This is a genomic window from Leifsonia sp. A12D58 (assembly GCF_047530025.1).
Classification (GTDB): Bacteria; Actinomycetota; Actinomycetes; order Actinomycetales; family Microbacteriaceae; genus Cryobacterium.
This window is the reverse complement of sequence record NZ_JBLJAT010000005.1, coordinates 1-56,492: the sequence shown is the minus strand read 5'-3', so window position 1 is coordinate 56,492 and position 56,492 is coordinate 1. Positions and strand designations below refer to the sequence as shown.

57 protein-coding genes (1 of these 57 running past the window's edge) are annotated in these 56,492 nt (G+C 62.9%); 44 read left to right on the top strand and 13 right to left on the bottom strand.

The window, feature by feature from the left end:
- From ACMT3I_RS12790 to dapF, 11 genes are all read left to right on the top strand, one after another.
- A protein-coding gene (locus ACMT3I_RS12790; RefSeq protein WP_414805033.1) for an MFS transporter crosses the window boundary here: on the top strand, positions 1 to 653 show its 3' end. Its footprint begins 898 nt before the window's first position; only the last 653 of its 1,551 coding nucleotides appear in the window; its start codon lies off the left edge, out of view; the stop codon is at positions 651 to 653.
- A gap of 60 nt (positions 654 to 713) precedes the next feature.
- The gene (locus ACMT3I_RS12785) at positions 714 to 3,632 is read left to right on the top strand and encodes a DNA translocase FtsK 4TM domain-containing protein (protein WP_414804890.1); all 2,919 of its coding nucleotides are present in this window, start codon (positions 714 to 716) and stop codon (positions 3,630 to 3,632) included.
- Between the two features lie 4 nt (positions 3,633 to 3,636).
- Positions 3,637 to 4,245, top strand: a complete 609-nt coding sequence (pgsA, locus tag ACMT3I_RS12780; RefSeq protein WP_414804889.1) for a CDP-diacylglycerol--glycerol-3-phosphate 3-phosphatidyltransferase — start codon at positions 3,637 to 3,639, stop codon at positions 4,243 to 4,245.
- Positions 4,238 to 4,801, top strand: coding sequence for a CinA family protein (locus ACMT3I_RS12775; protein WP_414804888.1), 564 nt, complete (start codon positions 4,238 to 4,240; stop codon positions 4,799 to 4,801). Before pgsA ends, ACMT3I_RS12775 begins: the two co-directional genes overlap by 8 nt.
- A 160-nt stretch (positions 4,802 to 4,961) precedes the next feature.
- Positions 4,962 to 5,270, top strand: coding sequence for a helix-turn-helix domain-containing protein (locus ACMT3I_RS12770; protein ID WP_414804887.1), 309 nt, complete (start codon positions 4,962 to 4,964; stop codon positions 5,268 to 5,270).
- A gap of 36 nt (positions 5,271 to 5,306) precedes the next feature.
- Positions 5,307 to 5,528 (top strand): DUF3046 domain-containing protein, encoded by a 222-nt coding sequence (locus ACMT3I_RS12765; RefSeq protein WP_414804886.1) that lies wholly within the window; start codon positions 5,307 to 5,309, stop codon positions 5,526 to 5,528.
- A gap of 377 nt (positions 5,529 to 5,905) precedes the next feature.
- Positions 5,906 to 7,024 carry a recombinase RecA gene (recA, locus tag ACMT3I_RS12760; RefSeq protein ID WP_414804885.1) on the top strand — a complete coding sequence of 373 codons (1,119 nt, stop codon included), beginning with the start codon at positions 5,906 to 5,908 and terminating at the stop codon, positions 7,022 to 7,024.
- Between the two features lie 81 nt (positions 7,025 to 7,105).
- Positions 7,106 to 7,957, top strand: a complete 852-nt coding sequence (locus tag ACMT3I_RS12755) for a regulatory protein RecX (protein WP_414804884.1) — start codon at positions 7,106 to 7,108, stop codon at positions 7,955 to 7,957.
- A 112-nt stretch (positions 7,958 to 8,069) separates the two neighbouring features.
- On the top strand, positions 8,070 to 9,686 hold the full coding sequence (gene miaB, locus ACMT3I_RS12750; protein WP_414804883.1) for a tRNA (N6-isopentenyl adenosine(37)-C2)-methylthiotransferase MiaB: 1,617 nt from the start codon (positions 8,070 to 8,072) through the stop codon (positions 9,684 to 9,686).
- 4 nt (positions 9,687 to 9,690) lie between these two features.
- Entirely contained in the window at positions 9,691 to 10,623 is a 933-nt protein-coding gene (miaA, locus tag ACMT3I_RS12745) for a tRNA (adenosine(37)-N6)-dimethylallyltransferase MiaA (protein WP_414804882.1), read from the top strand.
- Positions 10,623 to 11,504: a diaminopimelate epimerase gene (gene dapF, locus ACMT3I_RS12740; RefSeq protein ID WP_414804881.1), complete on the top strand. Its 882-nt coding sequence runs from the start codon at positions 10,623 to 10,625 to the stop codon at positions 11,502 to 11,504. The genes miaA and dapF overlap by 1 nt, the downstream gene beginning before the upstream one ends.
- An 89-nt stretch (positions 11,505 to 11,593) precedes the next feature.
- Here dapF and ACMT3I_RS12735 read toward each other — a convergent pair whose 3' ends face one another.
- Entirely contained in the window at positions 11,594 to 12,229 is a 636-nt protein-coding gene (locus ACMT3I_RS12735; RefSeq protein WP_414804880.1) for a class I SAM-dependent methyltransferase, read from the bottom strand.
- A 41-nt stretch (positions 12,230 to 12,270) separates the two neighbouring features.
- Here ACMT3I_RS12735 and hflX point away from each other — a divergent pair, with 41 nt between their 5' ends.
- The 3 genes from hflX (at position 12,271) to metE (ending at position 17,394) form a co-directional block, all read left to right on the top strand.
- Positions 12,271 to 13,800, top strand: coding sequence for a GTPase HflX (gene hflX / locus ACMT3I_RS12730; protein ID WP_414804879.1), 1,530 nt, complete (start codon positions 12,271 to 12,273; stop codon positions 13,798 to 13,800).
- A 223-nt stretch (positions 13,801 to 14,023) separates the two neighbouring features.
- Positions 14,024 to 15,064 (top strand): methylenetetrahydrofolate reductase, encoded by a 1,041-nt coding sequence (locus tag ACMT3I_RS12725; protein WP_414804878.1) that lies wholly within the window; start codon positions 14,024 to 14,026, stop codon positions 15,062 to 15,064.
- Complete coding sequence (metE, locus tag ACMT3I_RS12720) at positions 15,061 to 17,394, top strand: 5-methyltetrahydropteroyltriglutamate--homocysteine S-methyltransferase (protein WP_414804877.1); 2,334 nt, start codon at positions 15,061 to 15,063, stop codon at positions 17,392 to 17,394. Before ACMT3I_RS12725 ends, metE begins: the two co-directional genes overlap by 4 nt.
- A gap of 87 nt (positions 17,395 to 17,481) precedes the next feature.
- On the opposite strand, the gene lexA is transcribed toward metE, so the two are convergent.
- Positions 17,482 to 18,201 carry a transcriptional repressor LexA gene (gene lexA, locus ACMT3I_RS12715; protein WP_414804876.1) on the bottom strand — a complete coding sequence of 240 codons (720 nt, stop codon included), beginning with the start codon at positions 18,199 to 18,201 and terminating at the stop codon, positions 17,482 to 17,484.
- A gap of 388 nt (positions 18,202 to 18,589) precedes the next feature.
- On the opposite strand from lexA, the gene ACMT3I_RS12710 reads away from it, so the two are divergent.
- From ACMT3I_RS12710 to ACMT3I_RS12675, 8 genes are all read left to right on the top strand, one after another.
- Complete coding sequence (locus ACMT3I_RS12710) at positions 18,590 to 18,913, top strand: LysM peptidoglycan-binding domain-containing protein (RefSeq protein ID WP_414804875.1); 324 nt, start codon at positions 18,590 to 18,592, stop codon at positions 18,911 to 18,913.
- A 130-nt stretch (positions 18,914 to 19,043) separates the two neighbouring features.
- Positions 19,044 to 20,132, top strand: a complete 1,089-nt coding sequence (locus ACMT3I_RS12705; RefSeq protein ID WP_414804874.1) for a histidinol-phosphate transaminase — start codon at positions 19,044 to 19,046, stop codon at positions 20,130 to 20,132.
- Between the two features lie 9 nt (positions 20,133 to 20,141).
- Complete coding sequence (gene hisB / locus ACMT3I_RS12700) at positions 20,142 to 20,762, top strand: imidazoleglycerol-phosphate dehydratase HisB (protein ID WP_414804873.1); 621 nt, start codon at positions 20,142 to 20,144, stop codon at positions 20,760 to 20,762.
- On the top strand, positions 20,759 to 21,391 hold the full coding sequence (gene hisH / locus ACMT3I_RS12695) for an imidazole glycerol phosphate synthase subunit HisH (protein WP_414804872.1): 633 nt from the start codon (positions 20,759 to 20,761) through the stop codon (positions 21,389 to 21,391). The genes hisB and hisH overlap by 4 nt, the downstream gene beginning before the upstream one ends.
- A 54-nt stretch (positions 21,392 to 21,445) precedes the next feature.
- The gene (gene priA, locus ACMT3I_RS12690) at positions 21,446 to 22,192 is read left to right on the top strand and encodes a bifunctional 1-(5-phosphoribosyl)-5-((5-phosphoribosylamino)methylideneamino)imidazole-4-carboxamide isomerase/phosphoribosylanthranilate isomerase PriA (RefSeq protein WP_414804871.1); all 747 of its coding nucleotides are present in this window, start codon (positions 21,446 to 21,448) and stop codon (positions 22,190 to 22,192) included.
- A complete protein-coding gene (locus tag ACMT3I_RS12685) occupies positions 22,176 to 22,970 on the top strand; it encodes an SseB family protein (RefSeq protein WP_414804870.1) in 795 nt (264 codons plus the stop codon). The genes priA and ACMT3I_RS12685 overlap by 17 nt, the downstream gene beginning before the upstream one ends.
- Positions 22,971 to 23,023: 53 nt before the next feature.
- The gene (locus ACMT3I_RS12680) at positions 23,024 to 27,661 is read left to right on the top strand and encodes an ATP-dependent helicase (RefSeq protein WP_414804869.1); all 4,638 of its coding nucleotides are present in this window, start codon (positions 23,024 to 23,026) and stop codon (positions 27,659 to 27,661) included.
- 3 nt (positions 27,662 to 27,664) lie between these two features.
- Positions 27,665 to 28,444, top strand: coding sequence for a DNA-formamidopyrimidine glycosylase family protein (locus ACMT3I_RS12675; RefSeq protein ID WP_414804868.1), 780 nt, complete (start codon positions 27,665 to 27,667; stop codon positions 28,442 to 28,444).
- A 37-nt stretch (positions 28,445 to 28,481) separates the two neighbouring features.
- Here the strand turns inward: ACMT3I_RS12675 and ACMT3I_RS12670 are convergent, their stop codons facing one another.
- The gene (locus tag ACMT3I_RS12670; RefSeq protein WP_414804867.1) at positions 28,482 to 28,844 is read right to left on the bottom strand and encodes a DUF1844 domain-containing protein; all 363 of its coding nucleotides are present in this window, start codon (positions 28,842 to 28,844) and stop codon (positions 28,482 to 28,484) included.
- 281 nt (positions 28,845 to 29,125) lie between these two features.
- On the opposite strand from ACMT3I_RS12670, the gene infC reads away from it, so the two are divergent.
- The 8 genes from infC (at position 29,126) to ACMT3I_RS12630 (ending at position 34,706) form a co-directional block, all read left to right on the top strand.
- Positions 29,126 to 29,710: a translation initiation factor IF-3 gene (gene infC / locus ACMT3I_RS12665; RefSeq protein WP_345069200.1), complete on the top strand. Its 585-nt coding sequence runs from the start codon at positions 29,126 to 29,128 to the stop codon at positions 29,708 to 29,710.
- A complete protein-coding gene (gene rpmI / locus ACMT3I_RS12660; protein WP_414804866.1) occupies positions 29,703 to 29,897 on the top strand; it encodes a 50S ribosomal protein L35 in 195 nt (64 codons plus the stop codon). Before infC ends, rpmI begins: the two co-directional genes overlap by 8 nt.
- Before the next feature lie 30 nt (positions 29,898 to 29,927).
- A complete protein-coding gene (rplT, locus tag ACMT3I_RS12655; protein WP_414804865.1) occupies positions 29,928 to 30,314 on the top strand; it encodes a 50S ribosomal protein L20 in 387 nt (128 codons plus the stop codon).
- Positions 30,315 to 30,458: 144 nt separating this feature from the next.
- On the top strand, positions 30,459 to 31,259 hold the full coding sequence (locus ACMT3I_RS12650) for a TrmH family RNA methyltransferase (RefSeq protein WP_414804864.1): 801 nt from the start codon (positions 30,459 to 30,461) through the stop codon (positions 31,257 to 31,259).
- 104 nt (positions 31,260 to 31,363) lie between these two features.
- Positions 31,364 to 32,152 (top strand): amino acid ABC transporter ATP-binding protein, encoded by a 789-nt coding sequence (locus ACMT3I_RS12645; protein ID WP_414804863.1) that lies wholly within the window; start codon positions 31,364 to 31,366, stop codon positions 32,150 to 32,152.
- Between the two features lie 57 nt (positions 32,153 to 32,209).
- Positions 32,210 to 33,109 carry a glutamate ABC transporter substrate-binding protein gene (locus ACMT3I_RS12640; RefSeq protein WP_414804862.1) on the top strand — a complete coding sequence of 300 codons (900 nt, stop codon included), beginning with the start codon at positions 32,210 to 32,212 and terminating at the stop codon, positions 33,107 to 33,109.
- Positions 33,110 to 33,198: 89 nt separating this feature from the next.
- Positions 33,199 to 33,846 (top strand): amino acid ABC transporter permease, encoded by a 648-nt coding sequence (locus ACMT3I_RS12635; RefSeq protein ID WP_414804861.1) that lies wholly within the window; start codon positions 33,199 to 33,201, stop codon positions 33,844 to 33,846.
- Positions 33,843 to 34,706, top strand: coding sequence for an amino acid ABC transporter permease (locus ACMT3I_RS12630; protein ID WP_414804860.1), 864 nt, complete (start codon positions 33,843 to 33,845; stop codon positions 34,704 to 34,706). Before ACMT3I_RS12635 ends, ACMT3I_RS12630 begins: the two co-directional genes overlap by 4 nt.
- Before the next feature lie 31 nt (positions 34,707 to 34,737).
- On the opposite strand, the gene ACMT3I_RS12625 is transcribed toward ACMT3I_RS12630, so the two are convergent.
- From ACMT3I_RS12625 to ACMT3I_RS12615, 3 genes are all read right to left on the bottom strand, one after another.
- Positions 34,738 to 35,148 (bottom strand): VOC family protein, encoded by a 411-nt coding sequence (locus tag ACMT3I_RS12625; protein ID WP_414804859.1) that lies wholly within the window; start codon positions 35,146 to 35,148, stop codon positions 34,738 to 34,740.
- Positions 35,149 to 35,317: 169 nt separating this feature from the next.
- Positions 35,318 to 35,830 (bottom strand): hypothetical protein, encoded by a 513-nt coding sequence (locus ACMT3I_RS12620; RefSeq protein WP_414804858.1) that lies wholly within the window; start codon positions 35,828 to 35,830, stop codon positions 35,318 to 35,320.
- Positions 35,831 to 35,911: 81 nt separating this feature from the next.
- Complete coding sequence (locus ACMT3I_RS12615) at positions 35,912 to 36,340, bottom strand: GNAT family N-acetyltransferase (protein ID WP_414804857.1); 429 nt, start codon at positions 36,338 to 36,340, stop codon at positions 35,912 to 35,914.
- Between the two features lie 126 nt (positions 36,341 to 36,466).
- Here ACMT3I_RS12615 and ACMT3I_RS12610 point away from each other — a divergent pair, with 126 nt between their 5' ends.
- Positions 36,467 to 36,898, top strand: a complete 432-nt coding sequence (locus ACMT3I_RS12610) for an SRPBCC domain-containing protein (RefSeq protein ID WP_414804856.1) — start codon at positions 36,467 to 36,469, stop codon at positions 36,896 to 36,898.
- Positions 36,899 to 36,927: 29 nt separating this feature from the next.
- On the opposite strand, the gene ACMT3I_RS12605 is transcribed toward ACMT3I_RS12610, so the two are convergent.
- The 3 genes from ACMT3I_RS12605 to ACMT3I_RS12595 all read right to left on the bottom strand — a co-directional run bounded on the left by ACMT3I_RS12605 (position 36,928) and on the right by ACMT3I_RS12595 (position 38,275).
- A complete protein-coding gene (locus ACMT3I_RS12605) occupies positions 36,928 to 37,470 on the bottom strand; it encodes a GNAT family N-acetyltransferase (protein ID WP_414804855.1) in 543 nt (180 codons plus the stop codon).
- A 163-nt stretch (positions 37,471 to 37,633) separates the two neighbouring features.
- Complete coding sequence (locus tag ACMT3I_RS12600) at positions 37,634 to 37,765, bottom strand: hypothetical protein (protein WP_414804854.1); 132 nt, start codon at positions 37,763 to 37,765, stop codon at positions 37,634 to 37,636.
- 45 nt (positions 37,766 to 37,810) lie between these two features.
- Complete coding sequence (locus ACMT3I_RS12595; protein WP_414804853.1) at positions 37,811 to 38,275, bottom strand: hypothetical protein; 465 nt, start codon at positions 38,273 to 38,275, stop codon at positions 37,811 to 37,813.
- Positions 38,276 to 38,460: 185 nt separating this feature from the next.
- On the opposite strand from ACMT3I_RS12595, the gene ACMT3I_RS12590 reads away from it, so the two are divergent.
- Together ACMT3I_RS12590 and ACMT3I_RS12585 are read left to right on the top strand one after the other, a co-directional pair.
- Positions 38,461 to 39,009 carry a pyridoxal 5'-phosphate synthase gene (locus tag ACMT3I_RS12590; protein WP_414804852.1) on the top strand — a complete coding sequence of 183 codons (549 nt, stop codon included), beginning with the start codon at positions 38,461 to 38,463 and terminating at the stop codon, positions 39,007 to 39,009.
- Positions 39,010 to 39,097: 88 nt separating this feature from the next.
- Positions 39,098 to 39,586, top strand: coding sequence for a hypothetical protein (locus ACMT3I_RS12585; RefSeq protein WP_414804851.1), 489 nt, complete (start codon positions 39,098 to 39,100; stop codon positions 39,584 to 39,586).
- A gap of 16 nt (positions 39,587 to 39,602) precedes the next feature.
- On the opposite strand, the gene ACMT3I_RS12580 is transcribed toward ACMT3I_RS12585, so the two are convergent.
- Complete coding sequence (locus tag ACMT3I_RS12580; protein ID WP_414804850.1) at positions 39,603 to 39,911, bottom strand: transcriptional regulator; 309 nt, start codon at positions 39,909 to 39,911, stop codon at positions 39,603 to 39,605.
- Positions 39,904 to 40,374, bottom strand: a complete 471-nt coding sequence (locus ACMT3I_RS12575; protein ID WP_414804849.1) for a hypothetical protein — start codon at positions 40,372 to 40,374, stop codon at positions 39,904 to 39,906. Before ACMT3I_RS12575 ends, ACMT3I_RS12580 begins: the two co-directional genes overlap by 8 nt.
- A gap of 136 nt (positions 40,375 to 40,510) precedes the next feature.
- Between ACMT3I_RS12575 and pheS the strand changes: the two genes are divergently transcribed.
- The 10 genes from pheS to ACMT3I_RS12525 all read left to right on the top strand — a co-directional run bounded on the left by pheS (position 40,511) and on the right by ACMT3I_RS12525 (position 52,971).
- A complete protein-coding gene (gene pheS / locus ACMT3I_RS12570; protein WP_414804848.1) occupies positions 40,511 to 41,551 on the top strand; it encodes a phenylalanine--tRNA ligase subunit alpha in 1,041 nt (346 codons plus the stop codon).
- The gene (gene pheT, locus ACMT3I_RS12565; protein ID WP_414804847.1) at positions 41,551 to 44,085 is read left to right on the top strand and encodes a phenylalanine--tRNA ligase subunit beta; all 2,535 of its coding nucleotides are present in this window, start codon (positions 41,551 to 41,553) and stop codon (positions 44,083 to 44,085) included. The genes pheS and pheT overlap by 1 nt, the downstream gene beginning before the upstream one ends.
- Positions 44,086 to 44,258: 173 nt before the next feature.
- Positions 44,259 to 45,302 (top strand): N-acetyl-gamma-glutamyl-phosphate reductase, encoded by a 1,044-nt coding sequence (gene argC, locus ACMT3I_RS12560; RefSeq protein WP_414804846.1) that lies wholly within the window; start codon positions 44,259 to 44,261, stop codon positions 45,300 to 45,302.
- Between the two features lie 71 nt (positions 45,303 to 45,373).
- Positions 45,374 to 46,552 carry a bifunctional glutamate N-acetyltransferase/amino-acid acetyltransferase ArgJ gene (gene argJ, locus ACMT3I_RS12555; protein ID WP_414804845.1) on the top strand — a complete coding sequence of 393 codons (1,179 nt, stop codon included), beginning with the start codon at positions 45,374 to 45,376 and terminating at the stop codon, positions 46,550 to 46,552.
- A complete protein-coding gene (gene argB / locus ACMT3I_RS12550) occupies positions 46,549 to 47,463 on the top strand; it encodes an acetylglutamate kinase (RefSeq protein WP_414804844.1) in 915 nt (304 codons plus the stop codon). Before argJ ends, argB begins: the two co-directional genes overlap by 4 nt.
- On the top strand, positions 47,460 to 48,638 hold the full coding sequence (locus ACMT3I_RS12545) for an acetylornithine transaminase (protein WP_414804843.1): 1,179 nt from the start codon (positions 47,460 to 47,462) through the stop codon (positions 48,636 to 48,638). Before argB ends, ACMT3I_RS12545 begins: the two co-directional genes overlap by 4 nt.
- A 36-nt stretch (positions 48,639 to 48,674) precedes the next feature.
- Positions 48,675 to 49,622 carry an ornithine carbamoyltransferase gene (gene argF / locus ACMT3I_RS12540; protein ID WP_414804842.1) on the top strand — a complete coding sequence of 316 codons (948 nt, stop codon included), beginning with the start codon at positions 48,675 to 48,677 and terminating at the stop codon, positions 49,620 to 49,622.
- A gap of 87 nt (positions 49,623 to 49,709) precedes the next feature.
- A complete protein-coding gene (locus ACMT3I_RS12535; protein WP_414804841.1) occupies positions 49,710 to 50,909 on the top strand; it encodes an argininosuccinate synthase in 1,200 nt (399 codons plus the stop codon).
- Between the two features lie 8 nt (positions 50,910 to 50,917).
- The gene (gene argH, locus ACMT3I_RS12530) at positions 50,918 to 52,366 is read left to right on the top strand and encodes an argininosuccinate lyase (RefSeq protein ID WP_414804840.1); all 1,449 of its coding nucleotides are present in this window, start codon (positions 50,918 to 50,920) and stop codon (positions 52,364 to 52,366) included.
- On the top strand, positions 52,363 to 52,971 hold the full coding sequence (locus ACMT3I_RS12525) for a DNA-3-methyladenine glycosylase (protein WP_414804839.1): 609 nt from the start codon (positions 52,363 to 52,365) through the stop codon (positions 52,969 to 52,971). The genes argH and ACMT3I_RS12525 overlap by 4 nt, the downstream gene beginning before the upstream one ends.
- Before the next feature lie 38 nt (positions 52,972 to 53,009).
- Here ACMT3I_RS12525 and ACMT3I_RS12520 read toward each other — a convergent pair whose 3' ends face one another.
- Together ACMT3I_RS12520 and ACMT3I_RS12515 are read right to left on the bottom strand one after the other, a co-directional pair.
- Entirely contained in the window at positions 53,010 to 53,636 is a 627-nt protein-coding gene (locus tag ACMT3I_RS12520; RefSeq protein WP_414804838.1) for a hypothetical protein, read from the bottom strand.
- A gap of 4 nt (positions 53,637 to 53,640) precedes the next feature.
- Entirely contained in the window at positions 53,641 to 54,276 is a 636-nt protein-coding gene (locus ACMT3I_RS12515) for a sigma factor-like helix-turn-helix DNA-binding protein (protein ID WP_414804837.1), read from the bottom strand.
- A 153-nt stretch (positions 54,277 to 54,429) separates the two neighbouring features.
- Here ACMT3I_RS12515 and tyrS point away from each other — a divergent pair, with 153 nt between their 5' ends.
- The gene (gene tyrS / locus ACMT3I_RS12510; RefSeq protein WP_414804836.1) at positions 54,430 to 55,731 is read left to right on the top strand and encodes a tyrosine--tRNA ligase; all 1,302 of its coding nucleotides are present in this window, start codon (positions 54,430 to 54,432) and stop codon (positions 55,729 to 55,731) included.
- Positions 55,732 to 56,492 lie beyond the last annotated feature (761 nt).

Here is a 56,492-nt window from a genome sequence, read left to right as displayed (position 1 = left end):
TGTCTGTTTCCCTGATCCTCTTCTCCATCGTCGGAACGCGGCTGTCTGCGTTCTGGTCGCCCAAGGCCATCGTGCTGCTCGGGCAATTCATCCTCATCGCTTCCTCGTTGCTTCTCATGGGCTCGGTCTCACTGGACCTTCGTGGGTGGCTGTTCGGAACCGGATTGTTCTTCGCCGGTGCCGCGCTCGGGTTGCTGGCGTCCCAGCTCGGCAATGTGAACATGTCAAGCGTGTCGGCGGCGGAAACCAGCGAGGTCGGCGGATTGCAAGGCGTGTTCCAGAATCTCGGCTCTTCGCTCGGTACCGCAGTGATCGGTTCGGTGCTCATCGCGTCGCTCGGCACCTCATTCGTGAGCGCGGTCAATGCCAGCTCCTTGCCCTCTGACGCGAAGTCGATGGTCAACGAGCAGAGCTCGTCTGGAATCGGAATCGTTCCCGTCTCCAGCGTCGACCAGATCGTCGAGCAAGCCGGCCTGTCGGCCAGCGACGGGACGACACTCACCCAGCTTTACAGCGAGTCGCAGGTCTCATCGCTGCGCCTGTCTTTCTTTGCCCTGACGGTCATTGCGCTTGCCTCACTCCTCTTTTCTCGTGGCATCCCATCCGGCAAACCCAAGCGGCCGGTGCCTGCCAAGAAGCAGAAAGCGGGCTGAGCTCGGCAAACTGGGCGTGGGCTCATGGGCAACGTCGGTGTACGGCGGTAGCGTTGAATTATGGCTACGCGCTCTCAGTCAACCGGTCGTGCTTCAGGCGCGCCCGCTCGTGGCACCGCCGCGAAGAAGCCCGCAGCCCGAACAGCTGCCCAGAAGACTGCGGCTCAGAAAACGGCGGCCCAGAAAACGGTGAAGTTCCCTGCCATGGAACCGCAGCCCAACATCCTGGTACGAGTCTGGATGGGCCTTGCCCATGTGGCCGGCGGTGCGGCGCGCGCTCTCGGCCCCGAACAGCTCTCCAAAGAAGAGCGCAGAGATGGCCTGCCATTCTTCCTGGTTCTTCTGGCTGTTGCAGGCGCAGTAGTCGAATGGTTCCTGATCAACGAGCCTGTTGCTCAGACATTCGATGCCTGGACCTTCGGCGGGCTATTCGGCCGGGTTGCTTTCGCCTTGCCCGTCATCATGCTGTTGTTCGCCGTGTGGTTGTTCAGGAATCCGAGTTCAGTCCACGACAACGGCCGAATCGGAATCGGCCTGTCGCTGCTTCTCGTCACGGTGTCAGGGCTCTGCCATATCTTCGGTGGCCAGCCAAACCCTGAGAAGGGCATGGAAGTGCTTGCGCTGGCCGGCGGCGTCATCGGCTGGATGATCGCGACTCCACTCATTTTTCTCACGACGTCGATCGGCGCATCGATCATCGTCATCCTGCTGCTGATACTCAGTCTGTTCATCATCACCAAGACCCCGCCGAACAAGGTGGGGGAGCGCTTGCGTGAGCTCTATGCCTGGCTGTTCGGCACGCAGTTGCCAGATGCCGAGGAGCGCGAGGCCGCAAAGATGGCCAAGGTTGAGAAGACCAAGCAGGTCGAACTCGACGGCCTCGACTCAGATGCCGATGGCGAAGATGCCGGGGCGCTGCCATGGTGGCGCCGCAATAACAGCAAGCGCGAAGAAGACCCAGACTTCGGTAGTGCGATGAGCGTGGATTCCCATGACTCAGATGCCCATGGTGTCGACCCGATGACTGAGCTGCTCGGTGGCATGGGCAAGGACGCCGCTCATGGTGCATTCGACACTCCGCTGGGCACCGGCGTGGGTGCACGTGCAAGCGCAGCCCCTGCCCCAGCGCCTAACCCGACACCGCCTCCGGATCACTACGGAACAGAGGTCTTAGAAGACCTGCAGCGTGCAGAGGCGGCTATCACCGAGTTCACGGGCGATACCGACGTCCACAGTGCATCGACGGGTCTGCAGTCAGACGACGTGTCTGGCCTGACCGAGGTGCTTCCTGGCTTCGACGAACTCGACGCTGCCGCCGCGTCAGCCCCGGGTGCTTCCGCTGAGGCTCAGCCGAACGTTCCATACGTGCTCCCTGCGGCATCCACTCTCGTTGCCGGTCCACCGGCCAAGGCCCGTTCCTCAGCGAACGATGACATCGTGAAGTCGATCACCGAGGTGCTCAGCCAGTTCGGCGTTGACGCCAAGGTCACCGGATTCTCACGCGGACCGACAGTCACCCAGTACGAGATCGAGCTTGGTCCAGGGGTCAAGGTTGAGCGGGTCACCGCGCTCAGCAAGAACCTGTCGTACGCCGTCGCCTCGAACGAGGTGCGCATCCTGTCGCCGATCCCGGGCAAGAGCGCCATCGGCATCGAGATCCCCAACACCGACCGCGAGATCGTCACGCTCGGAGATGTGCTGCGCTCAAACGCTGCCACCAGCAGTTCCCATCCGATGACGATCGGCGTGGGCAAAGATGTCGGCGGTGGCTATGTGGTCGCCAACCTCGCCAAGATGCCTCACCTGCTGGTCGCCGGTTCGACGGGGTCCGGCAAATCGGTGTTCGTGAACTCGATGATCACGAGCCTCCTCATGCGTGCCAAGCCGAGCGAAGTCCGTATGGTCCTCATCGACCCCAAGCGGGTTGAGCTCGCGCCATATGCCGGTGTTCCGCACCTCATCACGCCCATCATCACGAACCCGAAGAAGGCTGCTGAAGCGCTGCAGTGGGTAGTGAAAGAGATGGACATGCGGTACGACGACCTGGCGAGCTTCGGTTTCCGTCACATCGACGACTTCAACAAGGCCGTCACGAACAACGAGATCGTGCTGCCTCCGGGCAGTGAGCGCAAGCTCAAGCCGTACCCCTACCTGCTGGTGGTCGTCGATGAGCTCGCCGACCTGATGATGGTTGCCCCGCGCGACGTCGAAGACTCGATCGTGCGTATCACCCAGCTGGCCCGCGCCTCCGGTATCCACCTCGTGTTGGCCACCCAGCGCCCCAGCGTCGACGTGGTCACCGGTTTGATCAAGGCAAACGTGCCGTCACGCATGGCGTTCGCAGTGACCAGTGTCACCGACTCACGGGTCATCCTCGACCAGCCGGGTGCCGACAAACTCATCGGACAGGGCGATGCACTGTTCCTGCCAATGGGTGCGTCCAAGGCCGTGCGTGTGCAGGGCGCCTGGGTCAACGAGGCCGAGATTGAAAAGGTCGTCAAGCACGTCACCAGGCAGGCCAGGCCCGACTACCGGCCCGATGTCGCGATGGAGGCCCCGCGCAAGGCGATCGACTCCGACATCGGCGACGACCTCGAGCTGCTGCTCGCTGCTGCCGAACTCGTCGTCTCGACGCAGTTCGGTTCAACCTCGATGCTGCAGCGCAAGCTCCGCGTTGGCTTCGCCAAGGCAGGGCGCCTGATGGACCTCCTCGAATCGCGAGAGATCGTCGGCCCGTCTGAGGGTTCGAAGGCCAGAGACCTTCTGGTCACCGCCGAGCAGCTTCCAGCGGTGCTCGCAAAGTTACGCGGTTCTGACGCCGAGCACGCCGCTCAGGTAGCGGCTGCTCCGCCCGTGCACCATCCAGAGCCGGCCGACCCGCGTTACGCTGACGATCCCGTTGCGAAGATGACGGAGAGCTATCCTGAAATAGAAGGCGACTCAGATGAAGATGCCTGGCAACTGACTGACAGGGACTGAACCAATGTCGACGAATGACGGTCCTACCGGACCTCCTGCACGGTCGAGCAACTGGAATCTTCCGAACATCATCACTGTGGTGCGGATCTTGCTTGCCCCGCTCTTCATCTGGATGCTGCTGGCAGACGATGGCGCAGACGGCGCCCTGCGTTGGTGGGCCGCTGCGCTGTTCATCGTTGCGATCGCCACCGACGGAGTCGATGGCGCGATCGCCAGGCGTTACAACATGGTCACTGACCTGGGCAAGCTGCTTGATCCCATCGCCGACAAAATCCTCACTGGTGGCGCACTTGTCGCCCTGTCGATCCTCGGCGAACTGTGGTGGTGGGTGACCATCGTCATCCTGGTGCGTGAGATCGGTATCACCATCTTCCGCTTCGCCATGCTCAGCGATCACGTCATCCCGGCATCCCGTGGCGGCAAGCTCAAGACGATTCTGCAGTCGGTCGCCATCTCGCTCTACCTCGTTCCGCTCTGGCTGCTCTTCGGCGACTGGGTGCACTGGTTAAACGCGATCGTTATGGCGCTGGCCCTGATCGTGACCGTCTGGACAGGCTTCGACTACCTCCGCGCAGCATGGCGGGAGAACCGTTCAAGGAAGAGCGATGCCTGAGTCGCTGGCCGATCGGGTGTCAGACTCGGAGGTTGAGGTGCCTGGAAAGCAGGGCAACTCGGCTGACGTCACCGCGGCAGTCATTGCCCAGCTCACTGCGCGCCACATGACGCTGGCGGTGGCTGAGTCGCTGACCGGCGGCCTGTTGACCGCCGAGTTCATCCGTATTCCTGGTGCTTCGCTCGTGGTCAATGGTGGGATCGTCGCGTATAACACCGAGCTCAAGCACACGCTGCTCGGCGTCGATGCCGCACTGCTCGCTGCTCACGGTGCAGTCCATCCGCACGTTGCGATAGCGATGGCCAGCGGCGTACGCAGCTGCCTCCCGGTCGACGGGCGGCGAGCTGATGTCGGAATCTCGACGACGGGCGTCGCCGGCCCCGATTCCCAGGATGGCCAGTCGCCCGGCACGGTGTTTGTCGGTGTGTCGATCGGCATGCACTCGGTGGCGCTCGACCTGCAGCTTGTGGGTGATCGCGAATCGATTCGTCGACAGACGGTCATCAGGGCCGTTGAAGCTGTGAACGAGCTGATAGCGGAGCATCTCTCGGAATAGCGGGTGTTACGTCCCGGTTAGAGACAGAACATTCACAAGCAAAGTCCAGTCATCGTCGGTAGTCTCATCGTGTGTGGTGGTTGTAGTAAAGTAGGCCATCCCGCACAGGGGAGTGATCCTGTGATTATCAGCAGTTGACAGGCATGAGAGGGAGGTTCCGATGATTCTTGTTCGTCAGGAAATCGGCGATGTGCTCAGGGACTTCCGCCTGCAAAAGGGCCGCACATTGCGCCAGGTAGCGAGTAAGGCCAGCGTGGCCCTCGGATACCTGAGCGAAGTGGAGCGCGGTCAGAAGGAAGCCTCCTCGGAGATCCTTGCTTCAGTGGCAGATGCGCTTGACACCCCGATATCAGTCATCATGCGTGAGGTGGGCGACCGCCTTGCCGTGATCGAAGGAATCGATCGATTCCCCGACACCGTTCCAGAAGAGTTCGTCGTCGATTTCGACGCCGGCATGATGGTGCGGTAGTTCGGCCACTGGTCGTTGGTCGGTTAGCGTTGATGCATGCGTCTGAGTGAGTTCCGCCAAGCAATAAAAGATGAGTTTGGCGACGGCTACGGGCGCGTGCTGACACGCGATCTCGTGCTTCCCTCGTTGGGGCATACCGCCGAACAGGCGATCGCTGCGGGCGTTCCGGCTCGCGATGTCTGGCTCGCGCTTTGCGCAGAAACGGATGTGCCTGAATCACGCCGCTATGGAGCCGGCCTTCCCCGGCCGCCCAAATAGCAACTCCGCACCCAGAGGCGCCCTCAGGTTCTCTTCTGGCAGCTCAACGAGATTCTCTTCTGAAAGAGAGCGTTGTGGCCTCCGTCTGATGCGGCACCCGCTTCGTTCGTATGTTTCGCATGTACGACACGCTGTGTTCGATTTGTTCGTGCGCATCGAATACGTGTTCGTATCTTGATAGACTCCTCAACAGCAGAAGTCGAAGACGGTCTCTCCGCTGTTGTTGCATTCTCCGGGCAGTGTCGGAGGGTCGGCGTACAGTCTGAATCGTCGACAACAGACAGCTCAATGCCTTGTCGAACGCACGTATCGGGGGTTTCCCGGTGGGTGCACCGACAGCCTATAGGCGCCGAAATGCACGACCGAAGGAGACCGAAATGCCATCAGCAGCCGATCGCGAAAGATCACTCGAGACAGCTCTAGCCCAGATCGACAAGCAGTTCGGTAAGGGCTCGGTCATGCGTTTAGGAAGCGACGAGCGCGCCCCTGTCGAGGTCATCTCCACCGGTTCGATCGCACTGGACGTCGCGTTGGGTGTCGGAGGGCTGCCACGCGGCCGCATCGTCGAGATCTACGGCCCTGAGTCGTCGGGTAAGACGACACTCACCCTGCACGCCATCGCAAACGCACAGCGCAACGGCGGCATCGCCGCCTTCATCGACGCTGAGCACGCTCTCGACCCGGAGTACGCCAAGAAGCTGGGCGTCGACATCGATGCTCTACTCGTTTCGCAGCCAGACACCGGTGAGCAGGCACTCGAAATCGCCGACATGCTCGTGCGAAGCGGCTCAATCGACCTCATCGTCATCGACTCCGTCGCTGCCCTCGTGCCGCGTGCCGAAATCGAAGGCGAGATGGGTGACACCCACGTCGGCCTGCAGGCGCGACTCATGTCGCAGGCACTCCGTAAGCTCACCGGTGGGCTCAGCCAGACCAACACCACCATGATCTTCATCAACCAGCTGCGCGAGAAGATCGGTGTCTTCTTCGGAAGCCCCGAGACCACTGCCGGTGGTAAGGCGCTCAAGTTCTACGCGTCGGTCCGTCTCGACATCCGCCGTATCGAGACCCTGAAAGATGGCACAGAGGCTGTCGGTAACCGCACCAGGGTCAAGGTCGTCAAGAACAAGATGGCCCCGCCGTTCAAGCAGGCCGAATTCGACATCATCTATGGCATCGGAATCTCCCGCGAGGGTAGCCTCATCGACTTCGGTGTCGACCATGGCATCGTCAAGAAGTCCGGTGCCTGGTACACCTACGACGGTGACCAGCTGGGTCAGGGTAAAGAGAACTCGCGTAACTTCCTGCTCAAGAACCCCGACATCGCCAATGAGATCGAGACCAAGATCCTGAACAAGCTGGGGATCGGCGCAGAGGGTGCAGCTGCAAAGGCTGCAACCGACGCTGCTGCTGCGGCAGCCGCAGCAGCTGCAGCCGCAGCCGAAAAGGGTGAGCCTGTGGTCGCGGTCAAGACCCCGGCTCGCAAGAGCGCGTAGCCAGCGCGTAGCCGCCGATCGGCCTGAGTGGTCGTTTGACGAATAACGCTAGATCCACCAACGAGGACGGCAGGTCACAGGATGGTTCATTTCGAGCCCAACGATCAAGAATCGGCACGCGGCGAGAAGCTCGCTCCTGTGGCCTACCTCCCCGGAGCATTCGGGGCGGCGCCCGTCGACTCTGATGGCGCGTCCGCACCCGACCCAGCTGATGCGACCGCGGTAACGAATCATCGTGCCACGAGCGCTACCGCGCGCACAGTCGCTCGTCTCGCTGATAGACGCGATGTGTTTCCGTCGGTCGTGCCAGAGGTGGCTACCAGTGACAACTGGGCTGTCGATGCAGATACCGAGCCGGAATTCGCTGATTACGACGGCGACGACGAAGAGGGCTCTGACGACGACGAAGAAGACGAAGAGGTTGAGTTCGACCCGGTAGCCGAACGCGAGCATGCCGAGTCCCTTTTGCTGGCCAGACTTCGAAGTCGCTCACTGTCAGTCGTCGAAGCCACTGCCGTCCTCGCCGCAACCGATGTGTCAGAAGAAGATATCGACGATATTCTTACTCGGTTCGCCGACCTCAACTATCTCGATGACAACAAACTGGCCGACCAGATCATCCACACCCACCACTCCCGCAAGGGCCTGGGACGCAGCGGTGTCGAAGCCGAGATGCGCCGCCGCAAACTCGACCAGTTCGTCATCCTCGAGAAGCTCGACGAGCTACCAGACGAAGAGATCGAGCGCGCAACTGAATTGGCCCTGACGAGGGTGCGCCAGCTGTCGCGCGTCGACGACCAGACGGCCGACCGCCGACTGACCGGATTCCTGTTGCGTAAGGGCTATTCATCGGCAGCCGTTCGGGCTGCCGTCAAGTCGGCTCTGGCCACTCGGCTGGGCTCCGGACGACCCTCTACCGTCAGGTTTCAGTAGCCCTTTCAATAGCCCTCTCAGTAGTCGTTTCGCGAGGCGATGACCGGTCGCCGACGGCTTCGCCTGACTCTGGCCGGAACTGGGGGCGGGCAGAACGTAAGCTAGACGGATTATGAGCAGTTTGATCAGCATGAGCCACGACATCCTGGAAGCACCGACAGTGATTGAGCGCTCTGATGCGGCCGTCGATTCTGAGGGTCGTGCGCGAACGTATGAAGTACGTACCTTCGGCTGCCAGATGAACGTGCACGACTCTGAGCGATTGAGCGGATCACTCGAAGCGGCAGGGTACGTATCGGCCAACGGCGAAGAAGCCGACATCGTCGTGATCAACACCTGCGCCGTCCGCGAGAACGCTGACAACAAGTTGTACGGCAACCTCGGCCACCTCGCGTCGGTCAAGCGCCGGCACGAAGGCATGCAGATCGCCGTCGGCGGATGCCTGGCCCAAAAAGACAAGAACACCATCCTCTCGAAGGCCCCGTGGGTCGACGTGGTGTTCGGCACCCACAACATGGGATCCCTGCCGAGCCTGCTCGAGCGCGCCCGCCACAACGGTGAAGCCCAGCTCGAGATCCTCGAGTCCCTCGAGACATTCCCGTCAACACTTCCGACCAAGAGAGACTCCAGCTACAGCGGCTGGGTATCGATTTCGGTCGGCTGCAATAACACCTGCACGTTCTGCATCGTTCCAGCACTCCGAGGCAAAGAGAAAGACCGTCGTCCAGGCGAGGTCCTCGCCGAAATCCAGGCGCTCGTCGACGACGGCGCTATCGAGGTCACGCTGCTCGGTCAGAACGTCAACTCATACGGCGTCGAGTTCGGTGACCGCCTGGCCTTCGGCAAGCTGCTGCGCGCAGCGGGCAAGATCGAGGGGCTTGAGCGCATCCGCTTCACCAGCCCGCATCCGGCAGCGTTCACCGACGATGTCATAGACGCCATGGCAGAGACGCCCGCCGTGATGCCGCAGCTGCACATGCCACTGCAGTCAGGGTCAGACCGGATTCTCAAGGCGATGCGTCGCTCGTACCGCTCGGCCAAGTTCCTTGGCATCCTCGAGCGCGTTCGAGCACAAATGCCGCACGCCGCGATCAGCACCGACATCATCGTCGGGTTCCCCGGTGAGACCGAAGAAGACTTCCAGGAGACACTGCGGGTTGTCGAAGAAGCCCGCTTCGCGACAGCGTTCACCTTCCAGTACTCGATCAGGCCAGGGACACCGGCTGCGACGCTGCCCGACCAGGTTCCCAAGGCCGTCGTGCAGGAACGCTACGAGCGCCTGATGGCCCTGCAGGAGCGCATCTCCTGGGAAGAGAATCAAGCAGTTATCGGCCGTGAGGTCGAACTCCTCGTTGCCAACGGCGAAGGACGCAAAGACTCAGACACGCACAGGATGAGCGGCCGCGCCGCCGACAGCCGTCTGGTGCACTTCGACGTGCCGGCCGGCTCCGAAACGCCTCGTCCAGGTGACATCGTCTCGGTGACGGTCACGCAGGCCGCTCCGTTCCACCTGATCGCCGATTCGTCCGACGGAACGCCCTTACGTATCCGTCGCACCATTGCCGGCGATGCGTGGGACCGTGACCAGGCTGATTCCTGCGGTGTACCGGCACCGGCCGGCAGCACATCAGGCGGCGCAGGCCCGGTTTCGCTCGGTCTGCCGTCGTTGCGGCTGAGCGCGGGATCGACAACCATCCCGATCTACGACCCGTCAGACGGACAGCGCTGATCCCGTGAATCACCCAGGGCTGATCACCATCGTCGGCTCGACCGGCACCGGAAAGTCTGAGTTGTCACTCGATGTCGCCGAACGACTCGCCAGCGCTGGCCTGACCGCCGAGATCGTGAATGCCGATGCGATGCAGCTCTACCGCGGCATGGATATCGGCACGGCCAAGCTGCCGGTCAATGAACGCCGAGGGATCCCTCATCACATGCTCGACGTGCTGGAGGTCACAGCGGAGGCGACGGTCGCCAACTTTCAGCGGGCTGCCAGGGCAGCGATTGAAAGCATCGTAGAACGCGCGGCAGTACCGATCCTGGTCGGCGGTTCTGGCCTCTACATCTCATCCGTCGTCTTCGACTTCCAGTTTCCGGGTACAGAACCAAAACTGCGAGCCGAACTCGAGGAAGACCTCACCGAACACGGACCAGGCGCCATCTACGCCCGGCTCAAGGCTGTAGACCCTGTCGCCGCAGAGCGGATCGGCGCGAGTAACGGACGCCGTCTGGTGCGCGCCCTGGAGGTCGTCACGATGACCGGACAGCCACACGCGGCTGCGCTGCCAGACGAACCGATCTATTGGATGCCAACGACGCTGCTCGCGCTCCGCGCACCTCGTGAAGAACTCACCGCTCGCCTCGACGCACGCGTTGACGCCATGTGGGCTGCCGGCCTGGTCGACGAAGTGCGTTCACTGATCCCACACGGAATCGAGCACGGCGTGACGGCCAGCCGTGCCATCGGCTACGCCCAGGCGCTCGGTCAGGTGCGGGGCGAGCTCAGCGAAGCGGATGCCATCGAACAGACCCAGCAGCTGACGCGGCGCTTCGCCCGGCGTCAAGTGAGTTGGTTCAAGCGCTACGCACACACCACCTGGATCGACTATCAGGCAACCGATCGGGTGGATCTAGCGATGGATGCGGTGCAAACTACACTGGTCTGATGGGTATTGAGCTGCACTTCACCAAGGGCCAGGGCACCGGCAACGACTTCGTTCTCTTCTCGGACCCCGATGGTGAAGTCACGCTCACCCCCGACCAGATTCGCGCGGTGTGCGACCGCAGGTTCGGCGTCGGAGCCGATGGCGTCATCCGCGCCGTCAAATCAGCGAAGCTGCAGGCCGGCGCTGCCTCCCTCGCCGAAGACGACGCCGCGGAGTGGTTCATGGACTACTGGAACGCCGACGGCACCCTCTCTGAGATGTGCGGCAACGGCATCCGTGTCTTCACCCGCTTTCTCATCGACAACGGCCTGGTCGAGCTGCTGCCTGGCGACACCATCGCCATTGGTACGCGGGCAGGCGTCCGAGACGTACAGATCAACCGCACCGGCTTCCAGGCCGACCTCGGCCGCTGGAGCTTTGACGGCGGCGAGCCTCTGGTGCGCGGCAAGAACCTGCCCGTCGCCCGTCCGGGACTCGGCATCAACGTCGGCAACCCGCACGTCGTCGTTGCCCTCGCAGACGATGACGAACTCGACTCGCTCGACCTGACATTCATCCCTCAGCTTGACCCGGAGCTTCCGGCAGGCGCGAACGTCGAGTTCGTGGTGCCAGGCGACCCGCTGGTGGTCGACGGCGTCGGCCACATCCGGATGCGCGTGCACGAGCGAGGCAGCGGTGAGACGCTTTCCTGCGGCACAGGAGCCGTCGCTGCGGCATTGGCCACGCGGCACTGGGCAGGCGCGTCAGCACCGCACCAGTGGCGCGTCCAGGTACCGGGCGGCGTACTCGGCGTACGGATGTTCCCGACCGAAGATGGCGAGCACGTCTCGCTGTCCGGTCCGGCCGAACTCGTCTTCGACGGCGTACTCAACCTCGGCTAAGAAACGCAGGCGCACTCACGAATGAGCGCGCACTCCCGGGTGCACAGATAAATGCGCGGCCGAGCCGAGGCCCGACCGCGCGGTGAGTGTTATTCGAAGTCGGGCTCGTCCGGCAGGCCTCGGCGATGGACGCGCAGGATGCGGAAGCCCTTGTTCGTGCTTTCCCTGCTGGTGCTGAAATCAGCAGACAGTGCGCCATCCAACCAGCGCTGCAACGAATCAGAGCCGAGGTTGCGCTGCACAACGAGCCAGGCATCCGAGTCGGGCTGAAGGCGTGGCAACCACGTTGTCATCAAGTCGTGCAGAACTTCTTTGCCGACCCTGATCGGGGGATTCGACCAGATCGTGCGGAAGCTGATGTCGTCGGGAACATCTTTGGCGAGTACCGCGTTGATGTTGGAGAGGCCAAGACTCTCGGCGTTCCGACGTACGAGATCGAGCGCACGCTCGTTGACGTCGACGGCCCAGATCGTCGCGTGCGGCGACAGCAGAGCCAAGTGCAAGCTGATGGGTCCCCAGCCGCAGCCCAGGTCCAGAAAATCACCACCAGGTGGTGGGGGCGGGGTATTGTTCAGCAACACCTGTGTTCCGGTGTCGATATGTTCGGGACTGAAGACCGCATTCGCGGTCGTTACAGTGTGTTTTTGGCCGGCCAGCTGCACCGAAATCTGTCGCAGTTTGAGTTCGCTGTCGGGCGCCGAAGAGAAATAGTGCTCGGGTGCCATAGAGGGAACTTACCGGAGTTAGAGGAACTAGGGTTAAAGCAATGACTGAACCACAGACGCCACACGAAGACGATGTAGTCGCTCGCGTGCTGGCCAACGCCGATAGCCGCGCCTCCGGATACGCAGTTTTCGGCGGATCCGCACAGGCCCTGCAGACCGACACCAACGTGCACGCCGACGCCGAACGCGACGGTGAGCAGACGGAGCGCGCCGATCGAAACGCGTTGCGCCGCGTCGGTGGCCTCTCCACCGAACTCGAAGACGTCACAGAGGTCGAGTACCGCCAGCTGCGGCTGGAGAACGTGATCCTGATCGGCCTCTACACGCACGGCACCACGGCCGATGCCGAAAACTCAATGCGCGAGCTCGCCGCCCTGGCCGAAACTGCGGGCGCCACGGTTCTCGACGGTCTGCTGCAGCGCCGTGCGACTCCCGACCCCAGCACCTACCTCGGTAAGGGCAAGGTCGAGGAACTGGCCGGACTCGTGCAAGCCCTCGGTGCAGACACGGTGATCGCCGACACTGAACTCGCTCCCAGCCAGCGTCGTGCACTCGAAGACATGGTCAAGGTCAAGGTCATCGACCGCACGGCCGTCATCCTCGACATCTTCAGCCAGCACGCCAAGAGCCGTGAGGGTAAGGCGCAGGTCGAACTCGCCCAGCTTGAATACCTGCTGCCGCGTTTGCGTGGTTGGGGTGACTCGATGTCCCGCCAGGCCGGCGGCCAGGTCGGTGGCACAGGGGCCGGAATGGGTTCCCGTGGTCCTGGTGAAACCAAGATTGAACTGGATCGCCGTCGCATCCACACCCGCATGTCGAAGCTGCGTAAGCAGATGGTCGAGATGAAGCCGGCACGTGAAGCGAAGCGAGCCAACCGCAAGCGCAACGCCGTGCCATCCGTCGCCATCGCCGGCTACACGAACGCCGGCAAGTCGAGCCTGCTCAATCGCATCACCAAGGCCGGCCTGCTTGTCGAGAACTCCCTCTTCGCGACCCTGGATGCCACTGTGCGCAAGTCCACGACCGCAGACGGCCGTCTCTACACCTTTACCGACACCGTCGGTTTCGTGCGCAACCTGCCGCACCAGTTGGTTGAGGCATTCCGCTCAACACTTGAAGAAGTAGCGGATGCCGACGTCATCGTGCACGTCGTCGACGGTTCGCACCCCGACCCGGCGAGCCAGCTCTCCACGGTGCGCGACGTCATCGGTGAAGTCGGTGCCAGGGATATTCCCGAGATCGTTGTGTTCAACAAGAGCGACCTGATCAGCGACGATGACCGTCTGGTTCTGCGAGGGTTGCAACCGAAGGCCCTCTTCGTCTCCGCGCGCTCTGGAGAGGGCGTTGAGGAGCTGCTGGAGACCATCGCTGCGCTGCTGCCGACACCTGGCATCGAACTTGAGCTGCTCATCCCGTACGAGCGTGGTGACCTGATCGCCGTCCTGCACGAGCAGGGCAAGGTGCTCTCCACCGAGTACGCCGAGTCAGGCACGAAGGTGCGCGCACTTGTCACGCCCGAAATTCAGGCTCAGTTTGCGCCATTCACCCAGGTGAAAGCCGTCACGGCGTAACCAGTAAAACCTCACGCTCAGGCCGAGAGCGACATATTCGGTCACAGTCATTTTCATTCGACTTCGGTGTTGTTAGAGTCGCTCCAATCGTTGCCGCCCGGACAATTCCGGTCGGCATGGAGCGACAGCCGAGCCCGGCACCCGCCCGCGACAATTCGCCAGTTCTCTAGCTGGCGGACCGCGGCCGCCCGGCTGCGGCAGCGCCTATGCCGAATGAGGTTTCATGATGACGACGACGGACTCAGACTGTCCTCGCCGCGTTCCAGTTTCGTTCGAGCTGTACCCGCCCCGAACTGACACAGCGGCCGCAGCTCTCACCGCCACGATCGACAAACTGGCCGCGGCCAGACCCGAGTTCATCTCGGTGACCTACGGGGCCAACGGCTCGTCGCGCACGTCGTCGCTCGACGTGCTGCGTTACATCCTGCACGCCACCGGCGTCGAACCGATGGCCCACCTCACCTGCGTAGGCTCGTCGCATGCAGAGGCCAGCCAGCTGATCCGTGAGTTTCTGGACGCCGGCGTACGCAACTTCCTCGCTCTGCGTGGCGACCCTCCGGAGGGCACAACGGAGGGCGAGGTTTTTCTCGGTGACCTCGGCAGTGCCGGTGAACTTGTGCAGCTCATCCACCGCGTGCAGGCCGAACGTGCGCCATACCGGGAGAGCGTCATCCCTGGCCTGCCTGATGCCAGAGCAGTGAGCTCAGAGCGTGACAGGGTGCGCGTGGCCGTCGCTGCTTTCCCCAATGGCCACCCACGCTCACGCTCGACGTCGCAGGACATCGACACGCTGCTGGCCAAGCAGGCGGCCGGTGCGAACCTGGCGATCACCCAGCTGTTCTTCCACGCAGACCACTACCTCAGCTTCATCCACCGGGCACGGGAAGCCGGCGTTGAGTTTCCGATCCTGCCCGGCATCATGCCGGTGACGAACCCGGCGCGACTGAAGCGCATCCTGCAGCTCTCCGGCGAAGAGCTGCCGTCAGAGCTGTCGATCCAGCTTGAGATCGAACCGACCGAAGTAGGTCAGCGTGAAATCGGGATCGCTCACGCCGCAGCGCTGGCCAGCGAGCTTCTGGCCGGAGGTGCACCCGGCCTGCACCTGTACGCCTTCAACCAGCACCGCACCGTGCTGTCGGTGCTCGAGCGCGCAGGAGCCCTGCCCGCCGACTACATCCCCTTCACTTCTCACCTCCCGTCTCACCGTGATGACCGTCTGTCCGCCACCGCAGTATCTGCCTCAACAGTCAAGGAACCAGCATGACAACCACCCCCGCTTTCCCGACCGGCACCATTCTCGGCTACCCGCGCATCGGGCGCCGGCGCGAGCTGAAGAAGGCAGTCGAAGCCTTCTGGTCTGGACGCATCGATGAAACCGAACTCGAAGCCATCGCTGCCGAGCTTCGGACAACAACTCGTGCGCGGCTTGTCGAACTCGGCCTCGGAGCGACCGACTCGGCGATCCCCGAGTCGTTCTCCTACTACGACCATGTGCTGGATGCCGCGGTCACCGTGGGAGCGGTGCCCAGACGCTTCGCTTCGCTGGTCGACGCCGACGGCCGGATTGACCTCGCCGGCTACTTCACGCTGGCCCGTGGCGAAGGTGACAACCTGCCGCTCGAGATGACCAAGTGGTTCGACTCGAACTACCACTACCTGGTGCCGGAGATCGGCCCTGAGACGAGCTTCTCGCTCGCCAGCGACCGCATCGTGCGCCAGTTTGCTGAGGCCAAGGCTGCGGGCTACGTGACCAGGCCCGTCATTGTCGGCCCCGTCACGTTGTTGGCGCTCAGCAAGCCGAGCGACGAGGCACCCACAGGTTTTGTGCCGCTGTCACGTCTCGACGACCTCATCCCGGTCTACGCCGCACTGCTTGCGCGCCTGGCCGAGGCCGGCGCCGAGTGGGTGCAGCTCGATGAGCCGGCCCTCGTCAGCGAGAGCATCGAGGTGCCTCGCGCTGAACTCTTGGGCGCAGCCCGCTTCGCCTACTCGACGCTTGGCAGGCTCGAGCAGCGTCCGGCTCTCTTCGTCGCAGCGCCGTACGGCAGCCTTGACGACGCACTACCCGTGCTGGCCGAGTCACCCATCGAGGCCATCGGCCTCGACCTGGTGCGCGGTCAGACTCCGGATGCCGTCGCCGCCCTTGCGGACAAGACGCTGGTCGCCGGCGTGATCGATGGGCACAACATCTGGCGCGGCGACCTTGCTGCGGCGTTTGCGACGGCATCCGCTCTTGCAACGCTCAGCCCGCGCATCGCCGTCTCGACCTCGACGTCGCTGCTGCACGTTCCGCACGATGTGCTCGACGAGTCGTCACTCGGCGACGATCTCAGCAGCTGGCTTGCCTTCGCCGACCAGAAGGTCGCCCAGGTCGCGACGCTTGCCCGTGGGCTCGTCGATGGGCAGAGCGCGATCCAGGATGAGCTGGATGCTGCATCCGCTGCCCTCGCCGCCAGACTGGCCGCACCGGGCGTGCGCGACGGTGAAGTACGCGCTCGTGCAGCTGATCTGACCGAGGCTGACTTCAACCGCGGTGACTACGCTGCCAGAGTTGCTGCGCAGGACGAAGCATTTGACTTGCCGTTCCTGCCGACGACGACGATCGGCTCATTCCCTCAGACCGGCGAGATTCGGCGCGCTCGTGCCCAGCTCAATAAGGGTGAGCTGACCACGGATGAGTACGCCGCGCTGATGCGCGCCGAGATCCGTCGCGTGGTCGAGCTGCAGGAAGAGATCGGACTCGACGTGCTGGTTCACGGCGAACCGGAGCGCAATGACATGGTGCAGTATTTCGCCGAAAACCTCGACGGGTTCGCCGTTACCGAAAATGGCTGGGTGCAGTCGTACGGTAGCCGGTGCACGCGCCCGTCGATCCTGTGGGGAGACGTCTCGCGTCCGAAGCCGATCACCGTTGATTGGTCGGTCTACACCCAGAGCCTGACCGAGAAGCCGGTCAAGGGCATGCTTACCGGCCCTGTGACGATTTTGGCCTGGTCGTTCGTACGCGACGACCAGCCGCTCGGCGAGACTGCGCGTCAGGTGGCGCTCGCCCTCCGTGACGAGATCGGAGATCTGGAGGCCGCGGGCATCGGTATCGTGCAGGTCGATGAGCCGGCGCTGCGCGAGCTGCTCCCGCTCAAGAAGAAGGATCAGGCTGCCTACCTTGACTGGTCGGTAGGATCCTTCAAGCTGGCAACTGCCGGTGTGGCCGAGGTCACCCAGATCCACACACACCTGTGCTATTCAGAGTTCGGCGTCGTCATCGACGCGATCCGCAACCTGGATGCCGATGTCACGAGCATCGAAGCGGCCCGGTCTCGGATGGAGGTCGTCAGCGACATCAGCTCAAGCGGCTTCGACCACGGAATCGGCCCTGGTGTGTACGACATCCACTCTCCGCGGGTGCCGAGCGTCACCGAGGTCACCGAGCTGATCGAACGCGCGTTGGAGTCGATCCCGGGACGTCAGGTTTGGATCAACCCCGACTGCGGGCTGAAAACTCGCGGCTATGACGAGACTGTCGAGTCGCTGCGGAACATCCTCACGGCGACTCGCGCGGTGCGCGCGAAGTCTGAGGTGTCGGTCCCCGCATAGCGCATCTGGACACAACGAAAGAGCTGCGGGCCCGGCTGGTATTCCAGTCGGGCCCGCAGCTCTTTTCGTGGTGCGGGAGGTGCGGGATCAGACCGAACGCAGTACCGCGACGACCTTGCCGAGGATCTCGGCGTAGTCGCCCAGAATCGGTTCGAAGTTGCTATTGCGGGGGAGTAGCCAGGTGTGGCCATCGCGCTGCCTGAACACCTTGACGGTTGCCTCGCTGTCGAGCATCGCTGCCACAATCTCGCCGTTCTCTGCGGTCTTCTGCTGGCGCACGACAACCCAGTCGCCGTCGCAGATCGCAGCATCGATCATGGATTCGCCCACGACCTTCAGCATGAAGAGGTCGCCCTTGCCCACGAGCTGGCGGGGGAGCGGAAAGATCTCGTCGATCTGCTGGTCGGCAGTGATCGGGATGCCGGCAGCGATACGGCCGACCAGCGGGACCATCGCTGCGTCGCCGATCTGGGCATTGGAGAAGCCCTCTTGCTCGCTGGCAGAAGAGTCTTCGGTCGTCTGCGGGAGCTCGATGAGGATTTCGAGCGCACGGGGACGGTTGGGGTCACGACGCAGATAACCGCTCAGTTCGAGTTGGTTGAGCTGGTGGGTGACGCTCGACAGGGACGCGAGTCCGACGGCATCACCGATCTCGCGCATGCTCGGCGGGTAGCCGCGCTGGGCAACCGAACGCTGGATGAAGTCGAGAATCGAGAGCTGCTTCTCGCTCAGGCTCTTGCGTCGCCGCGTGCCGCCGGCCACTGCCTTCTCGTTCTTGCTGCGTGGACCGCTGGTCTCTTGCGTCACTTTCCTCGCCCCTTATGCCTGTCTTGCGCAGTGCGAATGGCACGTCCGCTGCAATGTCAGTGGTGTCTGATTGAGTTCAACCGAACAATCGAAACTGTATCCGGCACACCCCCTATCGGCAAACGTTTGTTCGAGTGTGTCGCACATTTCTTTTCGGTAACAACCGCAAACATGCTTGATTGTTCGAATAATCGAATATATATTCGGAACATAGATTCGCATCTGGCTCTCCCGGCCGAGAGCCAGATGCGTCCTTACCTGGAGGTTCGACATGAGCGCAGTAATTTGCATCAGAACACGTTCGACGGTGTCACCGTTCGCCGCGGCACCCGCACCAATGGCATTCGTACAAACGGCTAGTGACTCGGCAGAGTCACCAGAGTTCGCAGTGCGGGTTGCATCAACCCGGCTGCGCCTGACCCGACGTGGTCGCATCGTATTCACCACTCTGGCTGCAGCACCGCTCATTGTGATGGCATTGGTCCTTGCGGTGAATGGTGGCGTTGCTTCGGCATCAAATGCTGCGGCCTCAGGCGCTGCCGCGTTCGACTACGTCACCATCTCCGCAGGAGAATCCCTCTGGGACGTTGCTGAAACGTTCGCTCCGTCGTCAGATCCACGCGATGTCATCGCCGATATCGTGAGCCTCAACCAGCTGGCATCAGCAGACGTGGAGCCGGGGCAGCGTCTGGCCCTGCCACTGTCGAACTAAGCAGCCTGGCCGCATCTCCCTATTCGATAGGGAGCCTCGAAGGGGATCTCCGGCGCTGCGTCGGTTGCTCCCATCCGGCTCGCAGCCACACTACGTAGTGCGCCCAGCTGCCGGCGGTAAAGTTGTTCGAGTGACCAGCCTTGATGACCTCCCACTCCGTCCTGACCTGAGAGGTCAGACTCCGTATGGCGCTCCGCAGAAGATCGTCCCCGTTGCGCTCAACGTCAATGAGAACACGCACCCCATCCCCGAGGCTGTTGCGCACGACATCGTCGCGGCGCTGGCCCAGGCGATCCTCACTGTCAATCGCTATCCCGATCGCGAGTTCACCGAGCTACGCGAGGGACTCGCTCGCTATCTCGGGCACGGTCTGACCGCCGACAACATCTGGGCGGCCAACGGATCGAACGAGGTGCTCCAGCAGGTGCTGCAGGCTTTCGGAGGGCCGGGGCGCACTGTACTTGGCTTCACCCCCACCTACTCCATGTATCCCATCCTCGCTGCAGGCACCGGAACCGAGTGGATCCCAGGGCAGCGCGACGCCGACTACGAGCTCTCCCCGCAGACGGCGGCCGAGTGGGTGCAGCGGACGAACCCCGATCTGGTCTTCCTGTGCGCACCGAACAACCCGACGGGCACGCCGCTCCCACTCGACACGATCGAGGCCGTCTACAACGCCAGCACCGGCATCGTCGTCGTTGACGAGGCATACGCCGAATTCGCTCCAGTCGGAGCGCCGAGCGCGCTCAGCCTGCTGCCCGGGCGTCCGCGCCTTCTCGTGTCCCGCACGATGAGCAAGGCATTCGCCTTCGCCGGAGCCCGAGTCGGGTACCTTGCCGCAGACCCTGCAGTCACCGATGCCCTGCGCCTTGTGCGCCTGCCGTACCACCTGTCTGCGCTCACTCAGGCTGCCGCCAATGCAGCCCTCGCTCACTCTGCCGAGATGCTGGCAATGGTTGACGAGATCAGAGGCCAGCGCGATCGACTTGTCGCTGAGCTGACCATGCTCGGCTACACGCCGTACCGGAGCTGGAGCAACTTCGTACTGTTCGGTGGAGTTACCGACCCACACTCAACGTTCAATGCGCTCCTGGAGGAGGGCATCCTGATTCGCGACGTCGGAATCCCCAACCACCTCCGGGTAACGGCGGGCACTGAAGCCGAGACAACCGCGTTTCTTGAGGCCATTGCGCGCCTTGACACGCCCGAAGCCCAATAAACTAGAGGTATGAGCTCACTCCCAGTCGCCTCGCACCGTACTGCCACCCTGCAGCGGAAGACCAGCGAGTCCAGCATCGCTCTTTCGATCGACCTCGACGGAACCGGTGTCAGTGATATCAACACCTCGGTGCCGTTCTACAATCACCTGCTCACTGCATTCGCGAAGCACTCGCTGACCGACCTCACCGTCACTGCGACAGGCGACACCGACATCGATGTGCACCACACCGTTGAAGACATCGGCATTGTGCTCGGTCAGGCAATCAAGCAGGCTCTCGGCGACAAGTCAGGGATCTCTCGTTACGGTGATGCCCTGGTTCCCTTGGACGAGGCACTCGTGCAGGCTGTCGTCGACATTTCGGGACGCCCATACCTCGTGCACGCCGGCGAGCCCTCTGGTTTCGAATTCCACCTCATCGGTGGCCACTTCACCGGGTCCATGGTGCGTCATGTCTTTGAGGCCATCACGTACAACGCCGGCCTGACGGTGCACGTCAACGTGCTGGGCGGGCGTGATCCGCACCACATCGCCGAAGCCGAGTTCAAGGCATTCGCGCGCGCGTTCCGCGAGGCAAAAGCACGTGACCCACTCGTCGTCGGCATCCCGTCGACCAAGGGAGCACTGTGACCAACGTTGTCGTCTTTGACTACGGAACAGGCAATGTCCACTCCGCCGTCAAAGCTCTTGAGCTGGCCGGCGCGGATGTCACGCTGACGTCGAACCGCAAACTGGCGCTCGAGGCCGACGGTCTGCTGGTACCCGGTGTCGGTGCGTTCAGCGCAGTTGTCGATGCGCTGAAGGCTGCGGGCGGCGACGAGATCATCGACAGGCGTCTCTCAGGTGGTCGCCCGGTGCTAGGAATTTGTGTCGGCATGCAGGTCATGTTCGAACACGGCGTCGAGCGTGGCATCGACTCCGAGGGGCTCGGCGAATGGCCGGGCACCGTGACCGAATTGAATGCCCCTGTGCTCCCGCACATCGGCTGGAACACCGTTCAGTCCGACCCGGACTCGATTCTCTTCAAGGGAATCGCCGACGAACGCTTCTACTTCGTGCACTCATATGCGGCCCAGGAATGGACCCTCGATGTGATGCCGCCATTCCCCATTCCACGTTTGACCTGGGCCGATCACGGCGGGCAGTTCCTGGCTGCCGTTGAAAACGGGCCGCTGACAGCGACCCAGTTCCACCCAGAGAAGTCCGGCGAGGCCGGCATCCGTTTGCTCTCAAACTGGCTCGGTTCGCTGCGCGAGTAGTATCGAGTGTTCGTCTGCCGTACGCGTGTCGGCACCCCAGATCAAGGAAATTCAATGAGTGAGTTCAACAAAACCCCTCGTCTCGTCTTGCTTCCCGCTATCGATGTCGCCGGCGGCAAGGCCGTTCGACTGACCCAGGGTGAAGCCGGCACCGAGACCAACTATGGCGACCCCGTCGACGCAGCGGCCGACTGGGCAGCCCAGGGTGCCGAGTGGATTCACCTGGTCGATCTCGATGCAGCCTTCGGTCGTGGCAGCAACACGGCGATCCTCAAGAAGGTCATCAAACAGGTTCGCGGTGTCAACGTTGAACTGTCAGGTGGCATCCGCGACGATGCATCGCTCGAAGCTGCACTGAGCACCGGCGTCAAGCGCATCAACCTCGGAACCGCAGCACTCGAAAATCCGGAGTGGGCAGCAAATGTCATCGCTCAGTACGGTGAAGCCATCGCCGTAGGGCTCGACGTGCGTGGCACGACTTTGGCGGCCCGCGGCTGGACCAAAGAAGGCGGCGACATCTGGCACGTCATGGACCGCCTCGAAGATGCCGGATGCGCGCGCTACGTCGTCACCGACGTGACCAAGGATGGCACGCTGCAGGGGCCCAACATCGAGCTGCTCCGCCAGGTGATGGACCGCACTCACCGCCCGGTCATTGCATCGGGTGGAATCTCAAGCCTTGATGACCTGGTCGCACTGCGCGAACTGGTACCTCAGGGACTCGAAGGTGCCATCGTGGGAAAGGCCCTCTACGCCGGTGCCTTCACGCTTGCCGAGGCGCTGGATGTCTCCGGCTCGTAATCTCGGGTCGACAGGCGCTTCGGACGGTCCGGCCGACTCGGCCGGACAGCCGTGGGCCGGTCGCGAGTTCCAAACGAATACTCACGCCGACGACGACGGCAGCGCTCCGGCGCAGCTGATTGCTGCAGTCATGGCGTTCCGCAGCCGCGAGGCTGGCGAGGAGAGCGTCATCGACGCGATCCGGGGGGCTCGCCTCTTGATCCCGTTGATTGCCGAACTCGGCGAAGCGGGTGTCGGTGAACACGGTCACGTGATCGATAAGACCCAGGAGCTCTCGATCATCACCGTCGCTGGGCCTGACGGGCGGAATGTGCTCCCGGTCTTCTCCTCCGCGACCGCGATGGCCATCTGGAATCCCACGGCACGCCCCGTGCCCTCCGATGGCGTGCGGGTCGCCCTCGCCGCGGCACAGGAAAAGACCGATGTCGTCGTTCTTGACCCGACGACCGAAACCGAGTTCGTGCTCCGGCGCCCGGCCCTGTGGGCGATTGCGCAATCCAAGCCATGGACACCGAGCTACGCGAGCGCCACCATCGCCAGCGCATTCCGCGAGTCCATCGCGTCAGAGCTAGCCGTGATCAACGTCGAGCTCGTTGCGGGTGACCCGGACGCCCGGCTTGCTGGGCCTGAGCTCATCGTGCGGCTCGAACTTGTACAAGGCCTCACCCAGCAAGAACTTGATGCGGTGCTCGCACGCCTGGCAAACCGCTGGGCCGCTAACGATGCCATTGCAACGGGAGTCGACTCGTTGACGGTGCAGCTCGTCGCCTCGGTGTAGCCGGCCCGAGCAACCCTCTGGCGAATGTCGGTGGTGTCGTTCAGGATGGTCTTATGCACCCGATCACCGGACGATTCTCGGCAGCAACGCTTGCATGGTTCGGCGAGGCGTTCGATGCTCCGACCGAGGTGCAGCTGGGTGCCTGGGACGCCATCTCCCGGGGAGCACACGCTTTGGTGGTGGCGCCGACGGGTTCGGGCAAGACTCTCGCCGCTTTCCTATGGGCAATCGACAAGCTGGCGGCCGGTGGCGGCACGAGCGCTGCTGAACGCTTCGCCACTCCGGGTACGCGCGTTCTCTACATCTCGCCGCTCAAGGCGCTGGGCGTCGACGTCGAACGCAACCTGCGCGCCCCGCTCGTTGGCATCGGGCAAGCGGCGCGACGGATGGGCGAAGAACCTCCGCATGTGAGCGTCGGAGTGCGATCGGGAGATACTCCAAGTAATGTCCGGCGAACATTGCTCAAAAACCCGCCAGACATCCTGATCACTACTCCAGAGTCGCTGTTCCTGATGCTCACCTCAGCCGCACGAGACACCTTGCGTACCGTCGACACGGTGATCATCGACGAGATCCATGCGGTGGCCGCGACCAAGCGTGGCGCGCACCTGGCTCTCTCCCTGGAACGGCTCGATGCCCTGCTCGACAAGCCGGCGCAGCGCATCGGTCTCTCGGCGACGGTGCGTCCGCCGAGGGAGGTCGCCCGGTTCCTGTGTGCACGTGCGCCCGTTGAGATCGTGGCTCCGGCCAGCGGCAAACGCTTCGATCTCTCGGTCGTCGTGCCCGTCGACGACATGAGCCAGATCCAGCCACCGGCCGAGCGAGAGGGCAGCGCTGCGGCTTCGGCACCGCAAGCCGGATCAATCTGGCCGCACGTCGAAGAGTCCATCGTCGACCAAATCCTCACCCACTCCTCAGCGATAGTTTTCGCCAACTCGCGCCGCCTCGCCGAGCGGCTCACCGCCCGCTTCAACGAGATCTACGCCGAACGGCAGGCACTGGAGCTGGAGTTGGTGAGCGTCGGAGCCCCTGTCGGCGATGAAATACCCGCGTCCAGCCAACCAGGGCAAGGCGAATCGGTGCGCCCGCCGGTCGAACTGATGGGCGCTAGCGGCCAGAGTTTCGGCGCAGAACCGCTTCTCGCGCGCGCACACCACGGTTCGGTCAGCAAAGAACAACGGGCGCAGATCGAAGACGACCTCAAATCGGGAATCCTCCGCTGCGTCGTTGCCACCTCAAGCCTCGAGCTCGGGATCGACATGGGCGCCGTTGACCTGGTCGTCCAGGTCGAGTCGCCACCGTCAGTGGCTAGCGGCCTGCAGCGGGTCGGCCGGGCCGGACACCAGGTGGGAGAGATCTCGCGCGGCATCATTTACCCGAAGCACCGAGCAGACCTCATCCACTCCGCCGTCGCGGCCGAACGGATGACCGCCGGCCTGATCGAATCGATCCAGGTGCCTGCCAATCCGCTCGACATCCTCGCCCAGCAGACTGTCGCCGCCTGTGCGCTTGAGCCGATCGACGTCGAAGACTGGTTCACCATCGTGCGACACAGCGCACCGTTCGAGACGCTGCCGCGGTCGGCCTATGAAGCGACACTCGACCTGCTTGCCGGGCGGTATCCATCAGATCAGTTCGCCGAGCTTCGCCCGAGAATCATCTGGGACCGCGACGCCGGCACGCTTACCGGGCGCCCAGGAGCACAACGCCTGGCCGTCACGAGTGGCGGCACGATCCCCGATCGCGGCCTGTTCGGGGTTTTCATGGTCGGTGCCAGCGATGAGGCGACGGGGCCAGGCAGGCGGGTGGGCGAACTCGACGAAGAGATGGTCTACGAATCGCGGGTCGGCGATGTCTTCGCCCTTGGCACGACGAGCTGGCGCATCCAAGAAATTACCCACGACCGGGTGCAGGTGGTGCCTGCCTTCGGCCAGCCGGGGCGACTTCCGTTCTGGAAGGGCGATGGGCTGGGTCGTCCCGTTGAGCTTGGGAGGGCAATCGGTGCTTACCTGCGTGAAGTCGCGTCGATGCCGGCCGCAGAAGCGCGGGAGCGATGTGCGGAGGGTGGGCTCGACGACCGGGCAATCAACAACCTGCTGGCCTTCATCGACGACCAACGAACTGCGACCGGCCATCTACCCACCGACCGCACGCTGGTCGTCGAACGATTCAGAGACGAGCTGGGCGACTGGCGCGTTGTACTGCACTCGCCGTTCGGCATGCAGGTGCACGCACCGTGGGCTCTGGCCATCGGCGCACGCGTGCGTGAGCGCTTCGGGATCGATGGCAGCTGCATGGCCGCCGATGACGGCATCGTTGTGCGCATTCCCGACACGGAGAACGAACCGCCTGGTGCCGACCTTTTCGTCTTCGAACCGGATGAGCTCGAACAGCTGGTGACCGATCAGGTGGGCGGTTCTGCACTGTTTGCTTCGCGCTTCAGAGAGTGCGCCGCGCGTGCGCTGCTTCTGCCGCGTTACAACCCCGGACGACGCTCACCGCTCTGGCAACAGCGGCAGAAGGCATCTCAACTGTTGGATGTCGCCCGCGAGTTTCCGGACTTCCCGATCATCCTTGAAACGGTCAGGGAGTGCCTCCAAGATGTCTACGACCTGCCGGCGCTCACCGACCTGGCCAGGCAGATCGCGTCGCGAACCGTGCGGTTGATCGAAACAACGACCGAGGTCGCGAGTCCGTTCGCCAGCACGCTGCTGTTCGGCTACGTGGCTGCCTTCATGTACGAGGGCGACTCCCCGCTGGCTGAGCGCCGGGCGACCGCTCTGTCGATCGATTCAACGCTGTTGGCCGAACTGCTCGGCAGGGTAGAACTGCGCGAACTGCTCGATCCTGGGGTGGTCGACGAGACCGAGCTCGAGCTTCAGCGGCTGGCTCCCGGGCGCAAGGCGCGCGGACTTGAGGGTGCGGTCGATCTGCTGCGCAACCTGGGCCCGTTGACGACCGAGGAGGTCGGGCAGCGGCTGGAGAGCCCCGACGAGGCCGACGTTCACCTCGAACATCTTGTATCGGCGAAGCGGGCGATCCGGGTGCGATTCGCTGGCGGCGATTGGTGGGCCGCGATCGAAGACGCGAGTCGCCTGCGTGATGCCTTGGGGGTGCCGCTTCCGCTCGGTGTGCCAGAGGCGTTCACCCAACCTGTGGCCGACCCGCTCGGCGATCTGGTCAGCCGCTACGCCCGTACCCATGGACCTTTTGCCAGCGTCGATGTCGCCGAGCGCCTCGGCCTCGGCACGGCGGTGGCTGATGTTGCGCTGCGGCGGCTGGCCCAGGCTGGTCGAATCGTAGAAGGTGAGTTTCGCCCGGTCGGCAGCGGAGCCGAATGGTGCGACAGCGAAGTGTTGCGTCGGTTGCGGCGCCGCTCGCTCGCGGCCCTTAGACACGAGGTTGAACCCGTCGACCAGAGCGCCGTTGCCCGGTTCCTGCCGGTGTGGCAGCACGTCGGCGGCACGCTGCGAGGCATCGACGGCGTGGCCTCGGTGATCGAACAGCTCGAGGGTGTGCGCATCCCGGCCTCAGCGTGGGAATCCTTGATCTTGCCTGCGCGGGTGTCCAACTATTCGCCGACAATGCTCGACGAGCTGACGGCAACGGGCGAGGTGCTGTGGGCCGGAGCCGGATCGCTCGCCGGAAACGATGGTTGGGTGAGCTTGCACCTGACCGAAACTGCTCCGCTGACCCTGCCACTCATCCCCGATGTGGAGACGTCGCCGCTGCAACGTGAGATTCTCGCCACTTTGGGCGGTGGGGGAGCGTACTTCTTTCGGCAGCTCGCCGACGCCGTCGGCAGCCAGGATGACACCGAGCTGGTTACAGCGCTCTGGGATCTGGTCTGGGCGGGGCTGGTGAACAACGACACCTTCGCGCCGGTACGGGCGATGATCGCCGGTGGCCACACTGCTCATCGACAGGTCAGGTCAGCACCACGCTCGCGCTTGCACCGCGGACGATCGCTGCCGAGACCGACGATGCCGAGTCGAACCGGACCACCGACGGTATCCGGGCGGTGGTCGATTCTGCCGCTTGCCGAGCAGTCGGCTACCGTCAGGGCCCACGCTCTGGGCGAGACGCTCCTCGAGCGCTACGGCGTCGTCACCAGGGGAGCGGTGATGAGCGAGGGCATCACCGGGGGATTCGCGCTGGTCTACCGCACGCTGTCGAGCTTCGAAGAACTGGGCAGGGCTCGCCGCGGCTACTTCGTCGACGGGCTCGGTGCCGCGCAGTTCGCCACCGGCGGAGCCATTGATCGGCTGCGGGCTGCGCTGCCCACCGAGTCTGAACGCGAGCGGATGCGCTCCGAGGGCACGTTGGATGCCGTGGCGTTGGCGGCCACCGACCCGGCCAATCCATTCGGAGCGGCCCTGGCCTGGCCGGCGCTTCCCGAGGGCACGACGCACCGTCCTGGTCGCAAGGCCGGCGCCATTGTGGTCATCGTCGATGGCGAACTGGCTCTCTACATTGAGCGTGGAGGTAAATCAGTTGTTCTCTTCATCGACGACGACGCGGCGGTGAGTTCAGCCGCGACGGCGGTTGCTCAACTGATTACTCATGGGTCAGTCGCCCAGCTCGGCATCGAGACAGTCAATGGTGAGTTCATCCTGGGTACACCTCTGGGCAAGGCGCTGCAGCAGGTCGGGTTCGCAGCGATTCCCCGCGGGCTGAAGTTGAGGAGCTGACAAATGCCGGAGGGCGACACCGTGTATCGCACTGCGAAGAACCTCGATGGTGCCCTCGCCGGCGCCACACTCGTGCAGAGCGACTTTCGGGTACCGAGATTCGCCACCGTCGACCTGGCCGGTGAGCGAGTGCACAATGCGGCAAGTCGAGGCAAGCATCTGCTGATCAGAGTGGGCAATGCCAGCATCCACTCGCACCTGAAGATGGAGGGATCCTGGCACCTCTACCGGCCAGGGTCTCGCTGGAAGCGGCCGGCCTGGCAGGCTCGCGCAATACTGGCGACCAAGGCCTGGGTGGCTGTCGGTTTTGAACTCGGCACCCTAGAGATCGTGCCGACGGCAGAGGAGGCCGCGCTGCTCGACTATCTCGGTCCCGATCTGCTGGGCGACGACTGGGATGCGGCCGAAGCCGTCCGACGAATCGAACAACACCCCGAGCAGCCCATAATTGTCGCGCTGGCCGACCAACGAAATCTCGCCGGACTTGGCAATGAGTACGTCAACGAGTTGTGTTTTCTGCGTGGCGTGCTGCCGACGAGGCACGTCGGCGACGGCGTCAACGTGCCGGCGATGGTCGCGCTGTCCAAGCGGTTGATCACCGCGAACCGCGACCGCACGGCGCGCACGACAACGGGCGATACCAAGCCGGGCGCACGGAGTTGGGTGTTCTCTCGCGACGGCCAACCGTGTCGGCGCTGCGGAACACGCATCCTTCAGGGTTCTCTCGGTCGCACCGAACTCGAACTCCGCGACACGTACTGGTGCCCCCGCTGTCAGACGTGATGTGGGCCTGGCAGCAGCCAGACCCGGCCAGGCACTGTTAGTTGACCGGTCCGGTGTACTTCTCGCCCGGGCCCTTACCGATCGGGTCTTGAATAGCGGATGCCTCGCGGAAGGCAAGCTGGAGGGAACGCAGTCCGTCGCGCAGGCTGCGGGCGTGCATGTCCGAAATGTCGGGTGCAGCGGCAACCACCAGGCCGGCGAGAGCGTTGATGAGCTTGCGTGCTTCATCGAGGTCGGTCTGTTCATCCGGGTTGTCTGCCAGTCCGACCTTGACGGCCGCGGCACTCATCAGGTGTACTGCAGTGGTCGTGATGACCTCGATTGCAGCGACATCTGCGATGTCCCTGGTCGCCTGTGCTGCATCATTTTCTGGTGTGTTGGGCGCCGTACTGTTACTCACTGCCATCCTCTGCTAGACTCGTCCGGGCCCGAGATGAAAGTCTCGGTACGAAAGTGGAGAAACTCCCACCCGCGCTTGACCGCTACATATAGGTTACCGGGTTGTTTGCACTCCGCCGTTGTGACGCTGGTTTCCAGCTGAATGATGGTAGATAGGGTGTCGTGTGTTGAAAATGCGAAAAATTTCGCGAACGAATACCCACGTTTTCTCCTCCTTCGTCTCCAGATGGCATCCGTTATCTGTGTTTATGACCACGAAGTTTTGAGTAAGAGGAGACACGCATCAGCGATCCCCGTACAAATGACCGTATCCGCGTCCCTGAAGTTCGTCTTGTCGGCCCAGCCGGCGAGCAGATCGGGGTTGTGGCGATTGATGTTGCCCTGCGCATGGCACAGGAAGCTGACCTCGACCTCGTCGAAGTAGCTCCTACGTCCAAGCCGCCGGTTGCCAAGATCATGGACTACGGCAAGTTCAAGTACGAGGCTGCGCAGAAGGCTAAAGAAGCCAGGCGCAACCAGGCGAACACGATCCTGAAAGAGGTTCGTTTCCGCCTCAAGATTGATAAGCACGACTACGAGACCAAGCGCAAGCGCGCCGAAGGCTTCTTGAAGGCCGGCGACAAGGTCAAGGCCATGATTTTGTTCCGTGGTCGTGAGCAGTCCCGTCCCGACCAGGGCGTACGTCTGCTCCAAAGATTTGCCGAGGATGTGGCGGAGTTCGGTTCTGTTGAATCAACACCCACCATCGACGGTCGAAATATGGTCATGGTCATTGGCCCTCTGAAGAACAAGTCAGAGGTCAAGGGCGAGGCCCTCGCACACCGTGCTGCTGATAAAGCAGCGAAACAGGAGGAAAAGAATGCCTAAGCAGAAGACCCACTCCGGGGCTAAGAAGCGCTTCAAGGTAACCGGCAGCGGAAAGATCATGAAGCAGCAGGCTGGAATGCGTCACAACCTTGAGGTCAAGTCGGCGAAGCGCAAGGCTCGCCTGAACCAGGACCAGGTTCTGTCAAAGGCCGACACCAAGGTCGCCAAGAAGCTTCTCGGTCACTAAGACCCCGTATCTCGTAAGGAACTAGAAAAAATGGCAAGAGTAAAGAGGGCCGTCAACGCCCACAAGAAGCGTCGCGTCATTCTTGAGCGCGCCTCGGGTTACCGCGGACAGCGTTCACGTCTGTACCGCAAGGCCAAGGAGCAGGTCACACACTCGCTGGTCTACAGCTACCGTGACCGCCGCGCCCGCAAGGGTGACTTCCGTCGCCTGTGGATCCAGCGCATCAACGCTGCATCACGTGCGAACGGCCTCACCTACAACCGTCTGATCCAGGGCCTCGGCCTTGCAGAGATCAAGGTTGACCGTCGCATGCTGGCTGAGCTGGCCGTCAACGAGCCCGCCACCTTCGCGGCACTCGTTGAGTCAGCGAAGAAGGCCCTTCCGGCCGACACCTCGGCACCGAAGGTCGCCGCGTAGGTTTCGCAGCACTTGTCAGAACGGGAGCAGACGATTCGTCGTCTGCTCCCGTTCTGTGTTTAAGCCGCAGCATTCGATAGCCACAGCGTCCTGGCGACGGCGGGCCTGCTGCCTGACAGTGCCCTCGCCGCGTAAGCTTGAGACATGCTTGATAATCCCCGTTCCCCGCGCGTCCGCGCTGTCGCCAAACTAGAGAAGCGCGCCGCTCGCCTTGAGACCGGGCAGTTCCTGCTTGAGGGCCCTCAGGCTGTCGCCGAGGCGCTCACCTTCCGTCCTGAGCTGGTCGTCGAGCTCTTCGCAACACCGACCGCTCTTGAGCGTTACGCCGACATCGCACAGGCCGCCGAAGATGCCGACATCGAAATCGAGTTCGTCACCGAACAGGTTCTCGATGCAATGGCAGACACCGTCACCCCGCAGGGCTTCATCGCGGTGTGCCGCCAGTTCCCTGTCTCTGTCAAAGACATCTTCAACAACGAGCCCAAGCTGATCGCCATCCTTGAAGAGGTGCGCGACCCGGGCAACGCCGGCACGATCATCCGAGCAGCTGATGCTGCCGGAGCGGATGCCGTTATCCTCACCGGTCGCAGCGTTGACCTCTACAACCCCAAGGTCGTGAGATCTTCCACTGGCTCGATCTTCCACCTGCCCGTTGCCGTCGGCGCGAACTTGTCCGATGTGCGCGACCGTGCTCGTGCAGCCGGCCTGCAGATCATCGCAGCTGACATCAAGGGTGACGACTTACTGACGGCCCGTAACGACGGCGTGCTTGCGGCGCCGACCGCGTGGTTGTTCGGCAACGAGGCTCGTGGCCTCACCGACGACGACCTGCTGCTCACCGACAAATCGATCTCCGTGCCCATCTATGGCCACGCCGAGTCGATGAACCTGGCGACTGCGGCATCCGTCTGCCTGTACGAAAGTGCATTCGCGCAGCGAAGCTAGTGCGTGCACGCGGGCGTACTGAATGTGCGCCCGCGTGTTACAAATAGGTAACCGACACTCATATGTCGTAGGGCAGACGCTTCTTCTACCCTAGGTTGAGGGGTATGGAGCCGACCGAGTCTTCGCCAGCCACCTCGAACTTTGCAGTGCGCCGAGGTGAGCCGCTCGTCGTTGTGAGTAACGTCAACAAGCATTTCGGCGACCTTCACGTGCTGAAGGACATCAACGCCCAGGTCAATCGCGGCGAGGTTGTCGTCGTGATCGGGCCGAGTGGCTCTGGTAAGTCAACGCTGTGCCGGGCGATCAATCGCCTCGAGACGATCGACGACGGTGTCATCACCATCGACGGCAACGTCCTGCCTAAAGAGGGCAAAGCCCTGGCGCATTTGCGCGCCGACGTGGGCATGGTCTTCCAGTCATTCAACCTCTTCGCGCACAAGACGGTCCTCGAAAACGTCACGCTGGGCCCGATCAAGGTGCGCGGTGTTTCGCGGAGAGACGCTGAAGCCCGCGCGATGCAGCTGCTTGAGCGCGTCGGCGTCGCCAATCAGGCAAAGAAGATGCCTGCCCAGCTGTCCGGCGGCCAGCAGCAGCGTGTGGCAATCGCCCGGGCCCTGGCTATGGACCCGAAGGTGATCCTGCTCGACGAGCCCACCAGCGCCCTCGACCCCGAGATGATCAACGAAGTACTCGAGGTGATGATCGACCTGGCGAACGACGGCATGACGATGATCGTCGTAACCCACGAGATGGGCTTCGCTCGCAAGGCCGCCGATCGCGTCATTTTCATGGCCGACGGCGAAATCGTCGAAGAGGCGACCCCCGAAGAATTCTTCACCACTCCCCAGAGCACGAGAGCCAAAGAGTTTTTGTCGAAACTGCTCTCGCACTAAGTGCGAGTTCACACAGTCGGGGCGGCGTGCCGTCCCGCACCAAGAAAGGGACGAAATATGCGAAAGAGAATCACTCTTCTGGCCGTTGTTGCGGTCACTGCACTCGCCTTGTCTGGATGTTCGAATTCGGATTCGGGAACGACAGATTCGACCGACGCCGGTTCAGGCTCGGATGCCGCACTGTTCGAGGTTGCGAGCAACGTCGACTTGACGGGCAGCCCCACCTTCGACGCGATGACCGAACGTGGCTCGGTCAAGGTCGGTGTGAAGGAAGACCAGCCCGGCCTCGGCTACCTCGACGCAGCAACGGGGGAGCGCACCGGATTCGACATTGAGATCGCCCAGTGGATCGCCGCAACTTTGGGCTTCCCCGAAGACAAGATCGAGTTCACCGCGATCCCGAGCGCCAACCGTGAGTCCGCGATCGTCAATGGTGATATCGACTACTACGTCGGTACATACTCGATCACCGACAAGCGCAAGGAGCAGGTCGACTTCGCTGGTCCGTACTTCGTGACAGGACAGGGTCTGCTCGTAGCAGCAGACAACACTGATATCACCAGCGAGAAGGACCTGGCAGGCAAGACTGTCTGCTCTGCAACGGGTTCGACGCCTATCCAGAACATCAAAGACAACTTTCCCGACACTAAGACTGTCGAGTTCGATACCTACTCGCAGTGTGTCGAGGCGTTGAAAGATGGGTCGGCAGATGCTGTCACGACCGACGAAGCCATCCTGATCGGCTATGCAGCCCAGGAGCCTGACAGCCTCAAGGTTGTCGGCGAACCGTTCACCGTTGAGAAGTACGGCGTCGGCCTGCCGAAGGGCGACGACGCACTGCGTGCCTACATCAACGACATGTTCACCAACGGTGGCGACACGTGGACCGCAATCTATGACTCGACGCTTGGTCAGTCGGGCACCACAGTTGAGCAGCCGGCCGTCGACGCGTACTAAATAGACACCAATTAGTACGCAGAACCTGCCGATGGCAGTCCCATTCAGGGACTGCCATCGGATCGGCACCGGGATGAGAGGAATCCAGCGTGGACACACTGCTCAACAACCTTGACCTGTTTGTCAGCGGGTTCCAGAACACTCTCGTATTGTTCTTTTTCTCCGCAATTTTTGCGCTGATCCTCGGCATCATCGTCGGGGCGATGCGGGTGTCACCCGTGCCGGTGATGCGGGGGGTGGGCACCGTCTACGTGAACCTGATCCGCAATACACCGCTGACGCTGATCATGTTCTTTTTTGCCTTCGGCTATCCGAAGCTTGGTCTCGGGCACGCGTCGTTCACCGTGCTGGCCATCATCGCACTCAGTATCTACACGGCGACGTACGTGGCCGAGGTGCTGCGTTCAGGATTCAACACGGTGCCCGTCGGCCAGGCAGAGGCGGCCAGAGCGATTGGCTTGCCCTTCGTGCAGACCATGTCGCTCGTCATCATGCCGCAGGCCATGCGCGCTGTCATTCCACCGATGATGAGTGTTTTCATCGCGTTGCTGAAAAATACAACCGTCGCCGCCGGCTTCTCGGTGGCGGAGGCCGGCACGATCAGGGCCAATCTCTCTGAGCGTGGTGAGCCGGCCATCGTTGTGCTGCTCTGGGTCGCGGCGGTCTTCGTGGTGCTGGTCGGACTTCTCTCGCTCTTGCAGCGATATTTTGAGCGTCGATGGAAGGTACTGCGATGACCAACGTGCTGTACGACGTGCCGGGGCCGCGTGCCATTCGTCGCAATCGCATCCTCGGAGTCATCACGGTGCTCATCGTGGCGGCCGGTCTGGCGTTCGTCATTTATCGCTTCGCCGTCACCGGCCAGTTTTCGCAGGAGAAATGGCGAATCTTTAGCTTTCCTCTGGTGCAGAAGACGATTCTCGAGGCCACGCTATCGACTCTCACCGCGTTCGGCCTCGCCGCGGTGTTCTCGCTGATTCTGGGGCTTCTGCTGTCGATCGGGCGGTTGTCAGATCGCGCCTGGGTGCGCGTGCCGACCACCCTGTTCCTTGAGCTGTTCAGGGCGATCCCCGTGCTGATCTTGATGATGATCATGTACTACGGGCTGCCGCCCCTCGGCTTCACGTTCATCACACCCCTGGTGGCTGTCGTGACGGCGCTCACCCTTTACAACGGTTCAGTGCTGGCCGAAGTTTTCCGTGCCGGCGTGCAATCGTTGCCGAACGGTCAGAGCGAGGCAGCGTACGCGATCGGGCTGCGCAAGAGCGCGGTCATGCGCCTTGTGCTCTACCCGCAGGCCATCCGCGCCATGATGCCGGTGATTATTTCGCAGCTCGTCGTTGTGCTGAAAGACACTGCGCTCGGCTTTATCGTCACGTTCCACGAGCTGCTCTACCTCGCGAAGTTCTATGGTGCTCAGGTGACGTACGGGTCACCGATCATCCCGGCAACCATCGTCTTCGGCGCCATCTACGTCGCGCTCTGTCTGCTTTTGGCTGCATTGGCAAAGTGGGTCGAGATTCGCAGCCGTCGCAGCCTGCGAGTGTCCAAGCCCGTCGATGTGCAGAAGGTCGAGCTGCAGGTGAACGAAATCTAGCGGATGGTGTCGGTCCGGATTACGAGCGATCTCATTGCGCGCCTACCGCAGTCTGGCGTTCGGCGTCGCTGCGCAGAATACAGAACTCGTTGCCTTCTGGATCAGCCAGCACCACCCAGCCTGTCCCATCCGGTAGGCGGCGATCGGCTATCTCGCGCGCTCCCAATGTGAGCAGCCGGGCGAGTTCTTGATCACGGATGCCGTCCGCCGGCTTCAGATCCAAGTGCACGCGATTCTTGATCTGCTTGGTATCTGGAACTTCGATGAAGAGCAGTCGCTGAGCGCCGTCGGCCGACGAAATCATGCACTCCTCGTCGCCCGGCTTGTTGGCGTCGTCAGGGTCGTCGATGAAGTTGAGCACGTTGCCCCAAAAGACTGACTGCGCAAAGGCGTCGATGCTGTCGAAGGACGTGTGGGAGATCAAAGCGGCCATGGCGATCATCCTAAGTGGCGAGCGTGCAGGGAGCGCGGGTTTCCCCGGTCAGTGAGGATCGATGGTTCTCTGGTCACTCCGAAATACCGTTCTGAACTTCCCGCTCATATGAGCCGGAAGTTCAGAAGCCGTATGTGAATGCTGCATGCGACCGGGACCTGCATCCGCTCGCACGCGGCTACGATGCGACATTGGTCTCCGACGCGCACATCACCGTGCTCGATCGGAGCTGGAGAATCGTCGCCGCGCCAATGGCCAGAATAGACAGAAAGGCAGTCAGGCTCGTCATGTAGAGGACCCCGGCCCAGATGGTGTGCGCTCCTCCACCAACGGCATAGGTGTCAGCGATATCCATCCCAAGAGCGAACCCGCTGCCGAATGTTACGAAAGCTCCCAGAGCCAGGATCGCAAGAAATATGACTGCCATGACGAGGGCAGACATTCGCCGCCGGATACCGAGGACGGCGGCAGCCAGGGCGAGGACGACGCCGAAACCGGCGCTGATGATGACGCTCGTGATGTCACCCCTCACATCCATGCCGGCTTCCAACAGTCGAGCGTGGATCTCGGCGAGGCTTTGGCCTGGCACCGCGGCGAGTGGATCAAGTACTAACGCTTGGGTCGCCATGAGCGCGGCATAGACGGCTACGACCACGACACCGACGACGGCCACCCACATACGCTGCCTCATGCGTCAAACCTAGGGCACCGAGGTTGCGGTGAGGAGATTCCGCCTAGATATCCGGCCTGACCGACTAACGGCTCGAAACAATCACGAATTTGGATTGTAGAGGCGTTCCATCCACGCTTCGCTTGTGGCCAGGGGAGCGAACCCGAACTTGGCATACAGACCGTGCGCATCATCGGTCGAGAGAGCGATACGCCGTAGCCCGAGGGGGCGGCAATGCTCAACGATTCCCTCCACCAGAAGCGCTCCGATGCCGTGACCACGAACTTCAGGGTCGACAAAGACGTCGCACAGCCAGGCAAATGTCACTCCATCGGTGACCATCCGCGCGTATGCAACCTGCTTGTTCGACGCGGTGTCGAAGACACCAAAGTTTCGAGACCCGTCTATCGCTGCGTCCTGTCGGGCGCGGGAGCGTCCGGGCGCCCAATACGACTGCTCACTGATCCAGCGATGAACCGTGTCCCGGTCGATCTCTGCGATATCCGATGAGAAGCGATAGTGAGCAGTCATGAAGTCATCTAACCAGCCAGGTCGTGCAGGATCGTCTGGTAGAGAGTGTGATCCTGCCAGATCCCGGCATCCAGCCACTTTCCCTTTGTGAGACGCGCGCGGGGACACCGGCATAGGTTGAAGAGCATGAAAGATAACTATGTTGCGACGTCGACGATCACGATCGACGCGACGCCCGAGCGAATCTGGTCTGTGATCACTGATCCCATTGCGGCCAAGGAATTCATGTTCGGCACGGATCTCGTCACAGATTGGGCGGTGGGTGGCCCGATTCGATGGCGCGGTGTGTGGAAGGGTAAGGAGTACGAAGACAAAGGTGAAATTCTCGAGATCGAGCCCGGGCGCAAGCTCGTGACCACTCACTTCAGTCCGCTGACGGGTGAAGCGGATGTACCGGAGAATTACCACACCCTCACCTGGACGCTCGAGGAGGTCGGGGACACGAGCCGGCTGACGCTCGCACAGGACAATAATGGAAGCCCCGAAGCTGCGGCCCATTCGCAGGGCATGTGGGACAGTCTCGTGCACAGCGTCAAAGCGATCGCCGAGCGGGACTAGAACCGATAGCGGATCGCCTCACGGTCGCCCTATTCGTGCAGGACAGCCTGGTAGAGATTGTGATCCTGCCAGGTTCCTGCGATGTGCAAGTATCGCGGGGCCATCCCGATCAGTTGGAACCCGGCTGTTAGTAGTACCCGCTGCGAACCGACGTTGTGAAGCAACGTGCTCGCCTCGATGCGGTGCAGCCCGAGATCATCACGCGCGGTTCTGACGATCTCTCTCACCGCTGCTGTCGCCAGTCCTCGGCCTGCGTACTGACTATCGACCCAGTAGCCCAGCCCCGCACTCTGGAATGGACCACGCACGATACCGGCAAGGTTGAATCGGCCTACGAGGGTGTCACCGTCAAATAGGCCGAGAGGATGCCCCTCGCCGGATCCGGTCGCCACAAGCCGACGAGCAATATCTTCGGCCTGCCACGGTTCGGTGTAATAGTCGTCGGGGCGAACGGGCTCCCACGGCGTCAAATACGCACGGTTGCGCACATATGCGGCGGTAAGTGCTGGTGCATCGCTCTCGCGAAGTACGCGCATGATGACGTCTTTATTGAGCTGTTGCTTTTCAAACACTGGGTAACTCTAGCCACAATCGTTTCGCGGTCGTGTCCTCAGGTGCGCCAGTGGACCAGTGGGACCAGTGCGCCGGTGTCGAACGCAGAAGACGGCACACTGCGACGCCCGTCAGACCGCGTCTGTGATGGCGAGGATGAATAACCCCGCGATCATCTGATCGTCAAGGAAAGGGATACGTGCGGTGCATCTGCGCATCAAATCGGTCGGTGACTTCCGTCCAGTCTCCGCGGGAGAGCGCGTCGATAACGGTCACGGCGAGGTTCTTGGCTTCGAGCAGGGGTGTGGTGTTCATCGGTTCTCCTGTTCGTGGATCGATTGGTGGGCCGAATTTCCGGAGTCAGTTCGTATTCATCGGAGTGATGAGGAGATCGACTGACCCAAACGGGAAGGGATAGTAGAAGGTGGCAGCACCGTTCCACGTGGTGATGGGGATCTTGGCAAACCAGATCTGACTAATGACCACGGAGGCGAGGGCGAGAATCACGACCCAGGCCGCGGCTCGATCGAGGTAGCGCAACGCTGTGGGGAGATTGCCTGCCCGGCGGAGAACGGAGTTTAGCGATCCGATCACGATCGCGATGATCCCGACGTAGACGAAGAAGCTCGGGTGGAGTGTCAGGCTAATGCAGCTCTGAGCGGGGTCGATGACGTTGCCAGCGGCATCTGTGAACGGACCATCGACACTCGAACCCCCGGGGCAATAGCTCGCGCTCGCCGTTGTGAGAGCGCCATACCCGACTGCCGCGAGTGCAGCGAGCAGGGTGAGGCGACGGATGCGGGCCACGATCTGTATGGTCGGCAAATTGCCCGACTCTTGGAGCGGTTCAGGCTGCGTAGTTAATTGCATGTGACTCTCCGATTCGCCGACGTGGGATCGGTGTGAGCGTACCGACGGCATCCGGTCGTTGTCCACCACTTGCTCCGACGAGTGCAGGCTCGCGTCGCGACCTTGCTCGGTGACGCGAAATGACGTGAGACAGTTGCTGCATGACGACTGTTACAGCGGCGAAGTTGAGGACGATCCCGAGTCTCTCAGGGACAAGCCCTGTGCTCGATCTCACCCGACTTCCCGCGGATCCGGTGACATTCTTCTATGAGTGGCTCGATGGCGCGCTCGCCTCACAGGTGGCAGAGCCCTTGGCAATAACGCTCGCGACGGTCGATGCAGACGGAGCCCCGAACGCGAGAACACTGATCGTCAAAGACATCGATGATCGCGGCTGGGCATTCGCTGGTCCCCGAGAAAGCGCCAAGGGTATCGAGCTGGCGAGCCATCCAGCCGCAGCGCTGAACTTTTGGTGGCAGCCCCTCGTTCGAGCTATTCGAGTGAGGGGCCCGGTTGTCGAGGCAAGTCGAGCCGACAGCGAAGCAGACTTCGCTCTACGAAGCGCCGCGGCGCGCAGAGACCTCGACAGTCGAGACTGGGTTCTCTGGCGTTTGCAGGCCGAGCGAGTCGAATTTTGGCAAGGGTCGCCTGATCGACAACACATCCGAATCATCTACCGCTTCATCGACGGTGTCTGGTCACTCAGCTAGATCAGCTCTCGCGCCCGGGATCCGTTCCCCCATAGGGTGTGGAACATGAGCTGCGCCAGACAGCTCCCTCTCCTCAAGAAAGGCCCCAATGGCATCCCGAACATCCAACCTCTCGCTGGTCCTCGTCGTCATCTTGGCGCTCAGCGCTTGTTCCGCATCGGATGCGGCCGGAGGGAGTTCGTCGTCACCCGGGGGAGCGATCGAGTTAGCAGTATCAGAGACGTGCGCTGACACGGCAGACCCGGAGTGCGTCGCGGTCAACGGCCAGAGCGTTCTGCTGCCATCCGCATTTGAACTGGCCGAGGTTGAGGATGCCACGGTCACCGAAGCCGGCGGACAGAATGCAGTTGGTGTGACGTTCACCAAAGACGGGGCAGAGGTCTTCCACACGCTGACGGAGAAGGCGGCCCAAGACGGAAGTTCGGCGCGCCTGGTCATCAAGATCGGTGACGAGATGCGGGTTGCCGTTTCTGTGCCTGAAGCGATGACGGGCGACCAGGTTCAGATCATGCTTTCGCCAGACCAGAACGCCCAGGAAGTCGTCGATCTCATCCATGGCGCCGGAGCAGAAGGGTAAGCCGGAGCGTGAGTCGTCAGGACTTGGTAGTGCCCGCTATCTCCTGAAGTGCCCGCACGTGCGCATCGAATGCCGCCTTCCCTGCCGTGGAGAGCGACAACCACATGAGGCGACGCGCATCGCCGCGGTCTGCAGACGCTGCCTTGTCTGACACAACGTATCCAGCCGCGATCAAGGTCTTCACGTGCTTGGACAGCGTTGCGTCCGACACATCCAGCGCTCGCCGGAGAACAGTGAAGTCGAGGCGGTCGACGGGGCGAAGCAGCCCGCAGATGCGCAGCCGCAGCGGCGCATGGATGATCTCGTCGAAGCGCACCTCATCCACGACGGAGCTTCTCAACTGCAGAACGGTAGCCCACGCCGGCCCGCCAGGTTGTCGAGACGAACGCCACAACGCTGGTGAGGGCGACGGCCCAGTGCAGCCCAAATGAAACGAGGCCAAGAGAGACGCTGAAGAGTGCGAGGCAGCTGAGCAGGATTCCGATCACCGCCCACCCGGCGCGCGATCCCATACTCCGGAACCGGATGCCCGTTTCTCGGCGGATCAGGTACGTGACCACCAGAACGACGGCCAAGGCTAGCCCGAGGGTCGTCGGCGGTTCGTATTCCGCGCCTGGCGAGGTGGCAGCAGCAGCAGCACCGACCCACCATGCAGCCACTCCTCCGAAACCAGCGAGGAGTGGCCAGGGAACACTGATGCTATCCGCGAGACGACCGCGATCTGTCGTCAGCTCGTTCAAAGCGTGGAGGGCATCGTCAGGCGACGGCGCGTGAAAGTGACTTTCCATGACGGAAAGACTATGTGTTCCTTTCCGTCATAGCAAGTGACTTGGGGATCGACCGGTAGCTTATTGAAGCGGGATGCGCGGCATCACGATGCCCAATAGGGCTCGTCATCCGCTCATCGGACTAAACTTGTGACTCGTGTCTGACCCCACTGAAATCACCGAACCAGCCGTCCAGGCGGCCGTCGATGCAGCCCTAGAGGCCATCAACGCCGCGAACGATTCCGCAGCTCTCAAAGCAGTGCGCAGCGAACACGCCGGAGAGGGTTCCCCCCTGGCCAAGTTCAACGCCCTGATGCGCAGCGTGCCTGGCGACCAGAAGGCCGCCGCTGGCAAGATCGTCGGGCAGGCGAGGGCTCGCGTCAACCAGGCGCTCACTGCACGCGAGACCGCGATTCTCGAGGCAGAGGCAACGGCTCAGTTGGCAGCCGAAGCCGTCGACGTGACGGCCGCAGCCTCCACCTGGCAGCCCGGCGCGCGTCATCCGCTCACCCTTTTGCAGGAGCGCGTCGCAGATGTGTTCGTCGGCATGGGCTGGGAAGTCGCAGAAGGCCCTGAGCTCGAAAGCGAATGGTTCAACTTCGACGCCCTCAACTTCGACGAGGACCACCCGGCCCGCGCGATGCAGGACACCTTCTTCATCGAGCCGACGGATGCCCACCTCGTGCTCCGCACGCACACCTCGCCCGTGCAGCTGCGCGCGCTGCTCAGCCGCGAACTGCCCGTTTACGTCGTGGCGCCGGGCCGCGTGTACCGCACAGACGAGCTCGATGCCACTCACACCCCGGTCTTCAACCAGATCGAGGGCATCGCCATCGACAAGGGCCTCACGATGGCCCACCTGCGCGGGACGCTCGACCACTTCGTCAAGGCATTGTTCGGCGACGAGGCCAAGGTGCGTCTGCGCCCCAACTACTTCCCGTTCACCGAGCCGAGCGCAGAGCTCGACCTGTGGCACCCGACATTCAAGGGCGGCGCGCGCTGGATCGAGTGGGGTGGATGCGGCATGGTCAATGCCAACGTGCTCCGCTCGGCCGGTATCGACCCCGATGTCTACTCAGGCTTCGCGTTCGGCGTTGGTGTCGAACGTGCGTTGATGTTCAGAAACGATGTGAAAGATATGCGAGACATGGTCGAAGGCGATGTTCGGTTCAGCCAGCAGTATGGGATGGCCGTCTGATGCGCGTTCCCCTGAGTTGGCTCGGCGAGTACGTCGACCTTGAGCCGGGCACGACGCCCGAAGACGTCCACGCCGCGCTGGTCAGCGTCGGTCTGGAAGAAGAAGACATCCACCGCTTCGAGTTGAGCGGCCCGATCGTTGTCGGCGAGGTGCTCTCGTTCGACGAGGAGCCGCAGTCAAACGGCAAGACGATTCGCTGGTGCCAGGTGCGTGTCGCACCCGGCGACGAGACGGCAGCGGATGGCGGCCCAGCAGTTCACGGCATCGTCTGCGGTGCCCACAACTTCGTCGTCGGCGACAAGGTCGTCGTGACCCTGCCCGGCGCCGAGCTTCCAGGCCCGTTCCCGATCGCTGCCCGCAAGACCTACGGCCACGTGTCGGACGGCATGATCGCCTCCGCCCGCGAGCTCGGTCTCGGCGAGGAGCACGACGGTATCCTGCGCCTGATCACGCTGGGCCTTGATCCTGAGGTCGGTACCGACGCCATCCGTCTGCTCGGCCTGGATGACGCGGCCGTCGAAGTGAACGTCACCCCAGACCGCGGCTACGCATTCTCGATTCGCGGCATCGCCCGCGAGTACTCCCACGCCACAGGGGCGACGTTCCGCGACCCGGCCCTGTCGGTACCTCCCGTTGTAACTGCCTCTGAATTCCCGGTGACGATCGCCGACCAGGCGCCGATCCGTGGCCGCGTGGGCTGCTCGGTCTTCGTCACCCGCACCGTGCGCGACATCGATCAGAGCCGCAAGACCCCGGCATGGATGATCGCCAGGCTCAAGCTGGCCGGTATCCGCTCGATCTCGCTCGTGGTCGACATCACCAACTACGTGATGCTCGAACTTGGCCAGCCGACCCACGCCTACGACCTCGACAAGCTCGACGGTGGCATCACTGTGCGCCGCGCGAACCCCGGCGAGAAGCTCACCACCCTTGATGACGTCACGCGCACGCTGAGCGAAGAAGACTTGCTCATCACTGACGGTTCCGGCCCCATCGGCCTGGCCGGCGTCATGGGCGGAGCAACGACCGAGATCAGCGACTCCAGTCGCAACGTGCTCATCGAGGCCGCCAACTTTGACCCCGTATCGATCGCGCGTTCGGCTCGTCGTCACAAGCTGCCGAGCGAAGCATCCAAGCGCTTCGAGCGCGGCGTTGACCCGGCAGTCGCCGTTGTCGCGGCGGCTCGAGTCGTGCAGCTGCTCGTTGAACTTGCGGGGGGAGTCGCCGACGACCTCGGCTCGTTGCACGACACGTCGACGGATGCCACCCCCATCGAATTGCCGACCGGTTTCGTTTCAGGTCTGATCGGTCTGGAGTACACCGCAGATGAGGTGCGCTCCTCGCTCGCTGAGATCGGTGCATCGCTGGAAGAAACCGGCGCCGGCCTGTTGGTCACCCCGCCGACCTGGCGTCCCGACCTCACCGACAAGTGGACCCTGGCCGAGGAAGTCGCCCGCATCGTTGGATACGACCGCATCCCGTCTGTGTTGCCCGTTGCCCCTCCAGGCCGCGGACTGACGCTGGCCCAGACCCTGCGCCGTACCGTCGCCACCACGCTGGCAGCGACGGGGCACACCGAGGTGCTCGCGTACCCGTTCGTGTCCGAAGCCGCCAACGACCTGTTCGGTTCGCCCGAAGCCGGCGCGGTGCCGCAGATTAAGGTTGCCAATCCGCTCGACGGCGAAGTGCCGTTCCTGCGCACGTCGATCCTGCCCGGTCTTCTGCAGGTCGCGCACCGCAACCGGTCGCGCGGCCTGACCGACCTGGCAATTTACGAGCTCGGTCTTGTCTTCCGCCCTGTCGCCGGTGTGACATACGGTAACCCCGTCGTGCCGCCCGGCGCCGTGCGCCCGAGCGCCGACCTCGAAGCGACGCTGAACGCGGGCATCCCACCGCAGCCGCTGTTCGTCGGCGCTGTGCTCACCGGCAACCTCGTTCGTCACCAGCCGGGACTCCCTGCGATGGCGTTCGGCTGGCAGGACGCATTGGCTACTGCCCAGCAGGTCGCGCTGGCGACCGGTGTTGCGATTCACGTACGCCAGGGAACACATGCCGCCATGCACCCCGGCCGCACCGCCGAACTGTTCATCACCACCGATGCCGGAGACGAGGTTGTGGGTTACGCCGGTGAACTGCTGCCGACTGTCGCCCGTTCATACGACCTTCCGTCGGTCGTCGGCGTCGCCGAGATCAACCTCAGTGCCGTCTTCGCCGCTGCTGCGCACGAGATCGTCGCAACGCCGATCGGCACGAAGCCGGCCGCAACTCAGGACCTGTCGTTGGTCGTGGCAGTCGACGTGCCCGCTGCCGACGTTCGTCAGGCCGTCATCGATGGCGCAGGCGAACTGCTTGAGAGCGCCGAACTCGTTGACGACTACCGCGGTACCGGTGTGCCGGACGGCCTCAAGTCACTCACCTTCGCGCTGCGCTTCCGGGCGCCGGACCGCACGCTGACCGCTGCGGAGGCTAGTGACGCGAAGCTGGCCGGTGTTGCCGTGGCTGCCGCCCGGTTCAATGCGAGCCTGCGCGAGTAACACTCAGCGCTGACGTCAATATCAGTCGAAATGCCCGTTTCAGCCGCTTTTCTGGGCTGAAACGGGCATTCTTGCGTCTGTGGACGCACGTTCGGCGCTTGCAGCCCCTCAGCTGAGCGACGGATGCGAGCCGGCTGGGAGCGTGCTGCGTGACCAGCGGGTAGATTTGTCCTATGGGTTTTTCGGTAGCAGTCGTTGGCGCAAGTGGGTATGCGGGAGGCGAGCTGCTGCGCTTGCTTGCTGATCACCCCGAACTCGACGTGACGACGGTCACCGCTCACAGCAACGCGGGGCAGCGTCTTGTCGACGTGCAGCCGCATCTGCGCTCGCTCGCGCACCTCACACTTACCGACACGACTCCCGAGGTTCTGGCCGGCCACGACGTGGTCTTTTTCGCTTTGCCGCACGGCAAATCCGGCGAGCTGACGGCCACGCTGTCACCCGATACCCTCGTCGTCGATTGCGGAGCAGACCACCGCTTGGAGAGCGAATCCGACTGGGCAGCTTTCTATGGCGGCGACTACTTCGGCGCATGGACCTATGGCGTGCCCGAGCTTCAGGTCGGTGACCAGAAGCAGCGGGACCGTCTGATCGGCGCCAAGCGGATCGCGGCGCCTGGCTGTAACGCAAGCACCGTCGCCCTCGCCCTCGCACCTGGTATCAATGCCGGCGTCATCGAGGAGCGCGACCTCGTCGCCGTACTAGCCGTCGGACCCTCCGGTGCAGGCAAGAGCCTCAAGGTGAACAACCTGGCCAGCGAGATCCTCGGCTCGGCCAACCCGTACGCCGTCGGGGGAGTGCACCGCCACATCCCCGAGATCCAACAGAGCCTGCGCTGGGCAGGAGCCACGTCGCCCACCATCTCGTTCACCCCGGTGATCGTGCCGATGTCGCGGGGCATCCTCGCCACCTCAACCGCGCGTCTGGTGCCCGGTACCACCGCGAGCCAGGTTCGCGATGCCTGGGAGGCCGCCTACGAGGGTGAGCGATTCGTGCAGTTACTGCCCGAGGGCCACTTCCCGCGAACCTCAGATGTGCAGGGCGCCAATACCGCACTGATCGGTCTTGCCGTTGATGAAGCCGCGGGTCGCGTCGTGACGATCACCGCTGTCGACAACCTGGTCAAGGGCACGGCCGGTGCAGCGATCCAGTCGACCAACATCGCACTCGGACTTCCCGAATCGACGGGCCTCGGGGTCAACGGCGTTGCCCCGTAACCCACCGGTTCGCTAACACCAGAACTTACCCACCGCCGCATCTGAATCACCATTGTGAATGGAGTTATCCCGTGAGTGTGACCGCACCAGCCGGTTTCGTCGCCGCCGGAACCGAAGCCGGACTCAAGAAGTCGGGTGGCCTCGACTTGGCACTCGTGCAGAACCTCGGCCCGCTGACCGCGGCCGCCACGGTGTTCACCAGCAACCGATGCCAGGCGAATCCGGTGCTGTGGAGCAAACAGGTCATGACCGATGGCGTCGTCAGCGCCATCGTCCTCAACTCGGGTGGAGCCAACTGCTACACGGGCACCCAGGGATTTCAGACCACGCACGCCACCGCTGAACTGGTGGGAGAGAAACTGGGTGTGTCGTCCGGCGACGTGCTCGTCTGTTCAACCGGCCTCATCGGTGAGCAGCTCGACCTTGAGAAGCTGACAGTCGGCATCCTGGCCGCGACCGATTCTTTCGCTGCCGACCAGAGCGCTGCTGCCTCCCCGGAGGCTGGCCTGGCCGCCGCGCAGGCCATCATGACCACGGACACCCGGCCAAAGCAGGCGACGCACCGCGCTCCTGAAGGCTGGACCATCGGCGGCATGGCCAAGGGCGCAGGAATGCTGGCCCCCGGCCTGGCCACCATGCTCGTTGTCATCACGACCGACGCCGTGCTGACATCCGCTCAGCTCGATGTCGCGCTTCGCCAGGCGACGCGTGTCACCTTTGACCGCCTCGATTCAGACGGCTGCATGTCGACGAACGACACCGTCAGTCTGCTGGCGTCTGGAGCGAGCGAGATTGAGGCCGACCTCACCGCGTTCACCGAAGCACTCACCGCGCTCTGCGCCGATCTCACCCTTCAGCTGCAGGGCGATGCCGAAGGCGCAGCCCACGACGTCGCGATCCAGGTGCTGAACGCGGCAACCGAAGACGAGGCTGTGACCGTCGCCCGCGCCGTCTCACGCAGCAACCTCTTCAAGGCGGCCATCTACGGCAACGACCCCAACTGGGGCCGCGTGCTCGCCGCCGTCGGAACAACGGATGCCCGATTCGACCCGTACGGCATCGACGTCGCCATCAACGGGGTGCAGGTCTGCACCGCCGGCGAACCAGATCAGCCGCGCGAGCTCGTTGACCTGAAGCCGCGGGCCGTGACCGTCACGATCGACCTGCACGCGGGAGCCGAGACGGCCACGATCTGGACCAACGACCTCACGCACGACTACGTCGAAGAGAACAGCGCGTATTCAAGTTGAGCGAGAACGCCGCGGCGGAGCTGCCGGAGAATACCCAGGCCGAAGCAGGCATCAAGGCTGCGACCCTCATCGAGGCGCTGCCCTGGCTGAAGCGCTTCCACGACCAGATCGTCGTCGTGAAGTTCGGCGGCAACGCGATGGTCAGCGAAGAGCTACAGCGTGCGTTCGCTGAAGACATGGTCTACCTGCGCTACGCCGGCATCCGTCCGGTCGTCGTGCACGGCGGTGGCCCGCAGATTTCGGCAATGCTTGACCGTCTGGGAATTGAAAGCGAATTTCGCGGTGGCTACCGGGTGACAACCCCTGAGGCGATGGATGTCGTCCGCATGGTGCTCACCGGCCAGATCAACCGCGACCTCGTCAGCCACATCAACGAACACGGACCGCTTGCTGCTGGCCTCTCCGGCGAAGACGCCGGTTTGTTCCGTGGCCGTCGCCGTGGCGTCGTCATCGACGGCGAAGAAGTCGACCTCGGTCTCGTCGGTGACGTCATCGGCGTCGATCCCGAGGCGGTGCATGCCCAGCTTGACGCCGGTCGCATCCCGGTTGTCTCGTCGATCGCGCCGGATTCTGACACCCCGGGCCAATCGCTCAATATCAATGCGGATGCCGCGGCCGCCGCGCTGGCCATCGCCCTGAATGCGGCCAAGCTCGTCATCCTCACCGATGTCGCCGGCCTGTATAGCGACTGGCCGAATCGCGATTCCCTCGTGTCGGTCATCAACGTCGATCAGCTCACCGGGCTGTTGCCGACACTCGAATCTGGCATGATCCCCAAAATGACCGCCTGTCTGGACGCCGTCCAGGGTGGGGTGGCGAAAGCCGCAATCATCGACGGTCGAGTGCCGCACTCGATCCTTCTCGAAATTTTCACGCAGAGCGGCATTGGCACGGAGGTAGTACCCGCATGACCACCTGGCAGGATCGATACAGTGCAGCCATGATGGGCACACTCAGCACCCCGCTCGCTCTGCTTGAGCGCGGCGAAGGTTGCTACGTCTGGGATGACGCCGGAAAGCAGTACCTCGACTTTCTGTCGGGCATCGCGGTTAACTCTCTCGGCCACGCGCACCCGGCGATTGTCGGTGCGGTCACCACTCAGATCAACGCGCTCGCTCACGTCTCCAACTATTTCGCCACCGTCCCGCAGATCGAGCTGGCCGAACGTCTGAAGCGCATCACTGGTGCAGGCGACGCCGGCCGGGTGTACTTCTGCAACTCGGGCGCCGAGGCGAATGAGGCAGCGTTCAAACTGTCACGCCTCAACAAGGGTGATGGGTCTCGTACCCGCGTGCTCGCCCTGACCGATGCATTCCACGGCCGCACCATGGGCGCGCTGGCGCTCACCGGCAAGCCGCACATGCGCGAACCGTTTGAGCCCGTCGCTGGGGGAGTCGAACACATCGACAGCACCATCGAAGCGCTGGAAGCAGCGATGGATCACACCGTTGCCGCCCTCTTCCTCGAACCGATCAAGGGCGAAGCCGGCGTACTTGAGCTGCCTGACGGCTATGTGGCTCGCGCCCGCGAGCTCTGCACGGAGTTCGGCGCGCTGCTCATCCTCGACGAAATCCAAACCGGCGTTGGGCGCACGGGTCGCTGGTTCGCTTACGAATACGCCGGAATCGTTCCGGATGCCCTCACCCTGGCCAAGGGGCTGGGCGGCGGCGTCCCGATCGGCGCGCTTGTCACGTTCGGTGCGGCATCCAACCTGTTCACCCGCGGACAGCACGGTTCGACCTACGGCGGCAACCCGCTGGTCACCGCGACCTCAAACGCCGTCCTCTCCGTGATCGAAGACGAGAACCTGGTCGACAACGCCGAACGTCGTGGTGCCGAGCTGCGCGCGATCATCGAGGGCTTCGATTCTCCACTCATCGACGAGGTGCGTGGCCTCGGACTCCTGATCGGAATCGGCCTGGCCGAACCCGTTGCACTCAAGCTGGCAGCAGCCGCGATGGATGCCGGCCTGATCGTCAACGCCGCAAACGAATCTACAATCCGAATCGCGCCGCCGCTGATCATCGGAGACGACGAGGTGGCGGAGTTCTCGCGGCGATTCGGGGCAGCTATCGCCAGCCTTTAGACTTGATTCACCCATACTCAAAGCGAAAGTGATACCGTGACCCGCCATTTCCTGCGCGACGATGACCTCTCTCCAGCCGAACAGGCCGAGATCCTCGATCTGGCATTGGAACTGAAGCGAGACCGATTCCAGGCAAAGCCCCTCGCCGGTCCTCAGACCGTCGCGGTTATCTTCGACAAGTCATCAACTCGCACCCGTCTCTCCTTCGCCGTCGGCATCGCCGATTTGGGTGGCAGCCCGCTCATCATCACGACGGCGAACAGCCAGTTAGGTGGCAAAGAGACGGCCGCTGACACCGCCAGGGTGATGGAACGCCAGGTGGCTGCGATCGTCTGGCGCACCTTCGCGCAGTCAGGCCTCGAAGAAATGGCCAAGGGCACCACAGTGCCTGTAGTCAACGCCCTGTCAGACGAGTTCCACCCGTGCCAGCTGCTTGCCGACCTGCTCACCATCCGCGAGCACCGCGGGGAGCTGGCCGGCCTCACCCTCACCTTCCTGGGTGACGGCGCCTGCAACATGGCGCACTCCTACCTGCTGGCCGGTGCAACCGCCGGCATGCACGTGCGGATCGCGGCCCCTGCCGAGTACGCCCCGGATGCTCAGGTCGTCGCGGATGCCGCAGCAATCGCCGCGCAGACCGGTGGCTCCGTCGCTGTCTTTACTGACCCGCTCGACGCCGTAGCCGGCGTCGACATCGTGGTCACCGACACCTGGGTGTCGATGGGCAAGGAAGACGAAAAGGCCGAACGCCTCGTCACTTTCGGCGCGTACCGCGTCGACCAGAAGTTGATGACAGAGGCCAAGCCCGACGCCCTGTTCATGCACTGCCTCCCGGCCGACCGTGGCTACGAGGTCACGGCCGAGGTCATCGATGGCCCGCAGAGCATCATCTGGGACGAGGCGGAAAACCGCCTGCACGCCCAGAAGGCGCTGCTTGTCTGGCTGTTGAAGCAGAATGCGGCCACCGCCGCTGTACACAGCTAACCGTTTCCACAGCTCTCGCAGCACCCCACACAATCTGCCCATCAGGGGCACCCACACTTCAGAATCAAAGAATCAAGGAGAGAATCCATGGCTGAACGCATCGTCCTCGCTTACTCGGGCGGACTCGATACCTCTGTCGGCATCGGCTGGCTCAAGGACGCAACGGGCAAAGAGGTTGTCGCCCTCGCCGTTGACGTCGGACAGGGTGGCGAGAACATGGATGACATCCGTCAGCGCGCACTTGACTGCGGCGCTGTCGAGTCAATCGTCATCGACGCCAAGAACGAATTCGCTGACGACTACATCGTTCCGGCGCTGAAGGCCAACGCGCTGTACCAGAAGCGTTACCCACTGGTTTCGGCGCTGAGCCGTCCGCTGATCGCGAAGTACCTGGCTTCCACCGCCAAGGAGCTCGGCGCCGATTCAGTCGCCCACGGTTGCACCGGTAAGGGCAACGACCAGGTGCGCTTCGAGTCAGCTGTTGCAGCCCTCGCCCCCGACCTGACCAGCATCGCGCCGGTGCGCGACCTCGCTCTCACCCGCGACAAGGCGATCGTTTACGCCGAGCAGCACAACCTGCCGATCCAGCAGTCGAAGAAGAACCCTTACTCGATCGACAAGAACGTCTGGGGACGCGCTGTCGAAACCGGCTTCCTCGAAGACCCGTGGAACGCTCCGATTGAAGACCTGTACGAGTACACCCAGGACCCGAGCGTGCACCGCGAGGCCGACGAGGTCGTCATCACGTTCGACCAGGGTGTTCCTGTCGCCATCGACGGTGTGGCACACACGCCGCTCGAAATGGTTGTCGCCATGAACGCACTGGCAGGCAAGCACGGCGTCGGTCGCATCGACATGGTCGAAGACCGCCTGATCGGCATCAAGAGCCGCGAGGTGTACGAGGCTCCGGCCGGCATCGCGCTGATCGCAGCCCACGAAGAGCTGGAGAACCTCACCCTGGAGCGCGACCAGAACCGCTACAAGCGCACCATCGAGTCCAAGTGGTCTGAGCTCGTCTACGACGGCCTGTGGTTCTCTGGCCTCAAGCGCTCACTCGATGCTTTCATCGACCACTCGCAGAAGTACGTCTCAGGCGACATCCGCCTGAAGCTGCAGGGCGGCACCGCTGTTGTCACCGGTCGCAAGTCGGCCCAGAGCCTGTACGACTTCAGTCTTGCCACCTACGACACCGGCGACACCTTCGACCAGTCACTGGCCAAGGGTTTCATCGATCTGTGGTCGCTGCCGAGCAAGATCTCAGCACGTCGCGACCTCGCAAGCGAGTAGGACGTTTCGTGTCTGATAACTCAGCCGTGAACCGCGCTGGCGAAGCGGGTGCCCTCTGGGGTGGCCGCTTCGCCGGCGGGCCGTCGCCCGAGCTGGCCAGGCTCAGCAAGTCGACTCACTTCGACTGGCAGTTGGCCGAATACGACATCCGTGGATCGCGCGCGCACGCGAAGGCACTGGCAGCAGCCGGCTACCTGGATGCAGCGGAACTGACAGCGATGCTCGGCGCGCTCGACACCCTCGAGCAGGCAGTGCTTGACGGTCGGTTCACGCCGGCCGTCAGCGATGAAGACGTGCACTCCGCGCTCGAGCGAGGCCTCATCGACATCGCGGGCGCTGAGCTCGGCGGCAAGCTTCGTGCAGGCCGCAGCCGCAACGACCAGATCGCCACGCTGATCCGGATGTTGCTGCGTGACCACGCCTCCACCATCTCGGCGCTGGTGATCGACCTGATCGATGCCTTGGCCGCACAGGCCGAGGCGCACGCCGACGCCATCATGCCCGGCCGCACACACCTGCAGCACGCCCAGCCTGTTTTGCTCGCGCACCACCTGCTCGCGCACTGCTGGCCACTGGTTCGCGACTTGGAGCGCTTCGCCGACTGGTCGAAGCGCGCTGACTTCTCGCCGTATGGCTCCGGTGCGCTGGCCGGTAACACGCTGGGCCTCGACGCCCGACTTGTTGCTGCAGAGCTCGGGTTCGGTGCCGTTGTCGAAAACTCGATCGACGGCACGTCGAGCCGCGACCTGACCGCAGAGTTTACGTACATCACGGCTCAGCTGGGTATCGACATCTCGCGCCTGGCCGAAGAGATCATCCTGTGGAACACGAAGGAATTCGGGTTCATCACGATTGACGACGCCTACTCAACGGGCTCATCGATCATGCCGCAGAAGAAGAACCCGGATATCGCCGAGCTCGCTCGAGGTAAGTCGGGGCGCCTGATCGGCAACCTGTCCGGTCTGCTTGCAACCCTCAAGGGTCTGCCTCTGGCGTACAACCGCGACCTGCAGGAAGACAAGGAGCCGGTCTTCGATTCGATCGAGACTCTCGAAGTTCTGCTGCCCGCGTTCACCGGCATGATCTCGACGCTGCGCTTCCACACCGAGCGCATGGCAGAGCTGGCCCCGCAGGGCTTCTCGCTGGCAACGGATGTCGCTGAGTGGCTGGTCAAGCAGCACGTCACCTTCCGTGACGCCCACGAGATCACCGGCGCGCTGGTCAAGTACGCCGAGGATCACGATCTCGAACTGCACGAGGTGGACGACGAGGCACTTGCCACGCTGTCACCGCACCTCACGCCGACGGTACGTGAGGTCCTCACGATCCGCGGATCGGTGGAGGCCAGAGACGGCCAGGGTGGAACCGCCCCCGTACGTGTCGCCGAGCAGCGCGCTGTTCTCGTTGAGCGCGTACGCGGACTCGCCAGCACCTTGGCGAACACCCTCACGAAATGAGTTTCGAGCGGGGTGAGTTCGAGCGGTCATCGCTCGAACTTGCCCCGTTTGTTCTTGGGGGGATCTTCAGCCACGACGGCGTATCGATTCGCGTCACCGAGGTCGAGGCCTATATCGGGGACGGCGCAGATCCCGGCTCGCACGCGTTTCGCGGACGCACGCGGCGAAACGCGAGCATGTACGGCGAGCCCGGTCATCTGTATGCCTACTTCACGTATGGCATGCACACCTGCGCCAACATGGTCTGCTCCCCGGCCAGCGTTGCGTCAGGGCTGCTGCTCCGCGGCGGCGAGGTCGTCGACGGCCTCGATCTGGCCAGGCGACGGCGCACCACATCGCGCTCCGACCATGATCTGGCCCGGGGCCCTGCGAGACTCACGATTGCGCTCGGAATCACGCTGGCCGATGACGGCGCCGATCTGAACGCGCCGCCGTTCGACTTCACCTTTCCCGATAAGCAGGTCGACTACGTCACCGGGCCACGCACCGGTGTCAGTGGACCCGGGGGAGGGCCGGAGTTCCCGTGGCGATTCTGGATCCCGGGGGAGCCATCGGTGTCGCCGTATCGCAAGAGCACACCGAAACGCTCGACGACGACTCTCTGATCTGCCACGCTTCGCTCGGGCGGAGATAGATCTCCTGATTAGGAAATCGCGACCTGCACGAGTGCTGCACAGGCGCATGCCCAGATCAGGCTGGCGAAGGTGCCGATGATGAATCGCTCGCGGGATTCGGGTGCCGACAACTCGGTGAAGCGACCGACGCCCTTGATCGCGACGACGATGGCGATGCCCTCGGGAAATCCGAGCAGGATCGAACCCGCGACGGCGAAGCGTTCGAGGAATCCGATGGTGAGTCCTCCGCGCAATACCTCATGCACCGCCGGTGCCGCACTCTGGTCTGACGCGGAGTCGGGAGATGCTGCCTGCACTGGCTCCGCCCCGTTCGCAACAAGGATTCCACCGTTTTGACCCTGCGCTGAGTTCTTCATGGCGAGGTCCAACGCGAGCACAGCCATGGGTGCTCCGCCGATGACGGCCAGTGCGATCGAGACCAGGCCGAGCATGACGGCGAACGCGGGAGGTGTGGCAACCGACGGAACAGCCGCGATGAACAGTGCGGCAGCCAAGGTTCCCGCAGAGGCGATAGCAAATGCTCTCTTCTGCAGTCGGTAGGCGAGCACCGCGAACACGAGGGATCCGACGGTGACCATCAGCAGCAGGAACCAGTAGAGGTACATCACGATGCTGCCGGAGTCTGAATAAGTCATGGGTTCAGTCTTTCATCTCGCGTGTTGCGCGTTCGAGGGACTCCATGAGCCTAACGAGTGCAGGTCGGGCCGACTCTTCGACTCTCCAGAGCGATGTCTTCAGGCGCTGACTCACTGCCCCGGTCGAAATGCCGAGCCGCGCAGCGATCTCGACTTGGCTGAGCCCAGCGCCGAGGAGGTCGATGACCTCCCAGCCTTCTGCGGTTCGGCGCTGGCGGATGGCGAGCGTCAGGGTGATGAGTGCTTCAAGCTCGTCGGCGTTGATCGACGTATCGGGCATGCCATTGGGATGCGGTGGCACGTCGAGCGCAAAGCGCGCATCCGCTTTCTTTGAACGGATGACAGCGTCACGCGCTGCGATGAACGCCTCGCCGGCCGACTGCCGAGTCGACGCGGCGAGTGGGGTGCGTACCTGACCGAGTCCGAGGCCGGTGTTCCACGAGCCAGTGCGGTGGATCAGCAGGATGACGCCAAGCGTTGAGGCGGCGTCGGTCAGGATGATCTGGATCTCATCTCCGGCCGTCTGGTCAGCGGGCAGCGCGAACGAATGACCGTACTCGTTCTGAAGTGCGGCAAGCAGCTCGCCCGCCCTGTCGCGATCGTTGCGGCTGTTGATCTGGTCTGCGGTAACGACGTACATATGTTCAGGCTCCGTCCTGCATCAATCCTAATTCAGGCTACAACCTAAATCAACCTCTATTCAGGTTCAGTCCTTAACTCAATGGGGCGCCCGTCAGGCGGTGAGCGTGTTCTGGCGCCACTGGGGCAGCGCGCCGCTGGTAATCTGGGCAGCGTGTCTGACCCCGTAATCATCGCCCAGCAGTCCAACGACCCCGCCTTCGATAGCGTGTGGGACGAAATCACCTGGCGCGGCCTCGTGCACGTCTCCACTGACGCCGCCGAGCTTCGCGAGTTGCTCGCGGGGGAGCCGATCACCTATTACTGCGGGTTCGACCCGACAGCTCCCAGCCTGCACCTCGGCAACCTGGTGCAGCTGTTGCTTATGCGCCGCCTGCAGCTTGCTGGCCACCACCCGCTCGGTCTTGTCGGTGGATCGACCGGCCTGATCGGGGATCCGCGCCCGAGTGCTGAGCGCACCCTCAACACGAAGGACACCGTCGCAGAGTGGGTGGGCTACCTGCAGTCGCAGGTCTCGCGCTTCCTCAGCTCAGAGGGAAAGAACGCGGTCACCCTCGTCAACAACCTTGACTGGACCGCGCCGTTGTCTGCCATCGACTTCCTGCGCGACGTCGGAAAGTACTTCCGTGTCGGCACGATGCTCAAGAAGGATGCCGTTAGCGCCAGGCTCAACTCCGACGCCGGCATCAGCTACACCGAGTTCAGCTACCAGGTTCTGCAGGGTCTCGACTTCCTCGAGCTTTACCGCACCTACGGCTGCGTGTTGCAGACCGGTGGCAGCGACCAGTGGGGCAACCTGACCAGTGGCACCGACCTCATCCGTCGTGCTGAAGGTACCGGCGTGCACGCTATCGGCACCCCGCTCATCACCAACAGTGACGGCACCAAGTTCGGTAAGAGCGAGGGCAACGCCATCTGGCTGGATGACGCGCTCACCAGCCCGTACGCCTTCTACCAGTTCTGGCTCAATACCGACGACAACGACGTGATCCCGCGTCTCAAGGTCTTCACGTTCCTCACCAAAGCTGAGATCGAACGCCTCGAAGCGCTGGTGGCCAGCGAGCCGTTCCGTCGCGAGGCGCAGCGCACTCTCGCCTGGGAGGTCACGAGCCTGGTGCACGGTGCCGACGCGACGAACGCCGCAATCAATGCAGCCCAGGCCCTTTTCGGTCAGGGCGAACTGAGCGAGCTCGACCAGTCGACTCTTGAAGCTGCACTGCGCGAGTTGCCGAATACCACCACTGCGCCGCACGCGCCGATCGCCCAGCTGCTGGTCGACACCGGACTGACCTCGAGCTTGAGCGAAGCCCGCCGTTCGATCGCCCAGGGCGGGGTCTACCTGAACAACGTCAAGGTGGAGTCCGACGCCGCAACCGTAGAAGGCTCTGTGCTTCCTGGTGGATTCGCTGTGCTGCGTCGCGGCAAGAAGACTCTCGCTGGCATCTTCATCGAGTAGTACACGCTTACCCAGCACTGAATTGCTCCACCCGACCCAAGCGTCGCCGTTTCAACGGTGGCGCTTGGGTCGTTTAACGTGCGGTCAGCGGATGGGCTTTCTCCGATGGTCGAGGAGCACCCGCCGGCGGGTGGCTTTCTCCGATGGTCGAGGAGCACCCGCCCGCGGGTGGACTTTCCGCATTTGCATCAGCTCTCGCATCAACTCTTGCACCTGTACGCGCATCTGCATGCGCACCTCCGCGCACCTGTACGCGCATCTGCATCTGCATCTGCATCTGCATCTGCATCTGCATCTGCATCTGCATCTGCGTTCGCGGCCCCGGCGCGGGATATTCCGGCTGGCGCGGGATGTTTCCCGCGCGTGCGGGAATTCCGCGCGCCCAGTTGGCATAGCGGCGTCCACCAGGCACCAATTTCCCGGCAGCCTGGCCGAATCACGGCGAAAGATCACCCGACCGGGCAACGAACGTCGAGTTGCGCGGGTTGAAGGCCGCAACGCACATGCTGCAGGTGCCGCGTAGCTGCGTTCAACCCGCGTTTGGATCTCGCTGTATGGGCGGTCCAATCGTCCGCGAGTCAGGTTTCGAGGGATCCAGGGCTACAGATCCGCGGGAATTCAACGGCGGCAAGCTCGACACGCCCGGGGTGTGGCGTGCTTTTGACGGCCTCGCGGGTTGGCCGTAATGTATCTATACGTACCCCAAAGGTGCGGGTGAGCGGATCAGCTCCCCGGCCTCAAGCGGGACCAAATCCCAAGCT

Excerpts from the sequence above, each read along its gene's own strand:
- ACMT3I_RS12575 (WP_414804849.1), bottom strand. The coding sequence starts at position 40,374 with ATGGAAAGTCACTTTCACGCGCCGTCGCCTGACGATGCCCTCCACGCT.
- ACMT3I_RS12620 (WP_414804858.1), bottom strand. The coding sequence starts at position 35,830 with ATGAGGCAGCGTATGTGGGTGGCCGTCGTCGGTGTCGTGGTCGTAGCC.
- ACMT3I_RS12625 (WP_414804859.1), bottom strand. The coding sequence starts at position 35,148 with ATGATCGCCATGGCCGCTTTGATCTCCCACACGTCCTTCGACAGCATC.
- metE (WP_414804877.1), top strand. The coding sequence starts at position 15,061 with ATGACAACCACCCCCGCTTTCCCGACCGGCACCATTCTCGGCTACCCG.
- priA (WP_414804871.1), top strand. The coding sequence starts at position 21,446 with ATGAGTGAGTTCAACAAAACCCCTCGTCTCGTCTTGCTTCCCGCTATC.
- ACMT3I_RS12600 (WP_414804854.1), bottom strand. The coding sequence starts at position 37,765 with ATGAACACCACACCCCTGCTCGAAGCCAAGAACCTCGCCGTGACCGTT.
- ACMT3I_RS12785 (WP_414804890.1), top strand. The coding sequence starts at position 714 with ATGGCTACGCGCTCTCAGTCAACCGGTCGTGCTTCAGGCGCGCCCGCT.
- ACMT3I_RS12765 (WP_414804886.1), top strand. The coding sequence starts at position 5,307 with ATGCGTCTGAGTGAGTTCCGCCAAGCAATAAAAGATGAGTTTGGCGAC.
- ACMT3I_RS12610 (WP_414804856.1), top strand. The coding sequence starts at position 36,467 with ATGAAAGATAACTATGTTGCGACGTCGACGATCACGATCGACGCGACG.
- ACMT3I_RS12520 (WP_414804838.1), bottom strand. The coding sequence starts at position 53,636 with ATGACTTATTCAGACTCCGGCAGCATCGTGATGTACCTCTACTGGTTC.
- ACMT3I_RS12735 (WP_414804880.1), bottom strand. The coding sequence starts at position 12,229 with ATGGCACCCGAGCACTATTTCTCTTCGGCGCCCGACAGCGAACTCAAA.
- ACMT3I_RS12545 (WP_414804843.1), top strand. The coding sequence starts at position 47,460 with ATGACCACCTGGCAGGATCGATACAGTGCAGCCATGATGGGCACACTC.
- ACMT3I_RS12775 (WP_414804888.1), top strand. The coding sequence starts at position 4,238 with ATGCCTGAGTCGCTGGCCGATCGGGTGTCAGACTCGGAGGTTGAGGTG.
- miaB (WP_414804883.1), top strand. The coding sequence starts at position 8,070 with ATGAGCAGTTTGATCAGCATGAGCCACGACATCCTGGAAGCACCGACA.
- dapF (WP_414804881.1), top strand. The coding sequence starts at position 10,623 with ATGGGTATTGAGCTGCACTTCACCAAGGGCCAGGGCACCGGCAACGAC.
- ACMT3I_RS12755 (WP_414804884.1), top strand. The coding sequence starts at position 7,106 with ATGGTTCATTTCGAGCCCAACGATCAAGAATCGGCACGCGGCGAGAAG.
- ACMT3I_RS12725 (WP_414804878.1), top strand. The coding sequence starts at position 14,024 with ATGATGACGACGACGGACTCAGACTGTCCTCGCCGCGTTCCAGTTTCG.
- pheT (WP_414804847.1), top strand. The coding sequence starts at position 41,551 with ATGCGCGTTCCCCTGAGTTGGCTCGGCGAGTACGTCGACCTTGAGCCG.
- ACMT3I_RS12630 (WP_414804860.1), top strand. The coding sequence starts at position 33,843 with ATGACCAACGTGCTGTACGACGTGCCGGGGCCGCGTGCCATTCGTCGC.
- argC (WP_414804846.1), top strand. The coding sequence starts at position 44,259 with ATGGGTTTTTCGGTAGCAGTCGTTGGCGCAAGTGGGTATGCGGGAGGC.
- ACMT3I_RS12525 (WP_414804839.1), top strand. The coding sequence starts at position 52,363 with ATGAGTTTCGAGCGGGGTGAGTTCGAGCGGTCATCGCTCGAACTTGCC.
- ACMT3I_RS12615 (WP_414804857.1), bottom strand. The coding sequence starts at position 36,340 with ATGACTGCTCACTATCGCTTCTCATCGGATATCGCAGAGATCGACCGG.
- ACMT3I_RS12645 (WP_414804863.1), top strand. The coding sequence starts at position 31,364 with ATGGAGCCGACCGAGTCTTCGCCAGCCACCTCGAACTTTGCAGTGCGC.
- recA (WP_414804885.1), top strand. The coding sequence starts at position 5,906 with ATGCCATCAGCAGCCGATCGCGAAAGATCACTCGAGACAGCTCTAGCC.
- ACMT3I_RS12685 (WP_414804870.1), top strand. The coding sequence starts at position 22,176 with ATGTCTCCGGCTCGTAATCTCGGGTCGACAGGCGCTTCGGACGGTCCG.
- ACMT3I_RS12515 (WP_414804837.1), bottom strand. The coding sequence starts at position 54,276 with ATGTACGTCGTTACCGCAGACCAGATCAACAGCCGCAACGATCGCGAC.
- ACMT3I_RS12675 (WP_414804868.1), top strand. The coding sequence starts at position 27,665 with ATGCCGGAGGGCGACACCGTGTATCGCACTGCGAAGAACCTCGATGGT.
- rplT (WP_414804865.1), top strand. The coding sequence starts at position 29,928 with ATGGCAAGAGTAAAGAGGGCCGTCAACGCCCACAAGAAGCGTCGCGTC.
- ACMT3I_RS12585 (WP_414804851.1), top strand. The coding sequence starts at position 39,098 with ATGGCATCCCGAACATCCAACCTCTCGCTGGTCCTCGTCGTCATCTTG.
- ACMT3I_RS12590 (WP_414804852.1), top strand. The coding sequence starts at position 38,461 with ATGACGACTGTTACAGCGGCGAAGTTGAGGACGATCCCGAGTCTCTCA.
- ACMT3I_RS12650 (WP_414804864.1), top strand. The coding sequence starts at position 30,459 with ATGCTTGATAATCCCCGTTCCCCGCGCGTCCGCGCTGTCGCCAAACTA.
- ACMT3I_RS12680 (WP_414804869.1), top strand. The coding sequence starts at position 23,024 with ATGCACCCGATCACCGGACGATTCTCGGCAGCAACGCTTGCATGGTTC.
- ACMT3I_RS12535 (WP_414804841.1), top strand. The coding sequence starts at position 49,710 with ATGGCTGAACGCATCGTCCTCGCTTACTCGGGCGGACTCGATACCTCT.
- ACMT3I_RS12770 (WP_414804887.1), top strand. The coding sequence starts at position 4,962 with ATGATTCTTGTTCGTCAGGAAATCGGCGATGTGCTCAGGGACTTCCGC.
- rpmI (WP_414804866.1), top strand. The coding sequence starts at position 29,703 with ATGCCTAAGCAGAAGACCCACTCCGGGGCTAAGAAGCGCTTCAAGGTA.
- hflX (WP_414804879.1), top strand. The coding sequence starts at position 12,271 with ATGACTGAACCACAGACGCCACACGAAGACGATGTAGTCGCTCGCGTG.
- ACMT3I_RS12640 (WP_414804862.1), top strand. The coding sequence starts at position 32,210 with ATGCGAAAGAGAATCACTCTTCTGGCCGTTGTTGCGGTCACTGCACTC.
- pgsA (WP_414804889.1), top strand. The coding sequence starts at position 3,637 with ATGTCGACGAATGACGGTCCTACCGGACCTCCTGCACGGTCGAGCAAC.
- hisB (WP_414804873.1), top strand. The coding sequence starts at position 20,142 with ATGAGCTCACTCCCAGTCGCCTCGCACCGTACTGCCACCCTGCAGCGG.